Genomic DNA, 57671 nt, shown 5'->3' on the forward strand with positions numbered 1-57671 from the left:
TGAGCTTTTTGGCCATTTTGATCGGGAAAGGCATCAAAGATCGCATAAGTATTCGCATCAGTTTTTAATGCAACCCAAAAATAGGTTCGAGGTTCCGCAGCATCAATAACTTGTGATGCTTCATGTAAAAACAATTCAATTTCTTGCTCTTTTCCTGGTTTTACTTTGAAAACAATCAAGTTAGCGACTTTAGAGTTTAAAATTTTTTCTTTATTAAAATGATTTGTAGCAATGAGGTCAAAATGAGTAATGTTTTTTACTACTCCTTTCTCCCAATCACCTTTTACTAATTCGGGTGCTCTTTCTTTTAATGCACTCGCTACTTGGCCAGAAAAATGTTGTTCTCTTCCTGTTTCATTATAAAAGAGATCAAAAATAGCAAAATTTTCATGCTCCTTTAATCCAAACCAAAGAGGAGTTCCTGGTTCTGTTTGGTGTACTAATGTACTTCCTTTTTGTAAAAACGCCTCAAGTTGTGATGCTGTCTCTGGTTTGCTTTCTAAAGAGATATAAGTGGCTTTGGTTATGGTATCAGTTTTCATAGTTTTTTCGCTCGCATAATTGTTGGTAGAAGAAATAAGCCCGAAAGCTAAGGTACATGTTGAGAATAATAATTTAAGTTTCATTGATACTCCCGGTTGACTATCTATCAGTAGATAGATTCATTGAATAAAAAATTTTAACCCATTTTTTTAATAAATTGTTTGACTATCTCGATATAAGAAAAATCGTGATACAAGCGCGACATAAGTAAACCTCCCTCTATTTGAACAAGTAAATATTTTGGTAGATTATTTTTTGAATATAAAGCATCAAAAGAGTTATTTTCATAGCTTTCTTTATCAAGCAATTCGTAAATCCATTTTTCAAGAGTATTAAAGAAATGACAAACTCTATGTTTGAGTTTTTCAGGCAATGAAAGTACATCAGATGCTAGAATACCGCCCAAACACATTTTCATTTCATCGTGCAATGTCAATGATAAAATTACATCAACTAGATGTAATAGCTTTTCCTGTAAAGAAAGAGTTTTATTGAGTTTAAGTCCATTTAATGCAATTAATACACGATCCAGCTGCCAATCAATTACAGCAGCAGCAAGATCTTCTTTAGTAGGGTAATAATAATGAATACTGGATGTTTTAATTCCTACTATTAAGGCTACATCTTTATAGCTGAAAGCATTGTATCCCATTTTTTGGATTAAACTTTCTGCTGTATTTAATATTTTTTCTTGCATCATTGTTAGTTTCATACTATTTATTCTACCTACTAGTAGATAAAATATCAACCTTTTAATTATTTTTACGAGCAATATACTTTAAAATCCTATCTTACAATTTTACTATGCGAGTCAGTTTGGACTGGAGTACGGTGGTGACAAAACACGATTAAGTGCATTCAAATAATGTTTCGAGGTTGAATTTTTTATAAATGTGGCTTAAGAGCAATATACTTTTAGTACATTGCTCTTAGCCTTGCAACTCGTTCTGCTGTTAATGGATGAGTTGAGAATAAGTTGGTTAGTTTTTCTCCATTTAATGGATTCACGATAAACAGATGTGCTGTTGATGGGTGGGTTTCAGCCTCATTAAAGAACCGTTCATGGCTGGCCTGATCAAGTTTTAATAAAGCACTAGCAAGCCATCTTGGATTACCACAAATACGTGCTCCACCAGCATCTGCTTCGAATTCCCGAGAACGGGATATAGCCATTTGAATCAACCCTGCTGCCAAAGGAGCAACTATCATCATAATCACTCCAACGACAGGGTGTACGCCTTCTTCATTATTGGAGTGATTCCCAAACATTGAAAGCCACATGAACATATTCGCTATTCCACTAATTGCACCTGCTATAGTCGCACTTACAACATTAATTAAAGTGTCATGGTGGAGTACATGTGCTAACTCATGAGCTAAAACACCAGTGATTTCTTCTTTAGTTAATCGATCTAATAGGCCTGTGGTAACCGCGATACTGGCATTCTCAGGATTTCTTCCTGTAGCGAACGCATTTGGGGTCGTGTTATTAATTAAATAAACTTTAGGTATAGGGATCCCCGCTCTATGAGCAAGCTCTGACACAATATTAGAGACAAAATGATTGCGAGACAGAGGCTCAGCATTGTACATTCTCAAAACAATAGCATCCGAATACCAGTATGCTGAAAAATTCATAACCCCTGCAAATATTAATGCAATCAGCATCCCGGTGGTTCCTCCAAGCAATCCACCAATAACGATAAGCAATGCTGTTAGAGAAGCGAGTAAGATAAAAGTTTTCAAATTATTTATCATTTTTTATCCCCCATCGTTAATTCACTTATTTCTAATAATGGGGGTAAATATTAAAATTTCAACTCTGGTATTGGATGTATCAGAAGATGCTTATTGATGCACAAAAGCTTCTGAGTGAGATAAACCATGTTTTGGATACCGCGCACAAAGCGCGGTATGTAGGCGGTGAGAATTGAGAAAACAAAGCGATTATCGGTTCGCTAAAGACATACCTTCCAATACAGTTAATGCAGCGTAGAGTTGATAGTCACTGTGCATTAGGTCATCTAAGATTGCTTTAGTATTTTTTGTTTTTGTTTTTTCCACACTTTTGTTGATTAGATGCCCGTTCAGATCTGCTTCAGTAAATCCAATCCCATCAGCAGCTTTAGTTGTATTTTTAGGGATTTCTACTTCATTTACTACGATATCAGGCACAATTCCTGTTGCTTGGATGGATGTACCTGAAGGCGTATAATAAAGTGCTGTAGTTAACTTAATGCCTGTCTTATTATCTAAAGGTAATACAGTTTGTACTGAGCCCTTGCCAAAACTTGTTGTACCCAAAACTACTGCTCGTTTATTGTCTTTAAGTGCTCCAGCTACAATTTCAGCTGCGGAAGCAGAACCATTATTGATGAGTACCACCATTGGAGCATTATGTAAAACATCTCCTGCTTTTGCTAAAGCAGTGAAATCTGAGCCAGGTAATCGTCCTTTTGTTGAAACAATAGTTTCTGGTTTTCCTGACTTATCTTTACCTAAGAAAGCGTCAGAAACCTGAATGGCTGAGTCAAGTAATCCTCCAGGATTGTTCCTTAGATCCAGTATAAGGCCTTTTAATTTACCGCCAGATTTTTGTTTTAGTTGTGCAATCGCTTGCAACATATCTTTTCCGGTTAACGCTTGGAATTGAGTTAAACGGATGTAACCATATCCCGGTGTTAATAGTTTACTTTGTACGCTTTTAATTTGGATAACCTCACGTATTAAATCAAAAGTGAGCGCTTTATTTACTCCTTTACGCAATACAGTTAATTCAATGGTACTTCCCGCTTTACCCCGCATTAAGTTTACTGCATCTTTAAGAGAGAGTCCTTGAACTGACTCTTTACCTAATTTAATAATATAATCGCCAGATTTAATCCCTGCTTTAAAGGCAGGAGTATCAACGAGTGGAGTGACCACCTTAACAACGCCGTCTTCCATGGTTACTTCTAATCCTAGACCACCAAATTCACCGCTAGTAGAGGTTTGTAACTCTTTAAATTCTTCTTCATCCAGAAAGCTGGAGTGGGGATCAAGGCCACTAAGCATACCGCGAATGGCATTATCAAAGAGTTCTTTATCATCTACAGGTTTGACATAGTATTTTTTAATTTCACCGATTGCATTGGAAAATCTTTGTACATCTTCTAAGGGTACCGCTTTTGTGTCTGAATTAGAAGCATTGCTAGAGGTATCTGTAGTAAGCTCATCATCGGCAAACACTGGCAAAGACAACATAAGAGTCATTGCATACACTATCGCAAGTGTGCATGGATATAGTTTTCTTAACATAACGATCTCCTCAGATACAGGCTAGAATATAAGCCATTTTCTTTTGTTATAATTATTGAAATGCAATTTAGGTGCCAGGGATCAAAAAACCTAGGACAACCAGCTTAATGGTGGAATAGCCTTTCCCTTTAATCTTATTTCAAAGTATAGACCGTTTTGTTTAATTCCGCCGCTATGACCTACACTTGCAATTTGTTCATTTTGATTCACGTATTGTCCTTTTCTTTTAAATAAAGATTGATTATGGGCATATAAAGTCATAAAACCTTGACCATGATCAATAATAAGGAGCAGTCCATAGCCCTTGAGCCAATCACTAAATACGACCTTTCCAGGGTAAACGGCAGTAACTACAGCACCTTCCTCGGCAAAAAATGTCACCCCTTGATGCATTTTGTGAAATGATCGGTCCTGAGTCTGTACTGGAAGCGGCAATTTTTTGCGCATCTGACTAAAAGGCTTACTTGTCTGGATAATGCTTTGCTGAGCTAATGATTTTAATAAGCGCGTTAAATTTTCTTTATTTTTTTTGATTTCATGTAAGGTATTTTGTTTGTCTTGAATTTCATGATTAAGTGATTGAATTAAAGCGGTATGATAACCCTTATTTTGGTTCAGCTTTTCCTGGTGCTGAGTTAACTCAGTTTTAAGTTGTTTGTCCGCAATGAGTTCGGTCCGGAGTTTTTCTTTACTCTCACTCAGACTTTTACGAGTTTTATCGATTTGTTCGATAATTTGTTGTCGTGATTTAATAATATATTGATAATAAGTTAAAATTCGACTTACTTGATTTGGATCATCTTGATTGAGTAACAGTTTAATCGGTTGATATTCACCCATTTGATAACGAGCGCGAATATGATTTGCCAATAATTGTTGTTGTGTAATGAGTTGATTATTTAATTGATTCACTTGATCTTGTAAACTGGTAATTTTATGTTCTGTGCTATTTATATCATGTTGTATCGAGCGCAGTTTCTGTACGCACTCACCGATTTGTTTCTCTGTTTCTGATAACTCTTTATTTAAAACGCCGCGTTTATCGTGCGCGGAATTTAACGTTTGTTGTAAGCTACTAATTTGAGCATCTAATTGTTTGAGTTTCTTTTGTGTTTGCAGTACAGCAGAAGACGATTCGGCGTAAAGGCTGGAGCAAAACAGTATTCCCAAAATGAAGCCATTAAAATAGATAACTGCTTTTTGCCAGTGGCTAAGTTTTCGTTCTTGATTCAATGTCATCAAGAAGGGGCAAAGATTCTTTGCATCAAACTGATTTAAGCCGCGATAAATGGTGTGATTACTCTTATTCATGAATATTTTTTTCTAATAATGAATGGCCGGTCATTTCAGCTGGAGGAGTGATTCCGAGTAAGGTCAACATAGTTGGTGCAATATCAATTAAACTTCCTTTGCTGTGGGTAAAATGCCAATGTCTCCCAACGTACACCAAAGGTACAGGCTCATTTGTATGAGCAGTATGTGCTTGATGGGTGCTTTCGTCAAACATTTCTTCAGCATTGCCATGATCAGCAGTAATAAGTAATTGTCCTCCGTGTTTGGCTAATGCATGCCATACTTTACTCATACATCGATCCAGGCATTCTATGGCAGAAACGGTTGCTTCAAAATCACCACTATGGCCAACCATATCCGCATTGGCATAATTACAAATAATTACATCATATGATTGGTTCTTAATTGCCTCAACAAGATGTTCTGTTAATTGCGGGGCGCTCATTTCTGGTTGTAAATTATAGGTGGCAACTTGAGGAGAAGGAATTAGAACTCGCTCTTCATTGGGAAAAACATTCTCATTTCCACCATTAAAGAAAAAAGTGACATGAGCATATTTTTCGGTTTCTGCAATACGTAATTGACTTAAGCCATGAGTAGCAAGAACTTCTCCTAGAGTATTATTTAAAGGAGTCGGAGGAAAAGCGGGTAGAGTTGGCATGTTTTTATCATATTGAGTCATACTGACAAAATAGGATAGTTGAGGTAGAGTTTTTCTGTTGAATTTTTTAAATTTGGGATCAATAAAAGCAGTAGTGAGTTGTCGAGCTCTATCTGCACGAAAATTAAAAAATAAAATAGCATCACCATCTTTAATAGTATGTTGTTGTTTGCCAATTCGAGTCGGAGGTATAAATTCGTCGGACAGATTTTGCTGATAATACGACTCTATTGCGGTTTTTGCATCCATAAAATGATATTTGCTTTCGCCTTGAGTTAATAAAGTATAAACTTGTTCTATTCGTTCCCAGCGATTATCTCTGTCCATAGCGTAATAGCGCCCGCTAATCGAAGTTATGGTTGCTACTGGATGTATTTTAAGTTTTGTATTAAGACGCTCTAAGCTTTGCAATGCACTTTGCGGTGGCGTATCACGCCCATCTAGGAATAAATGCAAATAAATGGCAGTAAATTTTTGTTCGATGCATAAGTCGAGTAAAGCGAATAAATGTTGTTCATGGCTATGAACTCCTCCTGGAGAGAATAACCCCATGATATGCAGTGATTTTTGAGTTTTTTGTAATGCAGTAATGACCTCACAAAAAGCAGGGTTATTTGCAAATTCACCATTTTTTATACTTTTGTTAATGCGCGTGAAATCTTGTTCAATTACTCGGCCTGCGCCTATGTGCATATGTCCTACTTCTGAGTTTCCCATTTGCGCATCAGGTAATCCTACAGAATCGCCAGATGCTTGCAAAAGCATATGCGGGCAGTTTTCCCACCATTCATCCCATTGTGGTGTCTTAGCTTGGGCAATGGCATTATATCGGTTATTTTCGTTATATCCCCAGCCATCCAAAATCATGAGCAACAATGGTGCTTTTTTTGGCATGTAACACTCCGCAACATAGGATCAATTTTAGTGAGAATTATACATGACTTGAATTGTAATGCATGCTCTAGTTTCTAAGAAATCTTCATAAAGATTTAAAATTAAAAATAAGGGATTCAGAACTTTGACCTCATCGGTAGGTGAGTAGTGACATTTTTATATTAAAGCAGTTAGACTATGCACTATTTACCAGTTTGGGAAGAATAGTGTTGGAGCAAAAAATTCCTCAGCATATTGCTATTGTTATGGATGGAAATGGTCGTTGGGCTGAAAGTAGGGGGTTAGTTCGCATTGAAGGTCATAAAGCAGGTGTTGAATCTGTGAAGAAAATGATTCGTAGCTGTATGACTAAAGGTGTTCCCTATCTTAGTTTATTTGCTTTTAGTTCTGAAAACTGGTTACGTCCTGCTGATGAAGTGAGTTTCTTGATGGAGTTATTTCTAGAGTCTCTGCGCAAGGAGCTTGCGGAATTAAATCAGCATGGAATACGGATGCGATTTACTGGAAATCGTAGTTCTCTATCTCCAGTTTTACAAAAACAAATGCGTGAAGCTGAGGATTTAACAGCAAAAAATGAGCAACTCACGTTGAATGTGGTTGTTAACTATGGCGGTAAATGGGATGTGGTGAATGCAGCAAAAAAAATAGCACAAGCAGTTGTGGATGGTGAATTGAGGATCGATGAGATCAGTGAAACCAATTTTGCTCATTATTTAGATACTGAAGGGTTACCTGATCCTGATTTGTTTATTCGTACTAGCGGCGAGCTGCGGATTAGTAATTTTTTTCTTTGGCAGCTTGCCTATACCGAGCTTTATTTTAGTGAAGTTCATTGGCCGGATTTCGGAGAGGATGAGTTTGAATTGGCTTTAGCATCTTTTAATAAAAGAAAAAGAAGATTTGGGCAGATTTCTTAATTCAGTTTTAAAATTGGAATAGTTCGATATAAAAAATTACATTATTTTTATATCGAACTCACAAATTAATTTTTAAATCATAAGGGCAATATCATGTTCTTACAACGTCTTATAACTGCATTGATTTTAGCCCCTTTGGTTTTGTGGCTGATTTTTTATGGCAATCAATGGCTTTTAGTAGGAATTGTTTTAATCGTTTATATCATTGCGGTTAGAGAATCGTTCCAATTAATTCCTATAAAGAAATTCAGCATACAAGTTGGATTTCTTTTGTTGATGCTTTTGTGCTTGTGGATCTGTGGCTATTTATTTCCTTACTGGTTAACGCTAGGTTTAATTATCTGGGGATTGATTATTGTTGCGATTTTAACTTTTCCTAACTCACAGAACTATTGGGGCTATCCAGTTGTTGTGGCTGCAACTTGTTTGTTACTGTTGCCTTTATTTTTGCAAAGTCTCTTGCATTTATATAATTTACCTCAGGGTAAAGAACTATTGGTTTACTTGCTGTTTTTAATTTGGGCATCAGATTCAGGTGCTTATTTAAGTGGTAAAATTATAGGAAAACATAAACTAATTCCTCAGGTTAGCCCCGGAAAGACCTGGGAAGGAGTACTTGGAGGCGTTGTTTTATCCATGATCATTGCTTGGGGGGGAGGGTATTATTTTAAACCTATCGCTCAGGCCCATTGGTTTGTTTTGGCCTTATGTACTATAATAATTGCAATCTTCGGAGATTTATTTATCAGTATATTGAAGCGCAGGTGTCATTTAAAAGATACAGGCGCCATAATTCCTGGTCATGGGGGTATCTTAGATCGTTTGGATAGTTTGATTGCGGCTTTACCTTTATTTTATTTCGGATTAACTATGTAACCTCTCGAATTTACTTTTAAAGCTGTTTGGACTTAATAAATAATCGATAAACAGGACGTTTTTGACAGGTTCTGCCTTTCCAGGCAAGCATACCTACATGTGTTAAGTCGGAACAATTGGAGAGCAATTTAGGGTGTTACTACTATTTTTTTGGGATAACACTATGCTTTCAACTTTGCTGTATTTCTTTTTAGCTTTAATCCTATTAGTTACCATTCATGAGTACGGTCATTTTCAAGTGGCACGTTGGTGTGGCGTTAAAGTACTGCGTTTTTCTTTTGGTTTTGGTCCTGTTTTAGCGCGATGGCAAGGAAAAAAAGGCACCGAGTATGCATGGTCTTTATTCCCTCTGGGGGGCTATGTCAAAATGCTTGATGAGTCTGAAGGAGTAGTAGCAGAAAATGAACGACATTTAGCATTTAATAATCAACCCCTCTGGAAAAGAGCGGCAATCGTTTTTGCCGGTCCCTTGTTTAATTTTCTTTTTGCTTTTGTTGCGTTATGGTTGGTATTAATTATCGGGATGCCGTCTTTAGCTCCTATGATTGAATCGGTAAAACCTAATAGCATTGCTGCACATGCTGGTTTAGATGCGAAAGAAGAAATAATTGCGTTCAATGGTAATAAAATAAATAGCTGGCGTGATTTTCAATATGCTATTATGCCTCTTGTCGGCTCTGAGGAAACGATACAATTAACGGTAAAGTCATTGGTTGATGGACGTCAACGTCAAATATTTTTACCTTTAGCTCGTTGGCAATTAGATAGCAAAAAGCCGGATCCACTCCAAAGTTTGGGAATCGAACCTTTTATTCCTTCAATTCCCCCCATTGTTGGTGAAGTAGTGCCCAATTCTCCGGCAGCAAAAGCGGGATTACAAAATGGCGATAAAATTTTAAGTGTGGATGGGAAGCATTTTGATGACTGGTTGTACCTAGTTAATTATGTGCAGAAACGTCCAGATAAATCATTAGCTTTAACTATTAAAAGGAATAAGACGGTACAAAAGGTTATGGTACATACTGGAAGCCAAGAAAATAAAGGGAAAATTGAAGGCTTTTTAGGTGTACGCTCACAGAAAGTTAAGTGGCCTGCCCATTGGCTACGTATAGAGAGAGAGGATCCCCTTACGGCTATAGGTACGTCATTAAAACAAACGACTCAATTAACCAGTGCAACATTTACATTGATGGGTAGGTTAGTCATGGGGCGATTAGGATTAAATAGCATTAGTGGCCCAGTTGGCATCGCGCAAGGAGCGGGCGATTCTGGAAGAAATGGATTAGCTGCTTATTTATTTTTTCTTGCACTAGTGAGTATCAGCTTAGGTGCCTTAAATTTATTGCCAATTCCTATGCTGGATGGCGGTCATTTACTGTATTATTTGGTGGAAGCAATTCGACGGAAGCCTTTATCCAATGGCTTAAAATCAGCAGGAGCTTATTTTGGTTTATTACTATTAGTAGTTCTGATGTTTATAGCAATAACGAACGACTTATCCAGACTTACAAGTTAGTTATAGTACAATATGCTCTAACGGATTGGAGCAAAACCTTGACAGTGGTTTCTACTTCCTATAAAAAGTGTTTCAATTTTTAGTGTGCTGAGTTAGGTGTTAAAAGTACACGTAGTACTGGGCGTATAATAATAATGAAAAGAATCAGTAGTAAATTAATATTAGGTGTTTGTTGTTCCTCGCTTATTGCCTGGTCTTCACAAACAATAGCAGCGGATACTTTTGTTGTTAAAAGTATTAAAGTTACTGGGTTACAACGTGTATCTACTGGAACAGTACTTAATTACATTCCTGTTCAAGTAGGTGAAGAGGTTGGTTCTGAGTCTACTGCTGAGATCATTCGCGCTCTTTATGATACTGGCTTTTTCCAATCTGTTTCTTTGGAACGTCAAGGCAACACTTTAATTGTTAACGTAGTAGAAAGAGCAACTATTGGCTCGATTAGTGTTGTAGGAAATAAAGAAATTCCTAGTGACAAGATGAAAGATTTTCTCAAAGAAATGGGGCTGGTTAAAGGCCGTGTGTTTCAAACCTCTACTTTGGAGCGCTTAGAAAAAGAACTCAAGCAAGCATATAATGCCCGAGGAAAGTATAACGCACGTATAGAAACTCGAGTTACTCAGTTAACCGAGAACAGAGTGGGGATTACTGTTACTATTTCTGAAGGACGTGTATCGAGAATTAAACAAATCAAGATAATTGGTAACCACGACTTTACTACTAATGAATTATTGCCCGAATTTGCTTTATCCAAATCGGGTATTTTTACTTATTTTACTAAAAAAGATCAGTATTCGAAACAAGGTATGGATGCATCCTTAGAAGCATTACGTTCATTTTATCTGGATCGAGGGTATTTAAAATTTAAAATTATCTCGTCACAAGTTTTACTCTCACCCGATAGAAAAGACGTTTACATTAATGTTCATATTGAAGAAGGACCACAATATCACTTTTCAGGTTATAAAGTAGTAGGTAAACCTATATTACCTCCAGAGAAGATTGCATCATTAGTTCAAGTTAAAAAAGGAGCTGTCTTTTCACGTAAAAAAGTAACCGATACTATTTCTTCGATTGGATTAGCTTTAGGGGATATAGGTTATGGGTTCCCAGCAATAAATGCCGAGCCTCAGCTTGATGAGAACGATAAAACTGTATTTATAACCTTTATCGTGCAGCCTGGTCGGCATGTTTACGTCCGACGTATTAATTTTCATGGTAATACCAAAACTAGTGATTATGTATTACGTAGTGTTATTCGCCAAGATGAAGGAGGATTATTATCTTTACATAACATTAAAGAATCTGAACGGCAGTTGCGTTTACTAGGATATCTAAAGAATGTTGATGTAAAGACTACGCCGGTTCCTGATGCGAATAACCAGGTTGATCTTGATGTTCAAGTAGAGGAGGCTCCTTCTGCTGAGGCAAGCGCTTCTATTGGTTATGGTACTAATGGTTACCAACTGAATGCTTCAGTGAATCAACATAATTTTATGGGGACAGGACGAGCAATCGGAGCAGCATTTACGGCGAGTAAATGGGGGCAAGATTATACTTTAAATTATTATAATCCTTTTTATACAGATACAGGAATAGGGCGCGGAATAAATCTTTATTTTGCTCGAGTTGATCCTAGAAATCTGAATGTAAGTACCTATAGCTCCAATCGTTTTGGTGGTGATGTGAATTATAGTATGCCATTAGGCGAGATCAGTAGGTTACAGTTTGGATATGGTTATCAGGACATAGATATTAAAAGTGTAGGTTATGTTGTTCCTATCCAGAATTTTGTAAATTTATATGGGAAGCATTTCCACGAAATTCGTTTATCTACGGGATGGAGTCGTAACACTTATGATCAATTTCCTTATCCCACTCGCGGTCTTAATCAACAAGTTGCTGCTGTAGTTGCTTTACCTGCTGCTTCCGGGTCTTTGTCTTATTATAAAGGTTCCTATCAAGCCCGTATGTACCAACCTATAACTCATGGGTGGATTTTTTCTCTGCAAGGGTTTGCGGGTTATGGAAACGCGTTTAATAATAATGGATTACCATTTTTTGAGAATTATTATGCAGGGGGTACAGCGCAACCAGGTCAAGTACGTGGATATGACAGTTACTCTTTAGGACCTTTAGATAACTACCGCAATTCAGTGGGAGGTAACTTATTACTCAGTGGAACGGCTGGAATTATATTGCCTTACCCTTTAAGCAGAGATACTGTGCGTACAACAGCGTTTGTTGATGCAGGTAACGTATTTGCTGTGAATACTTTGTCTACTTTGACGGGTAAGTATGAAGGACCTTTAAGATACTCAGCGGGTGTTTCAATTGAATGGCGCTCTCCTTTTGGCCCATTATCATTTAGCTTGGCGAAGGCATTGAATCCTCAACAATTCGATCAACAGCAATTGTTCCAATTTGCATTATCCTCAGGATTTTAATTTTATATTTTCCCTTCATGTGGAGAGAGAAACTAGGGGCTGTAAACAGCCCCTAGAGGATAAAATTATTAGTGAAAACTCGTGTTGTACATAGCAACCTATGTTGATTTGTGCTAGCATCATGCTCTTTAATTTAGGAGATAGTTATGAAGCGGTTCGGTTTGGTTTTAATAACCCTTATTTTTAGCGTGTTTGGCGCTAATGCATTTGCGGATGCTGCAAAGATCGGTGTGGTCGATTTGCAAAAAATCATGCAAACTTCGAGTCAAATCAAAGAAATTCAACAAAAGTTGGAAAAGGAGTTTAAGCCGCGTCGTGATAAATTATTAGCGGTTGAGGCCAAGATAAAGGCTGATATGGAAAAATTCAAACGAGATAGTGCTGTTTTGAGTGCTACTCAAAAGAAAGAAATGGAACGAAAAATTGTTAGTGCACAACAACAATTTGAACGTGATGGCCAGCAATATCAGCAAGAATTAAGCACTGCAAATAATGAAGCTATGGAAGGTTTGTATGCTAAAGTACGTGCAGCAATTTCAAAAGTTGCTAAAGATGACAAATATGATCTTATTGTACAAAAAGATGCGGCTCCTTTTAGCTCAGATTCTCTTGATGTAACTGACAAAGTCGCTAAAGCAATCAATTAATTTGGCGATGCGACGTTGCTAACATTAGCGCAACTGGCTGAAAAATTAGGTGGCGTGTGGCATGGTAATGCAAATCACGCCATTTTTTCTTTTGCTTCTTTGGCTCGAGCTACTCCTAAAGATATAGCTTATTATGATAATCCTATATTGCAAAAAGCTTTAGAAGCCACTTCAGCCGGTGCGGTACTACTTAGAGCAGAGCATAAGGACCTCTGTCAAAGAAATTGTATTATTGTATCCAATCCGTTACAGATGATGATACAAGCCACTCAACTTCTATCAAAGCCAACAATCTCATGTTCTGGTGTTGATCCTACGGCTCGAATTCATCATTCTGCTCAAATAGGTGAAGGAGTATCTATTGGCGCATATAGTGTCATTCATGCTGAAGTTCAGTTGGCTGACAATGTCGTGATAGGTGCGAATACCGTTGTCGAATCGTCTGTTGTGATCGGAAAAAAGACTCAAATTGGTCATGATGTGGTAATACATTCGGGTTGTCAATTGGGAGCCCATGTAATCATTGACTCTGGATGTGTTGTCGGTGCCTCTCCATTTAATTATGTAAAGCAACAAGGTTATTGGCGACAGGGTCTTAGTGTAGGTGCGGTTATTATTGCAGATCAAGTACGGATTGGTGCCAATACCGTAATTGATAGGGGTTCTTTAAATGATACCTATTTAGGGGACGGGGTTTGTATCGATAATTTAGTTCAGATCGCGCATGATGTATTAATTGGTAAAAACACCTTTATTGCGGGATGTGCTGCTATAGGAGCTTATGTACAAATTGGAGAGGACTGTATTATTGGTGGCGCAAGCTCTATTGCTGCTTACGTACATTTAACAGATGATGTTGTGATTACCGGGATGTCTACTGTAAGTAAATCGCTTGCTAAGTCGGGAATTTACTCTTCAGGAACCTTAATTCATGAGCATCAACGTTGGCGTCGAAATGCGGCTCGGTTTCGACGACTAGACGATTATATAGAAAAACTTAGTGTTTTAGAAAAAAGAGTAAACCTAATAACTGCAGTTGAGTCTTCATCTGAAGATTAGCTGTTCTTAGTACTCTTTCAAAGCGAAACAGAATAGGATAAAGACGGACAAGTTTTTAACAATTAATAATTGATTTGCATCCATTAAAACTGGATAATGCATTTTTTCATTGTGGCCAGCTAAATAGACTGATTAAGCGAGAAACTACGTATGAATGAACCTATAGATATAAAACAAATTTTTAGTTTGTTGCCTCATCGTTACCCGATGATATTGGTAGATAGGGTATTAGATTTTAAGGCATTTGAGTATTTAACGGCTATAAAAAATGTGACCATTAATGAGAACTTTTTTGCCGGTCATTTTCCAGACAATCCAATTATGCCAGGGGTATTGATGCTTGAAGCTTTGGCTCAAGCAGGCGGACTTTTTGCAGGATTATCGCAGACACCTGAGGAAAACGAAGGGATTTTGCATTTTTTTGCAGGTATCGATAATGCAAAATTTAAACATGTAGTGGTTCCTGGTGATCAATTACGCTTGGAAATAAAATTATTAACGAGAAAAAGCGTTTTTTGGCGTGTGCATGCCGAAGCTTATGTGGGCGATAAACTGGCCTGTTCTGCAGATTTATTAAGTGCAGCGAAGGAATTTCAAAAGTGATAGATGAACGAGCTATAATTCACCCCACTGCAAAATTGGCAAATGGGGTATCAGTAGGTCCTGGTGCTATTATCGGCGCAGATGTGGAAATAGGCGAAAATACGCGAATTGGTCCTTATGCAGTTATTGAAGGTCCAACTATTATTGGTAAAAATAATAAAATTTTTCAATTTGCCTCTATAGGAGATGAGCCTCAAGATATGACGTATAAAGGTGAGTCTACCCGATTAGAAATTGGTGACGATAATATTATACGTGAATATTGTATGATTAGCCGGGGAACCGTTAAAGGGGGAGGCGTTACGCGCATAGGCAATAAGAACTTTTTTCTGGCTTATTCACACGTGGGGCATGATTGCCTCATTGGTAACCATATTCTTTTAGTGAGTTATGCTGCATTGTCAGGGCATGTAACAGTTGGGGATTATGCAAACATTGGAGGGTATGCGGCAGTACATCAATTTTGTCATGTAGGTGCCTATTCTTTTATTTCGAGAGCTTCTTATGTAAGTAAAGATGTCCTTCCTTATCTCATGATTTCTGGTGATACTACTTCTGCTTGTGGTATTAATACAGTGGGTCTACGTAGACGAGGATTTTCATCAGAAGCCATTGATAATTTGCGACGGGCTTATAAAATAATTTTTCGTAAAGGATTAACCGTGCAGCAAGCGGTTGCGGAATTAGAGTTGATGCAGCACGAATGCCCTGAAGTTGTTCTTATGATTGATGCATTGAATCAATCTACACGTGGTATTGTTAGATAATTAAGAGTGATATCGTATGCTAGACATTCAATTATTACGTGATGATCCGCAATTTGTTGCCTCACAGTTATTAAAACGAGGTTTTCAGTTTGATGTTTCATCTTTTATTGTTTTAGAAGAAAAACGTAAAACATTGCAAGTGATAACGCAGACATTACAAAATGAACGAAATACACGTTCTAAGGCCATTGGTGCAGCAAAGTCTCGAGGCGAAGATATAGAAGCCATGCGTGAAGATATGAACCGTCTTGCTAAAGAATTGGAGCAAAAAAAAGGCGAACTTGATAGCGTGTTACAGCAAATTGAAGCAATTGCTTTTCGTTTGCCTAATATCCCTCATCATTCTGTTCCAGTTGGTGAAGATGAGCAACATAATCAGGAAATCAGACGTTGGGGTACGATTCCAATTTTCGATTTTCCAGTAAAATCACATGATGAATTGGGTGATAGTTTGGGACAAATGGATTTTGCTTTGGCTGCTAAGCTTACGGGCAGTCGCTTTGTGGTGATGAAAAATCAATTAGCACGATTACATCGTGGTTTGATCCAATTTATGCTAGACATTCATACACAACAACATGGATATCAAGAAATTTATGTTCCATATATTGTTAATGCAGACAGTTTATTAGGTACTGGTCAATTACCGAAATTTGAAGAAGATCTATTTAAATTAACCGGGGAGCATGGATATTATTTGATTCCTACGGCAGAAATTCCAGTAACCAATACGGTTCGCGATACTCTTTTGGCTGAAGAAAACCTACCAATTCGTTATGCATGTCATTCACCTTGTTTTCGCAGTGAGGCAGGTTCTTATGGTAAAGATACCAAAGGCATGATCCGACAGCATCAGTTTGAAAAAGTTGAATTAGTATGGATTACTAAGCCCGAAGAGTCTTATGCTGCTTTGGAGCAATTAGTACAACATGCCGAAATGATACTGCAGCGCTTGGAGTTACCTTATCGTGTAGTTACCCTTTGTACCGGTGATATGGGACCTAGCGCAGCAAAAACATATGATATCGAAGTGTGGTTACCGAGCCAGAATACTTACCGAGAAATTTCATCCTGTTCTAATATGGAGGCTTTTCAAGCGCGTCGTATGAAGGCACGCTATAGAAATGAAAAAACACGTGATATCAATTTGGTTCATACTCTGAATGGATCAGGTCTTGCTGTAGGTAGAACCTTAGTTGCTTTAATGGAAAATTACCAAGATAAAGAGGGTAATATTCATATTCCCATGGCCTTAAGGCCTTATTTAGGTGGTATAGAGTGTATTCGGCATGTGAATCAATAAAAAATGCCTATTTTTAGCCTGCATCTACCATAAGCCAGGCTAAAGTAAAACATGGCCTTTCTGAAAAAAGTTCGAGGTTGGTCTGAATTGTATTTTTCCTTCATTTTTGCCTTGTTCTGTTGATGAAAAGAAAGTTGAACGCTTATTAAACAGAAAATTCTTGTGCGATGAGTTTAATTTTTTTTCTGAGTGCTTGCTGTTTTCAGGAACACCTATTTCATGATTAACATTGTTTGGATTTTCTATGAAAAATTTAAATGCAGTTAATGCATAGTCCATAACTTCTGTATCTTGCATCGATATATTTCTTACTAAGTTTTTTTTCGCCAAATGAATGAAGTAATGAAGACAATGATTAAGAGTACCAATTGGTACATGATGTTGTTTTTTTAAAAGCGATGTAAGCCTCTCATTTTGTTGATGAATTAAGTGCAGTAATCGTTTCTTTTTTATGTGTTTTATCTTCAGATGTTCTTTTTTTGTGCATTCAATTGCATCATGTAATCGTGTAGTAAAGGATGGAGTACTAAATAATTTTTCGACTATGTCAAATTGTCGGGTGGTTGTTAAGAAAAACAATAAATTGTGCTTGCATAAGAATTGAAACTCATTGTTTATTTGTTCATTTTGGTGCATTTCATCTGTTTTATTGAAACAGCCATTAATTTTTCTAATCCATGTTAAGTAAGAGACAAGCAGCGGGTATGTTGCTTCAGAGAGGTAGCAATTTTTTAAAAGAGGACTTTTTATATATTGATGAGTCCTTTGCGAATGCACATCCAGTGCTAATTGAATGGAGTCCATCACTCAATTCCTGTTCGTCCCAGTTTTAAAAGTATAGTAGTTTTTGTAAAAAGTGCATTTATTTTGAGCCAATTGATATTTTTGTGTAATTTCAATGAATTAAGTAAAGTTTTGACTGAATCCTTTTTTGCTTTTAAGATGTACTGTTTGCTTTTTTAAAAAAAATTACGCGTTGCTTCATTAGAGCTTATTCATGTGATTAATAATTATTCGGAACATTGATTTACTGTGGATTAAAAAGGAATTGCTTTTTTTATGACCCGTAATCAATAAATACTGAAAAATAAGGATTTTATTGTGAAAAAAGGATTAGATTGTTTCCTGGCATTATTTTGTATGATGATGGTTTTTGCTCAAGATGTTTTTTCTGCCTGTGCTGTTGTTCATTCTTCTGGAAAACCTGTAGAGCAAACCAATGATGCTTTAGGTCTTATACTTTTTTCAGAGGCTCAATGTCCTAAAGATGTTTTTGCATTAAGACAAATTTTAAAAAACTCAGGTCTAAAAATAGAAACGACAATGGTTGCAAATCGAGGATTCCATAATCCATCTCAAGGTAGTTTTAGTTTATTTGAGATGACTTTAGGGGAATTAAAAATAATGGATCATCATTTGTCCATTAATGCTGGTGATTTTTTCTTTGGTCATTTTACTACTGTAAATTCAGCTGGGGATTTAGTTGCTGATCAGAATCCAGAAAGGAATGTATTAATGATCGAGGCATTTGCTTGGGATCCTAAAAAAGAAGTATTTAATTTTTATGAATTGCGTGGTGATGGTGCACAAGGGCAATGGTTTTATCGTGGAGATTCAGTAGATATTTTTTCAGATAATGAGTTACTTCATCGCCAACCCGATCCCAAACATCCCCAATTTGGTACTCGATTGCGTTGTTCTGGATGTCATGGTGCTGGTGGTCCCATTATGAAAGAACTGGATAAACCGCATAATGATTGGTGGGAGCCGAAACGAAAATTGGATTTTGGTGGGCACAAGCCAGATACGGCATTGCAAGATATCTTAGAAACATTAGTTGGGCCGGAGCAATTATCAAAAAGCGTGTTACTTGGCATTAACAAGCTGAATCATAGCGAGAAATTCTCTCAAAAAAAGGCCTCTCTCTCCTTACAGGAACTGCTTCGTCCTTTATTTTGCCCAGTTGAACTCAATTTAATGTCGGATGTATATCCTAATGACGAGTTTCATTCAGAAGTGAGTATTCCTATTGAGTTTTTTATTGATTCACGATTTTTACCAGATCAAGAAAAACAAGCGATTATTATTTCTAGGAATTTTTATGAAGAAGTCTTAAAAGCATTAGGAAGTTATTTTCCTGAAACCTATTTGCAAGATGCAGATCATGCATGGCTCACACCCGTTAAGGCTCAATCAGACAAGTTAGCGGTGGATGATTTAATTAATAATGGAGTAATTGATACTAAATTCATGTTGGATGTTTTAGACGTAGATAGAGGCAATCCAGTGTTTTCATCGGCACGATGCAGTCTTTTACGTTTGCTTCCCTCAACCCTTACTTTGAATTGGCATGAATCATTTATAAAAAATTTGAGTGAATCAAATGAGTGGGCAGCGAAAAAATTGTTAAAAAATCGTACTTCCCTTGAACAAGATATTGATTTTTATCAACAAAAAGCAAGAAAATTTCTCCAAAATTGTCAAGAAAAACTAAAAAATAGCAAAAATGTGGAAATGATGTATCGCTTGTTAATTCAAAGACGAATAGAGATTAGTACATCAGAAATTTCATTGAATCCACTTGGACAAATTTTAGAACCTGGGTTTCGTATTATTTTTCCTGAACATGAAAGAATACCTGTATCAAGGACATTAAGGCTCACACCAGCATGTGATGTAATAGAACAATAGGACAAAATATTCTGAGTTGATAGGAAAACTAAAGTGCTCTAAAGAATAGCGTTATTTTATTTCGGAAGTGTGCAACATACAGCAATAAATTTATCATTAGATAAGATACTCAGCTAAGAGACATAATTATCTATGCCATGTACTACTATGTTTCACTACACGACAGTCACCATGGTAACACTGTTTTTCATAAGATGAATGATGGCATGTGTTGCCTGTGCAAGTGGTGTGCTTAACCTCTTTTGTCCATACGGCATAGCTGTTAGAAGTGAAAAAAACACCTACAATCAAGCCCATAATTATCTTTTTAAAGTGGGTAAATATCATTATAAAACTCCTTGGTCATATGCTTATCTTTATGTCTTTAATTTTTAAATCATCATTAAGTATAGATGAAAATAATAGATTTTTCTTTTAGGCAGGGTGATTGGGTGTGTTGACCATTGCTCCCCAGCGTTACGTTGGCTTAGGAGCAATTCTCCACACATAGTTTTTATTATTTTTTGAATTATGGTTTCACCATGGTGTCATTTTAAAAGGAGAAGGGTTAAATATTTCTTGTTCTTCCTCCTTTTCAAAGTTCTTTCCTGTAGTAGAAGGGGATGGCTTGGGTTCTATTGAAAAGGGATTTGGAGAAAAACGTTGATCTTTCGAGACTTCATTTTTTTCTTGTACTGCAGGCACTAAATTATTTGCTAGCCGTTGGATAAATAAATCGTATAGGGCTAATGTGGGCATAGTAATACGAAGAGAGCGTATATTTCCTTCCTCATCTTGGATAATTTGTATGCAATCATCGGTAAGATGATTTTCTTCTTTAAAATCATTGGATTCTTTGAAGATCACTTCCATAAATTTTTTCAATTCTTCTCGTTGTTCCCCAGTTAATAAATTAGGCTCACAAAGCAATTTAATAGTTAGGGTCATTGACTCTCGATCATTATCAATCAATAATTGCCCTTTAGCGATCAATTCCGCTATTATATCTGGGTCAAAACTTTTTGCATCGAGTGCTCCACTATCTCCTAAAGCAAACTCATCTATCAATGCATCTGTGGTCTCAAGCACTTTGCCTTCTTTAGTTAGAGAATTATCTTCTCCAGGGCTTGCTTTTTCCTCGGATGTTTTACTAGAACTTCCATCACCTCCGCCGCCGCCACCACCTCCTCCATGTCCGGAACAACGACGTGTAGGAGCTACTTCTTTAAAACAAACCCGACAGCGTATTTTTGCTGATTCCTCAGCAGCTTCTTTTTTTTCTGTTTCCTTTCTAAATTGTTGTAACATTAATGCTATGGAAGAAGTTTTGGGATCCTCTGTCGTCATGAGTTCAGAAACAGGCTGATGTCTTTCTTTGTGACTTTTCATGAAGAATTCTCCAGTTATTTATTTGCTATTCAATTTTCATGATTATCTTTTCAAGCTTAGGTAGCATGAAAGCTATGATCTTCAAGTTCATAATGATTTAATCAGAATAAAAATTAACCTATTTGTTATTATACCGAGTTAAAAAAAATCATTTGTATCTAAAATGTATAATAATGTTTAGTAACCAGACTGCATTATTTGAGTTAGTCATTTTTGACTTAAAACATCGAGTACATAGTCCCAAATTTCACCGGCTACATTAATTCGTTTTCCATCAAATGGATTGAGGTGCAAGTCAATATAAGGAAAGCTATTATTTTCAATAATGCTAAATTGTTGTTTATGCCATGGAAGTGAAATATCCTGACAAATAAAATCAAGGCCTGTAAGCGGTATATTGAGTATTTTATGTACTTTTTCTAATAACAGTTTGTTCTCGGGATGTATCAGGTCGGTAACATTACTGATTTTTGCACCACTGCTCATTGTAACTTTTTTTGAAATAAATATTTGTTGTCCTTTGTTTATTATCGTATTAAACGTAACTCCTTGGTCTGCCAAAATTTTCGTCAAATTTGGAGTAATTTTGTATGGATATTTACCATTACCTTTTTCCCACGTAACTTTATTCTTTTTATAAATTAACTCCTGAAGTGTAGTGATTCCATCACCAATAATGCTCTCAGGTTCCCGCATCATACAAGCGATTAATGAGTTATTAATAATTAATGACCGATAAACATCACCAGGAATGTGTTTTTCAACCAGCACGCGAAGATCAATTTGCTTTACTATTTTTATCGCCTCTTTTAATTCATTTGGTGTTTGGATATTACATGAAGTATGAATACTTAGGGATTCTGATAATGGTTTAACTACAAGAGGGAAGCCCAATGAAATGCCATAGTTATAAGCGTTCTTGCTGGAAATAAAAACTTTCCCTAAAGGACAGGGGATTTTGTTATTTAATAATTTTTTCTTGAAGATCCATTTATTATCATATTTGGTATCATCATCAAAGCATGTATTTTTTTGAGAAATAAGAGAGATCGGGGTCTGAATGAAATAATATTTTTTCGTATTGTATACCAACATAAAATATAATGTATGTAGGTTGGATTCTCTAAAATTATATAGCTCTAGACCCCTTCTTTGGGCTTCATCCCATAATGCAAGGAGGCTGTTATTTAATTGTTTCCTATCAATGATATTAGTCTTGGTAAATAGTTTAAATTTTTGAAAAATAGTAATGCTCCACTTATTTAATAGATTATTGAAAAGTAAAAACTCGTGCTCTGATAGGAGAAAAAGTTTAGATAAAATAGAGATAAATGGATTGAGTATAAAATAATCAAATAAATTAAAGATTTTTCTGCGAAAATGATAGCATTTTTCGGGATAGCAATGTTCGCAATGTTTCTCGTTAATTACGGTATAATCTATCTGAACAGATTCTAATGATTCGCAAATACCACCGGAATATTTTTTTTCTATATTTTCATCAAAATTTTTAACATAAGTGTACATCATTTCTCTCCGCATGCTCATCCATTAACAGGATACAAATTCTCCTACTTGTTATTATATCGAGTTCAAAAATCTCAATTGTATATAAAATGTACAATTGCGTATGTGTTTGCTTACATCCTGGAATTTATGTAAAACTTAACTGAAACAGCACTTCAGACTGAATTTGTTTCACTAATTTTTCTTATTTAAAGAGGCTTAGACGGTAAAAATGAAAAATAAATCAATATTGCTTGTAGAAGACAACCTCAAGTTAGCCACTTATCTCAAAGATAGCCTACAAGAATCAGGTTATGATGTATCTATTGAAAAACGTGGTGATAGGGCTGTCTACCGCATTATTCGTGAGCAACCTGACATAGTAATATTAGATATAATGCTTCCTGGCATGAATGGAGATCAAATATGTCACACTATTAGAGAGGACTATTTGGGAAAAATACTTATGCTAACAGCAGTTAACGATATTGAAAGTGAAGTATCTACTTTAAATTTAGGCGCAGATGACTACCTAACTAAACCTGTTGCAGACGAGGTGTTAAAAGCAAGGATAGAAGCATTGTTACGTAGACCTAATTTAGTTAATAATCAAAATCAATTTCAATTTGGCAATTTTTCTATCAACTTTGGTACTAAGAGTGTTCATCTCTTTGATAAAAAACTTTCAATCAGTACCAGTGACTTTGAAGTTCTTGCTTTGTTGGTTAAGAATCATGACAGGTTGCTTAGTAGAAATAGCATTATGTATGCTCTTTCTGGGTACGAATATGATGGGGTTGATAGAAGTATCGATTTAAAAATATCACGGTTAAGAAAAGCATTGAATGATGATAGTAAAAAGCCTTATCGAATAAAAACAATTCATAAAAAAGGATATGTATTTGTATCTGAGGCTTGGGAATAAACATGCTTCATCTTTACGCCAAAACAGTCACGCTGTCGGTAATAATCTCCCTATTAATCTTGGGTAGTTTTTACTTTATTTTCGTTCACTTTATTGATTTAAATCGGCTAACAATAAATCGTCTTTTTGTAAATGGTAATTTTGCTGTGATTCAACAGCTGCTTAAAAATAATCCTCCATCTTCATGGAATCAGGTGATTGATTCTATTCAGCCAACTGATAGGCCTAAAGCTAAAATACTAAAAATGGATGAGTTAAAAATTTCGAAGGAGCAAAAAAAGGATTTAAGACAGGGCAAGATAGTAATACTAACTGGTCCTGTGCACTATTTTTTAAATTATTTCTTACCCGATATATTTGCTTTACAAAAAATAGGAAACACAAAGTATGTATTGCAAATCCAAGATAAGGCAACAATGTATACTACCATCCAAGATAATACAATATGGACGATTCATCTTATTGAAACTAAGCTTAAGACCTCAGAAAAAAGCAATTGGCCAAAAATTATTAAGCATTTCCAATCAATATATAATGTCCCTTTACAAATTGTATCTCCAGATAGCAAACAATTACCTTTAGCTATTAGAAACAATCAGTATATCAAGGGATTGCAGTATGATCCCCCTAAGGCTGGTGGGTTCATTACAAAAGTTTATTTTAAGTTGGTAGATTTAAATAAGATACTTATTCTAGGACCTATAAATTACCCCAAATTTTTAATTAAAGTACCTAAAATGCAGTTTTACTACCTGATAAGCTTTACGATTTTAACGACTTTAACAGTGTTTTTGTTTACTTGGATATTTAGCCGAAATGTGAGAAAGATATTTGGTTTAACTAATGCCTACAGCAAGGGAGTATTTGATAAAAGAGTTAAATTTAGTAGGTTTTCTATTCTTTATGGTGTGCATAATAATATTGTGAGTATGGGAGGTAAAATAAAAAACTTAATTAAAACCCAACAAAATATGTCTCGTTTTGTGGCTCATGAAATTAGAACCCCATTATATACGATGCAATTGGCTTTAGATGCAATGGAAAAATCTTTTAAAAAAAAACAGGATCCTTCGAAGCATATGAATAGCCTAAGAGATGATATTAAAGATCTCAATAAATTAGTGAGTTATTTTTTAATTTATTCACAAAGCACAAGTAATGAAATGAAAGTAAAAAAGCGGTTTTTGGATATAAGGAAATGGCTTTTTGCATTAGTTAACGGTCATCAAAGTTATGATTTGAAGGTTAATTTAGAAGTATCTGATGATGAAAAAAGCATTGTGGAATTTGATCCAGATTTATTAAAATTTGCTGTTAATAACTTAATTAGTAATGCATTAAAATTTGCAAACAATAAGATACAAGTTTCTTTACATGTAAACGATAACCGAGCTGTTATCCACGTTGATGATGATGGGGCTGGGGTAGAAGATGAGAATAAACAAGCTATATTCCAAGCATTTGTAACGCTTGAACGAGATGAATCTTTTGGTAAACACATTGGATTGGGCTTGGCTATAACCAAATCAATAGTAGAGCTGCATGGAGGGCATATGATTTTAGAAGACTCTCCTATCTTAACAGGTTCAAGGTTTAGTATTTACTTGCCTATTAGTTGATGGACGTCTAATTTCAATATAAAAAAGACATTAGTCATTTTATGGCTTCTGGGTGGCGGCCTTTTGCGTCACCCAGACTACAATTTTTTAATCAATAAAGGTCAATAGCAGTTGTAGCCACATAGAGACTCTACAGGATAAGAATAAAATACCCCGGGCTGAACAACAGGCGTAATAACACTTGTTACGGTGACTGGTCGGTATGTAACTGTGGGCCTGTATCTAACTACGGGTTGATAGGTAACTACTGGTTTGTAGGCAACCGTGGATGTGTATGTAATTGCTGGTGTATATACTGGTGTGTATTTAACTGCATTGGTACAATAACATCCGGTCATTAGAATAATAGTCCCTAAAAGAATAATCCATTTCATTATGAAGCCCCCTTTCATGGATGCCTACAAAAATAGTAGATTATTTGATCAATTAATTCAAGAATAGAACATTATTGGGCAAGGAAAATGATTAGGTATGTGGTTTTTTACCCGGAGTCTTAATTGGAAATAGTTCTTTATACACAAGTACACCAAACAGAAGTAATGTCAATCTACTTTTTTTCCAGTTGGTTTAACACTGATTTTTGCTGGAGTAAGGTTGTTAGTGATACGGGAGACAGCTTTATCCACTCGTCGTTGAAGCATGATTTCAACCATTACTGTTTCATTCGGGTGGAGAATTTTGTTTATGTCAGCTAGCGAGGAATGAAAATCAAGTAATCTGTAATAGGCAAGGGCTTGGTTGCTTGGCTCAGGGTATGCCTTAATACGGAACCCCAGATTACCCTGCATTTTTGGCGTATTAATTCCGGTTTTCATGATATCGTAGTCAAGAAAATAAGTCAGTTTTCCTCGATTATTCAGGTTTCGCTGGCGATCTATGAAGAAACCTCTAGGAAGTGCTTGCTCACTATATTGGGGTCCAGCAGTTAGATAAAGATCATAATCGACAAGATGATTGCCTCGATCATCAATAAGCCGGAAAATAATCATAGAGTAGCGATTAGTGATATATTCGCGCTTATAGATAAGCGTTTTCACAAGTTCTGTATGCTCATTTTTCTGAGTTTCTTGAGTAATCTTATCCAGTTCTTTTGCTAATGTATTATAGGAGTCACGATTTTTTACTTGCAGGCATCGCAGAACCCATATTGCCGTAGGATGAGTGGCTGCATTGGCCATAGTAACACTTCGGATTATTCCGATATTTTTACCGGAATGCGAACGTCCAGGAAGAACTCCAAATGCCATTGGCTGTGTGCGTATCATATTGGCGATAACAAGACTTTCACCATTATTTCCCTCCTGATGTAATTTTAATAAGCTATAATTCATATTTGTAGCAGCTACACGTACCACTCCATCCGATCCGGCTTCTCCCGTGTAGGAGTTAACTGCATCATAAAGTTGGCGATCAATTTTCTGGCCTGTAAGTACAAAGGAATAGATGCCATTAGCAGTACAATCGTAATCAAGCCAACTTTCATTAAGTTGCCAGCTTAAGTCGCTTCCGAGCTCAAGCCAATCAAGTACGCACTCGCCCGGTTCCACACCTTCAAAAAAACTCTTTATACGTCCTAGTCGGGATTTACCAAGTTGAGCAAGGGCAGAACCGTGATTGGCGGGGGCTAACATGATAAGATGGCTTAATGGACATTTTGCAAGATTATTCTTAAAGTATAAATCCATCCATTTTCGCACAATAGGTCCACCGGTAGAGTGAGTAATACAAGCAAAGCGCTCCCCATGGCGTAGCTTATCAGCAATTTCATCACGTACCGCATGATCAAATGCACGTGCTATATCGTCAACTGTTACTGTATCATCAAAGCTGATGTAGCGCCCGAGATATATATTACCAACTTGAACATTCAGTTTTCCATCTTTGCTCTGACTTTCAAGCCATTGAGGAAGCTCACCATAAGTATTGGTATGTGTGACACTCCAACCATGGACGAAGATAACAATCATAATGCTCCTTACTTATTGGATCCGCAACAAGAGATTGTCGGGTAACTCAATGATATTAAATTATTTTACATCCAACCCTCAAGTTTTTTGTAATTCACTACATAGAAACTCATAGTAACAGTTTCCGTATGTAGCGAATTAAGGCAGCGTCATCCCGAATTAGGAAAGGATGTATGTGGTTTGAGTATGGAGCTTTAGAAGGGAGATTATCATGGCTCATACAATCGATTAGGGGATGATGGGGCTATTTCATTACGTGCTGAATTAGTTTTTTGCTTATTCATATTATGAATGAAACCTTGAGATAACATTGCTTCTTGCGACGCAGTATTAATATTCACTGTCTCAAATAGCTCATATAATTGATTAAGCTTGAGTTCATTATTACAAAGACGAAGAATAAGCTCTGGCGTTCCTATATTCTTCTCTTCCAAGTAATCCAAACACCGGAAAAATGATACCCCCAGCTTGGAACTGTTGGTTTTTAATGCATTATATACATCTTGAGTAAGGCTATTTAACCTTGTAATAATTAAAATTTCCTCTGATAATTTTTTTGACAATAAATCCGCAACGTCAAATTGAATTTTGGCTTTATTAAGCTCAATGAACGCTAAAAGTTCAGATTCAGAATGATAGCCTAAGCGAGTAGTCATTATCCATTTTGCTGATTCAGCATTTAATTGCTGGGCATGGTTTACTTTTTCTAAAGAGGATAAAAATTCATACGGTAGGCCACTGTACTTAAAGTATGTTAATGTTTCTTGATTAAGTGCATGGGCTTCCTGCAGCAGGATTAGTGCTTTTGCATATTCAACCGGATACAATGCATCACGGTAAGACAAAATATCAATATACTCCTTTTTATACAGTCCTGCTGTTTTTAATAAAGAAAGTGCTTCTATAGATTCCTGTAAGGCAGGGGCAGAAATTTTTAATAAGGTTACCACACTTGGATTTAAATCTTCAGCACGATACAGGTTAGTCAGATGAGATAACAAGTTTGTATCAAAATTTGGGAAGAATGGATCGCTATTGTGATTGCAGCTTTCATATAAGGACACCATTAGTTCAGTTATTTCATGACTATAAATACCTTGTTTCTTTAGATAGAGCAATGCATCGGTGATACTTTTAAAATGGTTACTTTCTCTTAAAAAAAGACCAATCGAATGCTGATCTATACCAAATTCATCGTGTAGTATTTCCAATGATTCTATGAAGGTAAATCCATCGAAAACCACTAGCGGACGAATATATTTATCAACTAACTCAGTACGTTCAGTATCAGCGCAATACTTTAAAAGCTCGAGTGCTACTCTGTATCTCTTATGATGTGGTTGATATACCTTTATAATTTCTAACCAATTATTTATGTTGTTCATTACTATTCCTGATTTTATAGCTCGAAAGCACAATTAAAGAGGGAAAAACCAAACGCAATCCTTTGCACAAATAGAATACAATTATAGGGCTATCAGAGTAAAAATCACCTGTCGATAACTATCAGTAATCTGATCACTTTATCTTCTATACTTCTTAAATAATTTTTTATCTATTACAAATTGTTCGTGTATTAATTCCAATTTTCTTGACTGTTTTAGGTGCAATTACATCAGAATTATTTTTGGATATGAAAAAAGAAATTATTAATTGGTTTTTATTTTTTTAGCATTTAGACAGTTTTTTGATGAGAATGTTCTATTATATATAGAACCTCACTCGTTCTTTTGGTGGAAGTATAAATATGAAAGACTTATTAACAGATTTGATAGTACAAAGGTTGAATGAATCTAAAGACGATTTGAAAAAACAATTTTTCTTTGAACATCCCATAAAAGTTGCTCATTTTTTCGCACTTGATAATCTTCTACCGACTGAAATTGCAGAAAAAATATATGAAAATTTTCCTAAGCCAAAACAAATGCGCTTATTAAATAATTATGGAGAATTAAAGTTAAAATATAGCTATGTAAAGCGGGAATCCAGTTTATTGCAAGATCTTCATTCTGCTATCCAAGATCCGAAGGTTATTTCTGTAGTTGAAGAAATAACAGAAATTAAAAATCAAGTTCCTGATAAAACACGTCTTGCTGGTGGAATTAGCACACTGCTTAAGGGTCATTATATAAATCCTCATCTAGACAGTTCGCATGATGTGGATGGAAAACTCTATCAGGCGGTAAATTTACTTTATTATGTTTCTCCGAATTGGAAACTTGAAAATGGTGGTAATTACGAAGTATGGGATGAAGAAATAAAGAATTGCATTATTGTTCCGAATTTTTTTAATCGCCTAGTTGTGATGGGAGCAAGTCGAACAGCTTGGCACGCAGTTAATCCAGTTTTATGTGATTCACCTAGATGTTGTGTATTTAATTACTTTTATACTGAAGACTCACCTGAGGGTAAAGAATATTTTCACAAGTCCACATCTTTATTGTTTAATTCATTAATTAAACCACGTCCTGAACAAAAAATTCGTCGTGCTATTATGAATGTATTACTAAAAAAGGTATGGTGAGGACATTATAACGATCGTGAGTATTTCGGTAAAAACCGTCCTGTTTTTTCTGCTAGATACTGTAAAATAGCACTAGATCAAGGTTGATTACTGTTTTTAGGATTATGATCAACTAGAGCAGGAATTCGATTATTTGGTGATATGAAAAAAATTTTGTCCTGATATAGAGCAAATAAATTCTGATACAGTGAGATTTTTTGTGCCTGATATAATTTATCATATTGAAGATCATTCTAGTGTTATGTTTTTAGCTAATAATCAATTTTCTAGGTAACGCTCAAGATTGAACGCTGGGCTTTTCAGCCCAGCCTACGCTTGCTTTTGCTCTTTACTAAAATGGGTTGTCATTGCCAGTTAAGTCGAGAGGAAAACCCTATAATTAGTTTCCTTGACAATAGTTTCCAATGAAACTATAATTGCGAAATGCGGAGCGAGGTTGGAATGAGAAACATTAAAAGAAAAGAAAAAGCAAGTAAATTGACCGATCATATTGGTTATTGGATGCGATTAATTTCAAATGATGTCTCGTATTCCTTTGCAAAAAAGTTAGAAATAACCGGTGTAACAGTGGCTGAATGGGTAGTCCTTAGAAAAATGTATGAAAGCAATGATATGATTTCCCCTAGTGCTGTAGCTGAAGTGACAGGACTTACTCGAGGTGCAATTTCAAAATTGATCACTAGGCTTCTTGGGAAGGGCCTTGTAAATCGTAAAGAAGCTTCTGATGACCGACGTTTTCAAGATTTAGAATTGACCCTTAAAGCTATAGCATTAGTTCCTAAGTTGGCTTCCCTAGCAGATCAAAATGATGAAGAGTTTTTCTCAATCCTTACACCCATGGAGCAAGGGCAGCTTAAAGTAATTTTAAAAAAACTTGCTAATTATCATCAAATTAAAACCGCACCAATTCAATAAGAAAAATAGTGGAGGTAACCTATGAGCGAAGCCATTGATAACTTTAAGAGTGCAATCCAATTTGCGATGTCAATTCGCCCAAAGGTTGGAGGGTTTCCTGTTTTAGCTGAAGTAATGCGCATGGCTGGAATCAAACAAAATCTTTGGTATCTGCCTTCTTGCCAAAGTATTTATATCACAAACAAAGGAAATATAGTTTCTCAAGGAACTCCTTTAGTTACTGGAGAATTAGATATTCCTGAATTTAATAAAGAAGCACTTATTAAAGCTATTCGGGTTGATCAAGCCGGTGAAAGCACTTTTTCTGAATTTCTCCAAGCTTCTTGGAAAGCCGGTGTCTTTCATTATATTGTTGATCTAGAAAGGCGTACCGTCACTTATTATAGTGTACTTGGTGAATTCTATGTTGAGGAGTATCCTGCTGTGGATGTAAAACGACTTTAAAGAGATACCAATAAGTGGTTCATTCAACAACCAACAATGGATTAGCAGCAAGCATTCTGAGTTCAATTGACACTTCGGTCAAATACAATAGTAATACGGTATTTGTTCAGAATTCATACTCAATATCTTGGGTCTGATTAATTTTCAAATTAGCTTCATATGTTGATGCTAGCATCTATTCTTATTAAGTAATTAATTATTCCTAAGTGAATAGATGGATAATTGATTTAATTCCAAAAAAACTTGCATATGAAATATAGTATAACTATAATTTCAAATGAAAGGGGATTCAAAATGAAAACTTCTAGTAGTACACATCATAAAGAAGAAATTGTTTTGTCGAAGGCTTTATGCAACTTGGCAAAATTTTATTCTTTAACCGGAAAAGACTTAGGTAAAATCATTGGTATAAGTGAGCCCAGCGCATCTCGTCTCGGTCAGGGGAAAAAATTAATTTCACCTCATACAAAAGAAGGTGAAATCGCTCTATTACTTTTAAGGATATATAGAAGCTTAAATGCTATGGTTGGAAATAATCATGAAAAAGCTAAATTATGGCTCAATAGTCAAAATAAATATTTTAAAAATAAACCTATCGAAGAAATTAAAACTATTCCTGGTTTAATTAGGGTACTTAACTATTTAGATGCAATGCGCGGTAAATTATGAGTATTTGGACCGAATGTGAAGGTTTAAAATTTTTCAAATATTTGGAGTTGGAGCCATGGAGAATAGTAGAGGATCAATATAGTTCGAGCTCCAGAGATTTAGTTGAGAGCAGTGAAGAACACGATCTTTTAGAAAAATTACTGGATAATTCAAAACCTCAAGTAGTCAATAATAAGCACTATTTAGTTTTTACTCCTTTCAGATATCCTCCGCTTGAGTATGGATCCCGATTTGGCAATACTTATGAGCCTTCGCTGTGGTATGGCTCTTTATCTCAACAGACAGCATTTGCAGAGGTAGCATTTTACCGTTTGAAATTTTTTGATGATACTTTAGCTAATTTAGAATACATTGAGATTCGAATGACCGCATTTAAGGCTTATATACAAACAAAAAATGGAATTGACTTAACACAGTCTCCATTTCAAAAACATCAAGATAAAATTTCAAGCAAAACAAATTATGAACACAGTCAACTTTTAGGTGCAGAGATGAGAGAGGCAAAAGTTGATGCTTTTATCTTTGCTTCAGCAAGAGATAAAAATGCTGGGGAAAATGTTGCAGCATTCACACCAGATGTATTTAAAATTAAAAATAAAGAATATATAACTAATATGCAAAATTGGCGGTGTATAGCAAACAAAAATATTATTGAATTTAGTCGCGATGAAATTTTACAAAGAAAAAAACTGGAATTTTCTAAAGCTGAATTTGAAGAGTTTTGTAATGTGAATTAAGGGTTCTAATCATAGAGGAGGTCAATATGTATTCTTTTTATTTAAATAATTGACTTTGAAAGCCCCCTTTTTGTCAGTTCTTCCGCAGGCTCACTTCGACACCTAATCGAGCTTCTCTATTTTCGGCAGAACCTTTTATGTTATCCAAAGCTTCTTTAAATTTAGATACTTTGCTGGAAAGTCCATTATCATTGTTATAAGCATAAGCCAGTCTACCTGCTGCTGCAGCTGTCCCTGCCACAGTAGCCACCGTTGCAGCTGTTGCCATTGCACTTAAACCCATAACTCCTGCTATAGTCAGAAGTAAACTGCCTCCTCCAGTTACAGGAATAAGTAAAATGCCGATACATGCTGCTGCCGCTAATGCAAAATAGCATAATGATTTTTTAATACTATCCCCATTGATGCACTTATTTATTGATATCTTTTTTGACAGATTTGTTAATTCTATTATATTGTCAGCACTTTTAGTTTCATCATTCCTGTCATCGAGAGTTTTGGAGGCGCATCGTAACACTTTTATTAGACTAGTTAGAGTAGCAGGATCGGTCTTAGATAGTGGTTTTTCAACACCTTTTTGCACCACTTTTAATACATTTTCTGAGGCCTTAGTTAATTTACTCTCCTTTATTTCATCTACACGGTTCCTAAACTCTTGAACCCATTTTTCATATTCATCAATAAGAAAGTCAACTTTTTTTTCAGCGATTTCAGTCTCTACTTGTCGCATTGTACTGTTTTTATTGAAAACCTCTACCGCCCTAGAAAGTGCAAAAGCTTCCGCCGAAGTCAACTTTTTCTCTGCATTTTCTTTGATAAGATAATAGACTTCTCGAGAAACGACGGCTTTTGATTTATCTTGGAGTTGATTCTCCAGCATGACTATCTTTTTCATCAAAGGATCATCTTGCTTAACCATCTCTCTAGAATTACCAATTTTTTGATAGAAAGTTTTAAAATTCTCGACTAGATCAATATAAAATTGATCCGCATTAAATATGGTTTGATCTTTAACCGCACTTGCTTTAAGTGCTTTAATTTTATCCATATATGTGGCCATATTATTAACATCTACTCGATTTATTTGTCCTTGTTCATCAATATGGTATAATTCATGCATATTATTTTCTTTGTCGATAATAATATAGTGATTTACATAGGCTGAGAGATCAGAGGGAAATTCATCCATCGAATGAACAAAATGCGACGTAACATGCAAGTCATGATTAACAAGATGAGTTATTGTATCCAAGAACCCCATTGCATCCATAATTCTTGCCACTTTGGTTGCTTCATCAAAACTTGTTGTGGTTAAAGAACCAACACGTAACTCTATAGTATTAAGTGGATACTGAGTTCTCAATTTATCATACCCAATTTCCTTTTGATGAGTATTCTTATAATCTGTTTTCAAGTCACCAAAGATGCGTACTAACTTATTACGTTTGAGTCGCTCCTTCCAGTCCGCTTTATAAATAGTATGGTCTAAATCTTCTTTAATTTGATTGAATAATAGCGCTGATATTTTGCCATAATCTACAGTCTCATTCTTGCCTTTATATTTGTTTAGTACTTTATCAATTGATTGATTTATCGATTCAATTTTTATCTCCTCTGATAATTCTTGATTAAAGAAATCTTTAAGAAATCTTGCCAATTCCTCTGAGCTATTTGGAAGATGATCTATTGAATCTAACTTCATTTTAATTTGGTTTATATTCTCCCATGCTTCCAGGTAATTGCTATAAAGAGCTTGGAATACAGGGTTTGTATCGTTGTCTAAACCTTCACCAAAGGCAAAAACTAAAGTTTGCAGCGGCTTTTTATTTGGTACAAATGCTCCATTTACCGCATCATAATCAAAGTAGTCTGTAGGTAAATTGTCATATAGCCCACCATCAACAAATTTTCTTTCTACACTATCTATTTCAATCGTCACAGGCTCTAATACTACTGGAATAGACGCAGATGCACGACACGCTAATGCAATTTCAACATCAGGGGTTGTTTCACTGCTAAAGATTTGCATTGCTCCATCAGGAAAGCTTACAGCATTTAAGCTAAGTTTTTTGAATGTTTCTGGGAAATGCTCATTGAGTATCTTCAAATGGGAAAACGTAATTTTGGGTTCAGTTTTTTTCAGTTCATCTATCAGGTCATTCAAATCATCAGGGCATGTCTTTTTCTGTTTTATCAATCTCTTTATTTCTATTACTAAATTTTCCCTAACTGTTTCGATAATATTACTACGAATAAAATCTAACAAAGGTTGGCCGTCTTTTGTTATTCCAAAAAGGCATCCAGTATCGTTTCCAGGTTTTTTATTGACCCTTTTACCCATTAACTGTTTTAGATTCGTGTTGAGCATTGTTTCACGGAATTTTTCCGGCGGCATTCCTAAAGCCCAAATGGTAGAAGTAATAGCTCCTGCTGATGCTCCAGAAAACATTTTCATATTCTTTAGTATATCAGTAGTAACTAGCGCCTTATAGACACCGGAGTTGACCACTCCTTTTGCACCACCGCCGCTTCCAGTTCCTCTTTCTGGGGGTAGTAAGCTTTTTATAAATCCTTGTAATCTTTCTACTTGTTTTATCTCTTGATTATTCTCATCAACAGTCTCTTCTTTATTCTGAGTCATATGATACTTCTCACTCGGAAATTATATTGGTCATTATGCGTATTTTTTACCAAAAGAACCAATGGAATAAATTTATAGATGATATAATGAAATTTAATATCTAGATATGTCGACGGATTTATTTAGCCTCATAAGCCGCGGTGTTTGTAAAATTAAAATCCCCGATTTTTTTCTTTGAAATGCTGCGTAGGCTATAAGTGCCTCAAAAACACATAAAATGAGATTAGTTAAAGATCCAATTATACTAAAGTAGTTATATAATCCAACGCATCTGGGTATAAAAAAGTGATATAACAATGCAATTCACGGACAGAGACTGGTTTCTAGAAGAGTTACCTGAACAAGTTGATTATAGTTGGTTGTTAAGATGGATAAAGTTTTGGGTAGAAACAGAAAATCTACCATTTAAGATGGGTGTTTTAGCGACAGTAGATGAAAATGGGTTTCCAAGAAGTCGTACAGTAGCCATTCGTGAACTAAACGAACATGGGTTGATTTTTTTTACCCAGAAGGGTAGCGCGAAAGTAGCACATATTTTAGTTAATCCCTATGTTTCTTTTACTTTTATGTTACCGAATACACAAAGACAAGTTACTGTTTTGGGTAGAGTAACGCCACTTGACGAACGTGAAAATTTAAAAAACTGGGAGACTTATGATCAAGAGCGAAGGTTACGTTTTTTAGTCTATGGCACAAAGTCGGGACAGGCGATAAAAAAACAACTGAAGTTAGATGACGAGTTAGTTGCTTTAAGGGATCAATATAAAAAAACACTCCCAGAAAGACCTCGAGAGTATGTTGGTTATACGATTGCTCCTGAAGAGATAAAGTTTTATCAATTAAATGAACATCGGTTGTCGGACTCAATAATTGCAAAATGTACTCATGCAACTTGGACTTTACAGCGATTTGTTCCTTAGCTAATACATGTGCATTTTTCCCTGAGTTAAACATATGTTGTAATTGACGATTACTTATACATGTTAATGTATTAGAGATAGTAGTATATTTTTCAATTCACTTTGTTTGATTATTCATTCTTATGCATTCTGGTGATATTTTTGAGCTCGTTCTGAATAGGTGTATATCACTGTGTGCACCCTGCAATTCAATTATAAATCTTTGCCCCGCTAATCGTAGTTATTAAGATAGCTAAAATTGAGTGTATATACTCTATAAACGAAAAAACATGATTAATACTATTAAACAGGAATCAACCTTAAGCGAGTAGTTATTGCTAATTGAGCGTAAAATTAATTTCGCAAAAAAAGCATGGAGCTCGACGACAAAAGGTATTTTTTTGTATTTCCATTATATTTTTTTACCTTGATTAAATAAGATATTTTTGGCTTCTTCTGTTAAATTTAAATCAACATTTATTTCTTTAGCTTTAACATATGCACGTTGAATGGCTGGGCGCTTTTGTATATTTAAAAACCATCTTTTTAAATCAGGAAAATCATCTAAATTTTGTTGTTGTTTTTCATAAGAAACTATCCATGGATAACAAGCCATATCTGCAATTGAGTATTCATTTGCTATAAACTCTCGATTAGATAAATGTTTATTAAGAACACCATACAACCTGGCAGTTTCTCTAATATAGCGATCGACGGCATAAGTTTGATCTTTAGCATGCTGGCTAAAATGATGATTTTGTCCTGCCATAGGCCCCAATCCTCCGACTTGCCAAAAGAGCCATTGCAAAACTTCATAACGGTCATGAACATTTTGAGGTAAAAACTGCCCTGTTTTTTCTGCTAAATACAGTAAAATGGCACCTGATTCAAAGATGGATATAGGATTACTCCTGTCTTGAGGATTATGATCAACTATGGCAGGAATTCGATTATTGGGAGATATCCGTAAGAACTCTTCGGAAAATTGTTCCCCCTCAAAAATATTTATTGGTATTAGCTTGTATGGGAGACCGGATTCCTCAAAAAATATTGTAATTTTATGTCCGTTTGGGGTGGGCCAGTAATACAGATCCATCATTATGTAAGTCCTTCAAATAGGTTATAAATTAATTAAATGATTATACTTAAGAAAATTAAGTATTACACATGCTATTTTTTTGGACGTTTCTTTTTCGGTTCAGGGAGTTCTAACGCAGTAAGTCTAACTAGGTGAGTTAGCCATTCACTATCTTCCAGTAAGTCACCAGATATGAGTAAGTAAGGTTTTGCACCTGGATATGGAATACCTTCGATGTAGGTGTTAATGAATGCCTTACCAGCGTTAGTTGGTTTGATAAATAGTTGATCATCACAAACTAAAGCTATTACTTTTTCATGATAGTAAATTGCATATTCTCCAAACATTTTTTTCGCACGGATCATGCTAGTATCTGCAATTTGATCAAGAATAAAATCAATAGTACTTTGTTTTGAAGACATGATTGTCGCACTTGGAGCTAGAATGCGCCGGTTTTGTCTTCGGAATAGACCCAGGTGTTTTGGTCGGAGTGACAGGAATTGAACCTGCGACCCCTGCCTCCCGAAGGCAGTGCTCTACCAGGCTGAGCTACACTCCGTGTTGGGAAGAAGAAATTCTTCGGCACTGGATAAAACTATATAATAATCAAAATTAATAACTTCTTAGTAATGCAAATTGTGCGAGCTCAATAAGCGCATTTTTATATTTTGAGTCAGGCAATAGTGTTAAGCAGGAAATTGCAGTATTGACTTCTTTGGCTGCAATTTCTTTAGTGTATTCTATTGCTTTAGTTTCTTCCAACGCTTCAAGAATTTCAGGCAAAAAGTCGAGCGTGCCGTGTTTTAGGCTTTCTTGTATTTGCTGCTTTTGTAATTCTGTTCCATGTTGTAATGCATAAATTAAAGGTAAAGTTGCTTTTCCATCAGCGAGATCATCGCCTATGTTTTTACCAATCGTTTTTGCATCAGAACAATAATCCAGTGCATCATCTATAAGCTGGAACGCGTTACCTAGGTGTAAACCATAATCATATAGAGCGTCTTGCATTTCTTTAGATGAGTTGCTAATTATTGGACCTATGCAAGCAGCAGCCGCAAATAATAATGCTGTTTTTGCGCGAATTACATCAAAATATTCTTCAAAGGTTAATGTAGGGTTATGGCGGTTCGTTAGTTGTTTGACTTCACCGCAACTGATTTCCAGTGCTGTTCTGGCGAAGAGCTTAAGTACCTCTGAATTATTGGTATCAACCATTAACTCAATGGATTGGGTAAAAAGATAATCACCAACTAAGATGCTTGCTTTGCTTCCCCATATATTGTTTGCTGTTTGACGTCCTCTTCTTAAAGTAGATTCATCAATGACATCGTCATGCAATAAAGTTGCTGTATGAAAAAACTCTACCATTGCGGCTAGGTTAATGTGTTCTTGACCTTGATAGCTACATGCGTTACTTGTTAAAAGAACTAGCAATGGACGTAGCCTTTTTCCTCCACTTTCAATCATATGGTGGGACATTCTATCAATTAAGCCGATTTGCGATTCAATTTTATTAATAATTAAATTATTAACGGCATTAAAATCGTCATTAACCAGCGTACGCATACTGTCAATCGCCATTGTTTGTCCTCTACGACTCAATCAATAAATGCTAAGGTTGGGCATAAGAATTGTCAAGTAAAACTGGTTTGGATTGGTTTATACATTAAAGCGAAAATGCATGACATCGCCATCGCAAACAACATAATCCTTACCTTCTAAACGTAATTTACCTGCTTCTTTAGCACCTTGTTCTCCGCCACACTGGATAAATGCATCATAGGCTATAACTTCGGCGCGGATGAAGCCTTTTTCAAAATCCGAATGGATAACTCCGGCAGCTTGAGGAGCGGTAGCTCCTTTACGGATAGTCCAAGCTCTTACCTCTTTTACTCCGGCAGTAAAATAGGTTTGCAATCCTAATAGTTCATAACCTGCGCGGATTACTCGATGTAAACCGGGTTCACTTAAACCTAAATCTTCCATAAACTCTTGACGGTCGGTTTCATCTAACTCTACGAGTTCTGCTTCAGTTGCTGCACATAGAGCAACAATACTTGCTTTTTCTTGTATTGCTAATTCACGAACTTGATCCAGTAATGGATTATTTTCATATCCATTATCATCAACGTTTGCAATATAAAGTACAGGCTTCGCAGTGAGTAGGAAAAGTCGACGTGAAATGGATTCTTCTTCAGCCGAGAGTTCAAGTGTGCGCACTGGATAACCTTCATCAAGATGCGCTTTGATTTTTTCTAATGTTTTCACTTCAAATAGGGCTTCTTTATTTCCACTACGGCTGTTTTTTCCAGCTTTTAATAAAGCTTTTTCAAGAGTTTCCATGTCTGCTAAAGCCAATTCTGTATTAATGACTTCAATATCACTTAATGGATGAACATGGCCTTCTACATGAACTACATCGGTATTCTCAAAGCAACGAACAACATGGGCAATTGCATCCGTTTCACGAATATTTGCCAAAAACTGATTGCCTAACCCTTCTCCTTTTGAGGCTCCTTTAACAATACCTGCAATGTCAACAAATTGCATGGTTGCTGGGAGTACTTGTTGGGGGTTTACTATTTTACTTAAAGCATCTAGGCGTGGATCAGGAACAGTCACAATTCCCACATTGGGCTCAATAGTACAAAAAGGGTAATTTGCTGCTTCAATGCCCGCTTTAGTGAGGGCGTTGAACAGAGTTGATTTACCAACATTGGGCAAGCCCACTATTCCACATTTAAATCCCATATGTAGTACCTCTAAAAATGTTATATTTAGGATGTGTGTAAAGAACTACACGACTCCTTAAGTATTTAATTGATTCATTGCTTTGGCTAAATCACCAGAGAATATGCATGGCATTGCAGCAATACCTCTATCAATTGCGTCATAAATTAATTGTCTTTCTTGTGCTGAAGGTTTACTGAGTACAAATTGGTGGACTAAGTCTTTATGTCCTGGATGGCCAATCCCAATACGCATACGGTGAAACTCAGCACTTCCTAATTGAGCAATTATATCTCTTAAGCCATTATGACCTCCATGGCCACCACCTGTTTTAAGTTTAATGCGTCCCGCAGGTAAGTCTAACTCATCATGTACGATTAATATCTCATTGGGTTGAATACGATAAAATTGACTTATAAGTCGAGTGGGTTGGCCACTATGATTCATAAAAGTAGTAGGTAATACCAATTTACATAGGTGTTGATTTAATTCTAAATCAACTAACTCAGCTTGCATTTTTTTTTCTAATTTAAAGAAAATACTATGGCGTTGTGCTAATGCTGAAATTAACCATCCTCCCGCATTATGACGAGTATGCTCATAAGCTGAGCCTGGATTACGTAAACCGATAATTAGTTTAATGGCCATGGATTATAAGCTCTTTGCTATGATCAATTTTTGGACTTATGTTGCTTGGGTGAAGTATAGAGAGCAAAGCTCAAATTTAAATAAGTTTCTAAGATTCACTAAATTCACCCGATTACAGGGTCTGGTTACAAGTCTACTCTCTCGGCCAAAATGCCTTGGTTTTCTGCGCTATGATGCTCACATACTTTATGTATGTTGCGCTTCGTTTTGCTCGAAAATCAAGGGCATTTGACTCAAGTTAGCGAATTGTAAACAGACCCTATTGTATTACGTAACAATAAGAATATAAATTTTTTATTCTTCACCTTTTTCAGAGTCAACAGTAGGTACAGCTGATGCTGGAACTTCTGTTGTTTCTTCTTCTGATGCTGCACTTACTTTAGGCATATGAATACTTACAACAGGTGCATCATGACTGCCATCAGTAACATCAACAGTAAGTTGTACTCCTTTAGGTAATTTTAAGTGAGATAAATGAACTATATCATCCACTTCAACTTCAGACATATCTACACTAATAAATTCAGGCAAATCTTTTGCTTGGCAGCGGACTTCTACTTGAGTCATGGTGTGGTTGATCATACCACCTGCTTTAATGCCTGGAGCTTTTTCTTCATTAATAAAATGAATAGGTACTAATTTAACCAGAACATCAGTTTTAGAAACACGCTGTAAATCCATATGCATGACAACAGGCTTATAAGGATGACGTTGTAATGCTTTTAAAATAACATGTTCTACTTTACCATCAACGGTAATATCGAAAACACTTGAGTAAATACTTTCAGTTTCCAACGCTTTGATTACTTTGTTGTGTTGAAAATGAATGGAAAGGGGGTGTTTCTCTCCACCGTAGATTACGGCAGGTACTTTATTTTCAAGACGACGTAGGCGGCGGCTCGCACCTTTCCCCATATCCGTTCTTGTTTGAGCTTCTAAAAGAATGTTTGACATTATATACTCCCAAAATTGATATGAATCCTTTGAAATTTAACCCGCGACCAGATTAAATACCGGATAAAAATCCGGAAAGGGTGGCGAAGTATACAATATTTTAAAATGAACTTGAAGTCATAGTCATAATTTCATAGAATATGCGACTTTATTGAATTTTTGATAGCCAATCAGGCGAGTTGGAGAAAAGTTATGTATGCAGTAATCAAAACTGGCGGTAAGCAATACACCGTGAAGGAAGGTGATGTATTAAAAATTGAATTACTGCCTGAAGATGTTGGCAATGAAATACAATTTAAAGAAGTATTAATGTTGGCTGATGGTGATAAAATCGTGTGTGGTTCTCCATTGGTTGATAAAGCTACAGTGAAAGCTGAAGTACTGGATCATGGTCGTCACAAAAAAGTTAAAATTATTAAGTTTCGTCGTCGTAAGCACCACAAGAAACAAATGGGGCACAGACAATATTATTCGCAAGTTAAAATTACTGCGATAAGTAAGTAAGAGAGGATAGCAATGGCTCATAAGAAAGCAGGTGGTAGTACCCGTAACGGCCGCGATTCGAATCCCAAGTATCTTGGTGTGAAGCGTTTTGGTGGTCAATTTGTTAATGCAGGTGAAATTATTGTAAGACAACGTGGCACACGTTTCCATCCAGGTCCTGGTGTTGGTTGTGGTCGTGATCATACTTTGTTTGCTTTGGTTGAAGGTTTAGTACAATTTGTTGTTAAAGGAAGCAAAAACCGTAAGTATGTAACTATTGTTGCAGAACAAAGAGAAGAAACTGCAAATTAATCTGAGTCATTCGTAGCGCTTTGCTGCAATATTCTCAGGTTTAAAAGCAAGAAATTTCCCCTTTTTGCTGTGTTAGGGTGTGCATTATTTCCTAATGCAGTATCGTTAGCCCCGGCAACGGGGTTTTTTATTTTGAGGTAGGTCCATGAAGTTCGTTGATGAAGCAGTAATAAAAGTGGAAGCAGGCCATGGAGGCAATGGTTGCTTAAGCTTCAGACGCGAAAAATTCATACCTCGTGGTGGTCCCGATGGTGGGGATGGTGGGGATGGTGGTAGTGTTTACTTTGAAGCCAGTACTGATTTAAATACACTCATTGATTTTCGATATACACGTCACTATAAAGCAGGTAATGGTCAGCAAGGAATGGGTGGAAATTGTACGGGGAAAAAAGGTGATGACCTAATTATAAAAGTTCCGGTTGGAACCCTGATTTATGATATGGATACTGATGAATTGTTGGGTGATATTAAAGAGCCCAATGTTCCAGTATTGATTGCTCAAGGTGGTTTTCATGGTTTAGGCAATACACGCTTTAAAAGTAGTGTTAATCGTTCACCACGACAAACAACCCAAGGTAGCTTAGGGGAATCAAGGAATTTACGACTGGAGTTGCGAGTTTTGGCGGATGTTGGATTATTAGGATTGCCTAACGCAGGAAAATCCACCTTAATTCGCGCCGTTTCAAGTTCAAAAGCTAAAGTTGCTGATTATCCTTTTACCACGTTGCATCCTAGCTTAGGTGTTGTCAGTGTTTCTTCTCATAAGAGCTTCGTTATGGCTGATATTCCTGGCCTAATTGAAGGTGCTTCCACTGGAGCAGGCCTTGGGCATCGTTTTTTAAAGCATCTTTCTCGTACTTGTGTGCTTTTACACGTGATTGATGTGGCGCCTTTAGATGGCAGTGATCCTGTAGCTTCAGCCCAAACAATCATTAATGAATTGGCACAATACAATCCAGAACTACTCAAAAAAAATCGATGGTTGGTGTTGAATAAAATGGATATGTTACCTGACGCAACAAGTCGAGAGGAAAAAATTCAGTCTATAGTTGCAGGACTTAATTGGAAAGATAAAGTATTCGCTATTTCAGCAATTAGCGGTGAAGGAACACAACAATTATGTTATTCACTCATGCAATTGATTGATGAGATGAAAGAATTGGAAGCATAGCCATTACAGTAGATCATTTTTTACATATTGAGTAAAGCATTACCGCAGTACCCCTTAATTATACCAAACTTCATCTACAATCAGTTGATGTAAAAAAATTTCCTCATATTATCGAAAACTTAGTGTTGATTTCAGCGTGCATGGCTTGGAGAAGGGTTTACAGTGTCATTTTTTGTGTCTATGATATTTGTAACACAAATCAAAAGAGGTTATCATGTCTCCAAGAGGCGGAAAAAGAGAAGGAGCTGGGCGTCCTAGAGGCGTGCCTACCAAAATCATTCGTGTACCGGTATCTCAGCTAGCCGATCTTGAGCGATTAAAGAATCAATCCGACTATCAATTGCCTCTATTCTCCAGTAAGGTGCAAGCGGGATTTCCATCACCTGCCGATGACTACATAGAAGGATATCTGGATTTAAATACTAAGTTTATTAAACATCCTTCCTCCACATTCGTTGTGCAAGCGATAGGAGACTCCATGGTGGATGTGGGCATTTTTTCGGGCGATTGGCTTTTAGTCGATAGAAGTATCGAGCCTTTGGATGGCCGTATTGTGATTGCGGCAATTAACGGTGAATTAACGGTAAAACGTCTATCTAAAAAGGAAGGCAAGGTACAGCTACTTCCTGCTAATCCTCAATTTAAACCCATTGACATTGTGGAAGATAGTGACATGGTGATTTGGGGAGTAGTCACTTTAGTTCTTCATGAGCTACCTTAACATGTTTGCTTTAGTGGATTGTAATAATTTTTATGCGAGCTGCGAGCGTTTGTTTCGCCCTGATTTAAAAAATGTTCCGATTGTGGTGTTATCCAATAATGATGGATGTTGTATAGCGCGCTCTAGTGAGGCTAAAGCATTAGGTATTGCGATGGGAGAGCCTTATTTTAAAATTAAAGGCTTGTGCGAGCAGCATGGAGTGAACGTTTTTTCTTCGAATTATACATTATACGGCAATATCAGCCAGCGAGTGATGTGTACCATTGAGGAAATCTGGCCACATATAGAAATTTACTCCATTGATGAGGCCTTTCTTGATTTAAGAAGCTTATCTTCTTCGCCCGATATTTTTTGTCAAGAATTGCAAAAGAAAATTCTAAAGCATACAGGAATACCGACCTCCATAGGTATTGGCGTCACTAAAACACTAGCTAAGATAGCGAATTATTTGTGTAAAAAAATTTATAACACTCCAGTATTTAATATCACTTCTCATCGTGAGCAGTTACTAAAGCAAATTGCTGTCGGAGATGTGTGGGGAGTAGGGCGACAATGGGAAAAGAAATTAATCTCTCATGGAATTGATACAGCTTATGATTTAGCAACTACAAATGCTCATCTCCTGAAGAATAATTTTAATGTGGTATTGATGCGAACTGCAATGGAGCTCCAAGGAATTGCCTGTGGGGGCTTAGAGGCGGTAGAGTCCCAACAAGGTATTATGTCATCGAAAAGCTTTGGGCAAATGCAAACGCAACTCTCTTCAATTGCAGAATCAGTTAGTAGTCATTGTGCACGCGCGGTGGAGAAGATGCGTCGCCAACAGTTAGTGGCGCAGCGAATAAGAGTTTTTGTACATACGAATCGATTTCGGGACGATTTGGCACAACACTTTCAATCCGTAGAGTTTTGCTTCATTAATCCAACGGATGATTTGCGTTTAATTACCAAAAGTGCAAAACGATGTCTGCATCGTATTTTTAAAACGGGATATTATTATAAAAAAGTGGGTGTGTGTCTTAATGATTTAACTCCTAAGCATCAACGGCAATTGGATATGTTTCATCAGCTGAGTGACGAGCAGCTACACGATACGGAACAATTGATGAATGTCTTCGACCAAATTAATCAAAAATATGGAAGAAGCACGATTCGTCTTGCAGCAGAAGGCTATTCCAAACCTTGGGCGATGCGCGCAGACCTTAAATCTCCGGCTTATACAACTCGGTGGAGTGATGTTCCACGAGTACGTTTGTATTAACTTCATCGTCATGCTTTAAGTGTGAATAAATTAAAAGATATGCTATGGAATTTATAAGTCCAATAAGAAAAATTATTCATATTGATATGGACTGTTTTTATGCCGCAATAGAAATGCGTGATTTTCCTGATTTGGCAAATAAACCTCTTGCAGTAGGAGGGGATGCAAATCGCCGCGGGGTCATTGCCACTTGTAATTATGCAGCTCGCCAATTTGGGGTACGCTCTGCGATGCCAACAGCACAGGCACTTAAATTATGTCGGCAACTCATTTTGCGGCCGGTACGCATGGATGTTTATCAAAAAGAAAGTCAATACATTCGCGCTTTATTTGCAGAATATACCGATCTTATTGAGCCCTTATCATTGGATGAGGCTTATCTTGATGTCACTCATTCGCTCCAATGTAAAGGGAGTGCGACTTGGATAGCGCAAGAGTTGCGTGAACGAATTTATCGAACACGAGGACTTACTGCAAGTGCCGGTATTGCTCCAAACAAAAGTTTGGCAAAAATCGCTAGTGACTGGCATAAACCTAATGGTCAAATGGTAATTAGACCAGAAGAAATTACTGCCTTTATGATTCATTTACCGGTGCGTAAGTTATTTGGCGTAGGCCCTAAAATGGAAGAAAAGTTAAACGCATTGAATATTAAAACATGTGGTGATTTGCAACATTATTCAGTAGACTATCTATGCGATGAATTTGGCGTTATCGGTCAGAGGCTATATGATTTAGCACGAGGAATAGACGAGCGTCCCGTCAATCCTGAGCGTATTCGAAAATCCATTAGTGTTGAAGAAACTTATTTGAAAGATTTACCTGATGTAGAAGCATGTTTTACTGCTTTGCCAAAATTAATCATCCGTCTTGAAGCACGACTTCATCGGGTTGGAGAAATTTCAGGAATACATAATCTTTTTGTGAAATTAAAATTTAATGATTTTCAGCAAACCACTGTTGAGCGCATACATGATCGAATCGACTTAAATATTTTATATCAACTCATACAAGAAGGTTATTCCAGAAAGTGTAAGCCGGTAAGATTATTAGGTATAGGAGTTAAATTAAAGCCAGAGCAAATGCATGAAAGCATCCAATTGCCTTTGTTTTTGCAACAGCTATAAATTGAAAAAATCAACTGATTTTTCTAGAGTTTGTTGACACACCTAGGATAATAAATCCATAAGAAATCTCTTTTCTATATGTGAAAAGCAATGAGAAGGCCTTAAGTAAGTAAATAGTGCAATTAAAGCAAACACTGTTTTTGTTTTAAAACTAGTTGGTAACGTATATAGACTCATCCGTTGCCTACTTCAAATGATATATTTTGGGTTCTTCTTCGATTGGTTCCTTTAGTATTTTTTGAGCTTGTTTATATTTTGCAGTTTTCAAATGATGATGTCAGAGAATGTAGTTTTAGCGTGAATACGGTTAGCAACCATAGCCAAATAGCATTTGAAGAACCAATTAAACACTAAGTCTAGACCTAATGATGAAATTTTAATTGATGGGGAATTAATTTACAGTTACAGTCCTACCAAAGATATTATTTTTGCCAATGCATACGATAGCTTGCAAGAGAATTTAAAAAAAGCATTTATTGCAGACATGGTGGAACCTCAAGAGGGGAATGGCTCATTAATTTCAAGATGGGAAGAAGTGATTTAAGATGCAATGATCAAATGCTCTATAATGAGAATGAGATGAGCTACAACTTGATTTTGTGCATCCAAGTTTTTAGAAAAAAAGAGAGAGGGTTATTTTAAACGACGATTAAATCGTGGATTACTTAATAACAAAAAAGATGATTTTTTTTATAATAAACACTACCCTTATTGGACATCGTTTTTAAGATTTATTGTGTAAGTGAAGGAGAAATTATGGAGTTTTCAAGCCGTTATGTAGCGCATATTCCCGACGCTCACGGGTTTGTCAATTATTCTGCGGAAGAAAGCAGAATTTGGAAAACTTTATTTGAACGGCAAGTAAAATTATTACCTGGAAGAGCTTGTGATGAATTTATAAGCGGATTAAAAACCTTAGGTATTACTTCTGCAGCCATACCGCAGATCCCAGATTTAAATCGACAACTTAAAGCAGCGACTGGTTGGCAAGTATCAGCTGTTGCTGCCTTAATTTCCGCCCGTGAGTTTTTTGAGTTGTTAGCCAAAAAATATTTTCCAGTAGCTACTTTTATACGTAGTGAAGAAGAATTGGATTATGTAAAAGAACCTGATATTTTTCATGAAGTTTTTGGCCATTGCCCTATGTTGACAGATAAAGTCTATGCTGAATTTGTTTATGATTATGCTCGTAAAGTATTAACTTTTCCTGAATCTGATTGGGCTTTATTACAACGTATGTTTTGGTTCACAGTTGAATTTGGTTTAATTAAAACTTCAAAAGGATTAAGAGTTTATGGTGGTGGAATACTTTCATCGATTAGTGAAATCGTTTACAGTGTAGAAAGTGATATTCCACTGAGAGTAATTTTTGAACCAATACCAGCATTTCGTATGCCTTACCGTATCGATATGCTACAACCGGTTTATTTTGTGATTAACGATTATCAAACTTTGTACGATTTTGTTTTGTCTAATATAAGTGAACTTTTAGCACGAACTCGAGAATTAGGTGAATTTCCGCCGTTTTTTACAGTGGATCCGGATAACCCTAATATTCATATTCGAGCGTGTTAGTCTACTTAGTACGATCGCGCAAAGTATGTATTGTAATAGGTACAGCCAGTCGTGTTAACATCGAGCAACCTAGTTTGTTCATTGGCTGTTAAGTCAAGGAGCATTATTTGATTAAAGTACTAATTGTTGATGACCATGCATTGGTTCGAATGGGTATTCGACGATTGCTCGAAGATATGTCGGATGTAAATGTAGTTGCTGATGCAGAAAGTGGTGAACAAGCGTTAGCATTAGTAAAGCAATATTCTCCTGACGTAGTTCTTTTGGATATGAAAATGCCTGGGATTGATGGCTGGGAAGTAACGCGCCGTCTTAAAAAATCAAATCCGCATGTTAAAGTCATCGCAGTAACTGCAATGTGTTCTGATGTGTTGCCCACACGTGTTTTGCAATTGGGAGCAATGGGGTATTTGACTAAAGAGTCTGGTGCCGAAGAGATGGCTGCTGCAATACGTAAAGTAGCAAAAGGGGAAAAATACCTTAGTGCCGAAATTGCTCAGAAAGTGGCAATCAATAGCTTGGAGGAAGCGCAGGGCTCTCCCTTTAATGTATTATCAGAACGAGAAATGCAAGTGATGTTGATGATTACGAGCGGTATGAATGTTCAGGAAATTAGCGATAGGCTTTTCTTGAGTACCAAAACAATTAATGGTTACCGTTATCGTACCTTTGAGAAATTAGGTATAAAAAATGATGTGGAGCTTACTTACTTAGCTTTGAAACATGGAATCATTGAAAATCCTACTGATTTGGCGTCAGAAGAATAGACTTCTTTCTATACTCTAAGTTTACTAAAGTAAATCTCTAATTTTTGATGTCAAAAAGATGGATTTTCTTTTTTTGTTGTCCAAGTCATAACCACGTACTCCACAAGAATTACTGCTATTATTATCATATGAATACTTCTACAGAATTGGCGTTATTTCTCTCTAAGCTTCCTAACGAACCCGGTATTTATCGTATGCTGGACAAAGAAGGTAATGTTCTTTATGTAGGCAAAGCAGCTAATTTGAAAAAACGAGTTACGAGTTATTTTAATAAGCAAAATACAGGGATTAAGACACGTTCTTTAGTGAGTCAAATTGTTTCTATTGAAATCTCAGTTACTCGTAGCGAAACAGAAGCATTACTTTTAGAAAGCAATCTCATTAAGACGTTAAAGCCCAAATACAATGTCTTATTACGTGATGATAAATCTTATCCTTATATTCATCTTTCTCATCATCCTGATTTTCCACGTATTGAGAGTTATCGTTCGAAGAAAAAGCCTCTTTCTGGTGATTTTTTTGGTCCTTATCCCAGTAGTGCAGCAGTAAAAGAAACTATAGTCACTATCCAAAAAGTATTTAAAATTCGTAATTGTCGTGATAGTTATTTTAATGCACGTTCACGGCCTTGTTTGCAATATCAAATCAAGCGTTGTGCGGCACCTTGTGTTAATTATATTTCTCCAGAGGACTATAAACGATCGGTACAAGACGCGATACGATTTTTACAAGGTAAGTGCCAATTAATTCTTGATGAGTTAGCAAAACGAATGGACAAAGCAGTTAGCGAGTTGAATTTTGAAGAGGCTGCTCTTTTGCGCGATCAGATTAAAAGCTTGCGATTAGTACAAGAACAACAAGGGATTTTACAATTACGAGGAGATGCAGATGCCATTGCTATTGAAGTGAGCCCGGGTTTTGCTTGTGTGCAGTGTGTGACCATTCGTGATGGCCAAATAGTGGCAAGTCATAGTTATTTTCCATCTGTGCCACAAAAAGGATTGGATGAGGAATTCAGTTTGGAAACTCTATGGCAACAAATTTTTGGTGCCTTTATTGGATTTTACTACTTAGATGCTCCTGAGAAAATTCCAGCGTTAATCATTACGAATCATGTTGTGGATGATCAAACGGCCCTTCAAGAAGCATTATCCCAGCAGCGCGGTAAATTCTGTAAGCTTCAAGTGAACCCACGTGGCGTTAAATCGCGTTGGATGGATTTTGCGTTGAATAATTTACGTGTTTCTGTTGCTGAATACGTCACTAAACATTCCACAATGAGATCTCGTTTTCAAGAGTTAGAAGAGTTTTTAGGACTGAAAAAGCCAATTGAACGTATGGAGTGTTTTGATATAAGTCATACACTTGGAGAGGCAACTGTTGCATCTTGTGTGGTATTTGAACAAGAAGGACCTTGTCCTAGTCAATACAGGCGCTTTAATATCGAAGGCATTATACCAGGTGATGATTATGCTGCTATGAGTCAGGCAATTACGCGTCGCTTTAAGCGTTTGCTAGAAACTCAATCTTTGCCTGATGTCCTCATTATTGATGGAGGCAAGGGGCAAGTAGCTGTTGCCCAAAAAATACTTTCATCTTTAAATATTTCATCTGTGATTTTGCTGGGTATTGCAAAAGGCCCTTCGCGGAAAGCAGGATTAGAAAAGATAATTTTAGTGCATGATGAACTTGAATTGACTTTGCCGAGTGATTCTAAAGCACTGCATTTGTTACAACATATTCGTGATGAAGCGCATCGTTTTGCAATTACTGCGCATCGCAAGAAAAGACAAAGAAAAAATCTTGATTCAACTCTTGAGGACATAGAAGGAGTAGGCGCAAAACGCAGGCAAGCTTTACTGCATCGTTTTGGTGGTATCCGTGAACTTGCTAAAGCTTCATTAGAAGAAATTGCTAAGGTCCAAGGTATTAATGAGCATTTAGCAAAGCGCATTTTTCAATTTTTTCATGGTGAAAATACATTGCTTTAAAACAATGGTGATAAACGTCGAATATGTTGGTTTTATTTTGATCTTTAAGGATGGTTTTCGGTCATTAGTATCGGTCTTAAGTAATGAATGATTAGAATATTATTTATAATCCTAGCAAAATTTCTATTATTCGTACTAAACTTAAGTTAGATATGCTCGAATAATAATTATTGATATTTAAGCACAAATCTTGCATGTAAAAAATAAAAAGTAAGGCGAGGGGGGCATATGTATAAAATACTTTCCATTGCATTGATGTTGCTCATGAGTGCTGTAGTAAATGCCGCTAGTTATGGCACAGGATTATGCGGTTACCCGCAATATGACTGCATTAAAGTAGAGTCGGGACAAAGTTGGGAAACTTTATTTCCAGATCCCACTCAGCGTGACATTGTACAGAGGGTTAATCGTACTTATAATCCTTTATGGACCGGTAAGGTTATTGCAGTTCCAAAAAATTTAGCTTATCTCACCGTTTTTGATGTCTCTCCTTTTCCACTCAAGATACCCAATGAACATCAAAAGCAAATTATTGTAGATCAAGACAAATTAGCTTATGCAGCTTATGACGCTGAAGGAAATTTGCTGAGGTGGGGGCCTATTTCATCTGGAAGAGATAGATGTCCTGATGCGAATCGTTCTTGTCGTACTTTAACGGGTATTTATCGCGTATTTAGTAAAGAAAATGAAAAGTGTACATCAGATGTGTTCCCAATCGGTAAAGGTGGAGCCAAGATGCCTTTTTGCATGTTCTTCCATAAAGGCTTTGCATTACATGGATCTGATGATATTCCAGGAGTCAGAGCAAGTCATGGTTGTGTGAGGATGTTTACTGATGATGCTAAATGGTTAAATGAACATTTTGTTGAATTATCCAGTGAGCGTAATAAGTTCATGGGCACAACAGTAATTGTTCGTCCAATAAATGACAGTGAGTGAGAAAAATGATGAATACAACTAAAAAATTCACTTCGATTTCATTGATTCTTTTCTTAGGGTTGTTATCTACTCATCTCAACGCGGCTACTAAATCCCAAAAAAATAAAGCTGAGGATGCACAAGCAAAAGCTGCAAAAGAGGAAACTCGATTTCCTATAGGTTGCAGACCTGTTGGATATAAAGAAAGTTTAAAAATATTGAGTCTTTATCCTGGCAAAGAGGGAGCTTTGCAATCTTTATATTTCTTTTTTAATAAATTGCCACAGACAGTGAGTTTATATCAAATGCGTGATGAAGATAGTGAGTATTCAACACGCGTGAACCATACTATTGGCGGTAACCAATGGGCAGTTTTAGCAACCGGAGAACCTTTAGTCAAATTTGTTTGTACTTTAGGAGATGGCAAAACTTCTTATGGAAAGATTTTAGATTGTGCTGACACAATTAAAGTATGCGAATACGTTAATGTTAAATTTGGTTTAAATAATAAAGGCAATTATTGGATAGTAGATGGCACTACAAGGAATGGGGCAGTTAATGAAGTAGTGCATTATGGCATAATACCTGGGGTATAAATCTGAAGCATAAAAAGACCAAAAGTCAGGTTAAATTGCTGTGTTAAGAGGGGGAATTTTCATGAAATCGCTAGTACCTTGGGTATGTTTGTTTGTTGCATCAGCGGGTTCACAAGCTTTTGCTGATGATTTCAGTGCTTATCGATTAGGCAACTATAATAAAGCAATTGAACCTTTAATGAGTCAATCAGGAAAAAATGCTATTGCTGATTATTACTTAGGCCGAATTTACCTTTATGGATATGGTCAACTAAAAAACAATCAACTGGCAATACGCTATTTTACCCAATCGGCTCAAAAAGGATATTTGCCTGCAATTCTACTCATGGCTAAATACTCTTTATTACATGAAAAAGATCCAGAACAAGCTTTAGTTTGGTTTAAAAAAGCGGCAGATGCTGGTGATGTAGATGCACAAATGTTTGCTGCGGCAGCTTATATGTATGGAGTCGGAGTCAAGAAAAATGTTGATACAGCAACCCGTTATTACATTAATGCAGCAAAAAATGGCAATTCAATTGCACAATTTACCTTAGCAAAGAACTTTATAGACAGTCGTAATGCATCAAATCGTAAATTAGGTCTTATTTGGTTGAATAAAGCAGTTGCTAATAATAATCCCCAGGCTCTTACTAAATTAGGTACTCTTTATATTGAAGGAAAATTGATTGACAAAGATGAAAATAAAGGGGTCGAATTATTAAATCGTGCTGTATCTCAAGGCTTCGCCCCTGCAATGGTTGCTTTGGGAGAATTGGCTTTAGAGCACAATCAAAAGGATCAAGCCCTGGAGTGGTTTAATAAAGCAAGTAACCAGCAAAATGATCAAGCATACTTAGACCTGGCTCATATTTATTTACAACCAAAAAGTCCAATTTATGATCCTAAAGCTGCTTTTATGTGGACCTTAAAAGCAGCTCAAGATGGATTACCTCAGGGTAAACGTGAGTTGGCCGAAATGTACCAAAAAGGAATAGGAGTAGAGACGGATCCTAATATCGCAAAACAATGGCTGGATCAAGCCAATCAAGATGAGAGTTCAAAAAATCAAGAAGCTGCTTTAGCACAAGCCGCATTGTGGTTGAGTAATGGTGTAACGGATAAATTGGAGCAAACTGATTTTCAAATGAAAGGGATATTCAGTGCTTGGCAAAATCCGTCAGTATTAGGTGATTTTGCTTATAATCAAGCACCCAAAGTAAAGAATGTGCTACGTCAATCTGTCTTTAGACCTCAATTTGAATTGATTCAGCCTAATGATGTACCTATAACCAGTTTTTATGATGTACTTCTTCGTAAAAATCCTGATTTCCAAGCCAATCAATGGACTTATCCCTTTTATCCTTTAAACAAACAGTTAGCTGCGGCAATAAAGGCAAATAGTTCTGTTTTTAACCAAATAAATTTACCTGTACCTTATATTGATGCAAATTATTACGATTATGATGATCACTCGCAAGCGAGCATCATGGATTTGTGGACGAAGGGTTGGCAAGAGCAATTGAACTATATGTCTATTTTTAACAGCCTCTATTCCAGAGCAATATTAGGTGATGCTCAATCACAGTTTGAAATAGGACAAATGTTCCAATACGGTATTGGCGTTGCTCAAAGTGATGCTTCTGCAATTATTTTTTATCAAAATGCAGCACAACAACAGCATTTAGGTGCTGAATACAATCTAGGCATATTATATTTGCAACATGCTAAAGATAAAAATGATTATCAGCTTGCTTTAAATGATTTAACGGATGCTGCGTTTAAGGGAAATAAACGATCGCAATATGTACTCTCTAGAATTCTTGCTCAAGGAGTAACTGGCCAGGATGGAACGGTATATATTCAGTCTAATCCAGAACAAGCAACGTCTATGTTGTATCTGGCAGCTGCTAATAATTACGGCCCTGCGGAATATGAATTAGCAGATAATTTGGCACGTCAAAATGATAGTGCTTTAAGCGTCAATGTCAGAAAGCATAAAATAGCAATGATTCGTCAGCTTTATCAAGGTGCCGCAGATCGCGGTGTCTCTCAGGCTTTATTACCACTTGCTTTTTATAATGCAATGGATGAAGACAAGCAAAGACAAGACCAGGCTTTTCTGATTGCCAAAGAACAAGCTGCGACAGGTAATAATGAAGCTGCACTATTGCTAGGATTACTTTATGATCGAGGAATAGGTGTGTCTGCAGATCCAGGACAAGCAATCACTTGGTATCAACAATCAGGTAAAAATGCTGTAAGTGATTTTATTTTAGGTACTTATGCTGCGGAAGGCAAAGGCATTGCTCAGGATACAGCAAAAGGAATGGAGCGGTTGCAACAAGCTGTAAATGATAAATTTTCTTATGCTGATTTTAATATGGCAGTGCTGCAAAAACAAACGGGACAAGATTTTTTACCTAATTTGATCCAGGCTTATCAGTTAGGAAACAGTCATGCAGGAATTGTTTTAGCCGATTATTATTTAATAGACAATTCTGATCCACAAAAAATGCAAGAAGCAAAACAAATTTATGCCGGTCTTGCTGAAAAAGGAGATCAATATGCTCAATTGAAATTAGCTTATATGTTGCAGAAAGGCTTGGGTTCTGAACCTGATGTACTTGAAGCCCAACGTTGGTATACTGCCTCAGCAGAACAAGGAAATCCTCTAGCTCAATACCTGTTAGCTCAATTGTATCAGCTGGGTATCAATGGTGATCCTGATTATAATTTGGCAAAGCAGTGGTATCAAAAAGCAGCTACGGTATTACCGGAAGCTTTAGTTGCATTAGGTTTTATACATGAAACTGTTGATGATAATTATCCTAATGCATTGAAAGAATATCAACAAGCTGCTGTAAAAGGAGATGCCTTAGGAACATATGATTTAGGTTTAATGTATTTATATGGAAAAGGTATTCCAGTGGATTACCAAAAAGCTAGAGATTTGTTTGCTGAAGCAGCAAATCAAGGTATCCATGAAGCAATGAATCAATTGGGAGCCATTTATTTTTATGGATTAGGGCAAGCTCGAGATACACAGCAATCTTTAGCATGGTATAAAAAAGCAGCAGAAATAGGAAATGCTAATGCACTTTATCAATTGGGATTATTATCTGAGACAGGTGTAATTACCAAGCTTGATTTTAATGATGCACTCAATTATTACCAGCAATCAGCGGAAAAAGGTAATGAAAAGGCAATGCTGGCTTTAGCAAGAATGTATCACTATGGTTTGGGTGTTGAGAAAGATCCTAAGATGGCAGCAGGCTTTTATGAAAAATTGGCCCTACGTCAAAATGCTTATGCTCAATATCAATTAGGTACTTATTATTTAGAGGGCACTGCAGGAGAGCGTTCAATTTCTAAAGGCAAAGAATTACTGCAGCAAGCAAGTGATAATGGTAATTTGCAAGCACGCCAAGTTTTACAGCGCTTAGAAGCGCAAACTCAAGCACGGGTAAGTTTTATTGAGCCTGTATTAATGAATAATGCACCTGTGGTTGCAGGCCAAACAGCTGATTTAATGTATCTAGAGGCGCTTAATGAGTGGAATCAAGGTGATGAAGTTTTATCACGAATGATTTTACAACGTTTAGTGACCCAATATCCTAACTTTATACCGGCAAAACGAGCATTTGATCAATTGAACCAAGCACGATTAGTGAGTACTTCTATAAATTGGAGTAAAGGATAAAACTCAGTATTTGTGTCATGCTGCCAAGCACAACCGTTGTTGGTAAATGATAATCACATTATAATGTGATTATCATTTTGTACCAATAAAGGTGTAATCATGTTGGCAATTCTAGAAGCAAATAAAGCAGGTCTTCTCCAGCCGAAACATTGGCTCAACAACATTATTGCTGGAGTGATTGTAGGCGTTGTAGCTTTACCTCTTGCTATGGCTTTCGCGATTGCATCAGGAGCTAAACCCGAACAAGGACTCTACACCGCCATTGTGGCAGGATTGTTTGTTTCGATATTTGGAGGAACTCGACTGCAAATTGCAGGTCCAACAGGTGCGTTTATTGTTATTTTATCGGGTATTACTGCAAAATACGGTATTGAAGGGTTACAAATCGCAAGTCTAATGGCGGGTATGATGCTGTTATTACTTGGCTTGGCAAAAATGGGAGCCGTTATTAAATTTATACCCGATCCAGTGATCGTTGGTTTTACCGCAGGGATTGGCGTTATTATCTGGGTGGGCCAATGGAACGATTTTTTTGGGTTACCTGCCGTTACCGGCGAGCATTTTTATATCAAATTGTATCATTTGATTCAAGTTTTTCCCGAGTTTCATGTAACAACTACTTTGCTTGCTGTGCTCGCAATTTTGTTGGTCATCTACAGTCCTAAGGTACCGGCACTAAAGCGTATTCCTGGGCCTTTGGTGGCTTTGATCGTTACGACTTTAGTTCAGGTAACATTTCAATTTGAAGGAATCAAAACAATTGGCTCTGCATTTGGCGGAATTCCCCAGGGGCTACCTGAGTTTACCATGCCCTCTGTCACATGGGAGAAAATTATTGAATTGATTGGTCCTGCGTTTACGATTGCCATGTTGGGAGCCATCGAATCGCTTTTGTCTGCTGTGGTTGCTGATGGCATGGCCGGTACCCGACATGATTCCAACCAGGAACTAGTCGGTCAAGGCTTGGCTAATATTGTTGCTCCTTTATTTGGAGGATTTGCCGCAACTGGCGCTATTGCACGAACAGCAACCAATATTCGCAATGGTGGCACAGGGCCGATTGCGGGTATTACTCACTCCATTACCTTAATCATTATCTTATTGGTATTGGCCCCTCTGGCTGTTCATATTCCATTGGCCACATTGGCTGCTATACTTTTTGTAGTTGCTTGGAATATGAGTGAAGCCAAGCATTTTATTAAAATGGTACGTCGAGCGCCTCTGGCAGATGTTGTCATTTTGTTGATTACATTTTTATTGACCGTTTTTGCCGATCTGGTGGTCGCGGTTAATATCGGTGTCATACTAGCAACTCTTCATTTCCTGCGCAGAATGGCAACCAGTGTCGAAGTTCGTCAAGCAACTGAGCGGGAATTGGAACAAGAATTTGCCCATAAAGGATTCATTAATCTACCACCGGATGTGTTAGTTTTTACCGTTGAAGGTCCCTTCTTTTTTGGGGCAGTAGAAAATTTTGAACGGGCATTAGCAGGGACACATACCGATCCCAAACATCTTATCATTCGGCTTAAATGGGTGCCTTTTATCGATATAACCGGCTTGCAGACTTTGGAAGAAGTTATTCATGATCTACAAAAACGTGGTGTTAACGTCATGTTATCTGGTGCTAACGACCGGGTTAGAGGAAAGTTGCGAAAGTCTGGGATTATTGATTTGATTGGAGAAAAAAATAATTTTTACACATTTGACGAAGCATTAGTTTTTTTAAAAGAAAGTATCCATGTATCCGGTGATGATTCGTCCTTTCAGAAAATTGCTGTGAGCGATCCAATTCAAAATACATTGAATACAAGTCAAGAATACTTGTCATTAAAGTAAGAGCAAAGAAAACCATCAGGTAATTAACTGTTATTAAGAGTAGGCACCTTTGTATTTTTTATGAAATAAATTCTTGCATCTTTGATAATA

Annotated in this window: 51 protein-coding genes and 1 tRNA gene (1 of these 52 only partly in view); 32 read left to right on the top strand and 20 right to left on the bottom strand. The window is 36.5% G+C overall.

From position 1 onward, the window contains the following. From Lgra_RS14035 to gpmI, 6 genes are all read right to left on the bottom strand, one after another. Positions 1 to 626 carry the 5' portion of a putative quinol monooxygenase gene (locus Lgra_RS14035; protein WP_238584456.1) on the bottom strand. 118 nt of this gene lie to the left of the window's left edge, so 626 of the gene's 744 nt are visible here — the first part of the coding sequence; its start codon is at positions 624 to 626; its stop codon lies off the left edge, out of view. Between the two features lie 53 nt (positions 627 to 679). Beyond that, positions 680 to 1255, bottom strand: a complete 576-nt coding sequence (locus Lgra_RS14040) for a TetR/AcrR family transcriptional regulator (RefSeq protein WP_058499896.1) — start codon at positions 1253 to 1255, stop codon at positions 680 to 682. A gap of 203 nt (positions 1256 to 1458) precedes the next feature. Continuing rightward, positions 1459 to 2301 (bottom strand): zinc metalloprotease HtpX, encoded by an 843-nt coding sequence (gene htpX / locus Lgra_RS14045; RefSeq protein WP_058499897.1) that lies wholly within the window; start codon positions 2299 to 2301, stop codon positions 1459 to 1461. Between the two features lie 189 nt (positions 2302 to 2490). Continuing rightward, the gene (locus Lgra_RS14050; RefSeq protein ID WP_058499898.1) at positions 2491 to 3840 is read right to left on the bottom strand and encodes a S41 family peptidase; all 1350 of its coding nucleotides are present in this window, start codon (positions 3838 to 3840) and stop codon (positions 2491 to 2493) included. A gap of 90 nt (positions 3841 to 3930) precedes the next feature. After that, a complete protein-coding gene (locus Lgra_RS14055; RefSeq protein WP_058499899.1) occupies positions 3931 to 5151 on the bottom strand; it encodes a murein hydrolase activator EnvC family protein in 1221 nt (406 codons plus the stop codon). Continuing rightward, positions 5144 to 6688 (bottom strand): 2,3-bisphosphoglycerate-independent phosphoglycerate mutase, encoded by a 1545-nt coding sequence (gpmI, locus tag Lgra_RS14060; RefSeq protein WP_058499900.1) that lies wholly within the window; start codon positions 6686 to 6688, stop codon positions 5144 to 5146. The genes Lgra_RS14055 and gpmI overlap by 8 nt, the downstream gene beginning before the upstream one ends. Before the next feature lie 209 nt (positions 6689 to 6897). Between gpmI and Lgra_RS14065 the strand changes: the two genes are divergently transcribed. The 9 genes from Lgra_RS14065 (at position 6898) to serS (ending at position 16823) form a co-directional block, all read left to right on the top strand. Then, positions 6898 to 7605, top strand: coding sequence for an isoprenyl transferase (locus Lgra_RS14065; RefSeq protein ID WP_058500333.1), 708 nt, complete (start codon positions 6898 to 6900; stop codon positions 7603 to 7605). Between the two features lie 93 nt (positions 7606 to 7698). Next, positions 7699 to 8481: a phosphatidate cytidylyltransferase gene (locus Lgra_RS14070; RefSeq protein WP_058499901.1), complete on the top strand. Its 783-nt coding sequence runs from the start codon at positions 7699 to 7701 to the stop codon at positions 8479 to 8481. Between the two features lie 163 nt (positions 8482 to 8644). Then, positions 8645 to 9997 carry an RIP metalloprotease RseP gene (rseP, locus tag Lgra_RS14075; protein WP_058499902.1) on the top strand — a complete coding sequence of 451 codons (1353 nt, stop codon included), beginning with the start codon at positions 8645 to 8647 and terminating at the stop codon, positions 9995 to 9997. Between the two features lie 134 nt (positions 9998 to 10131). After that, complete coding sequence (gene bamA / locus Lgra_RS14080; protein WP_058499903.1) at positions 10132 to 12444, top strand: outer membrane protein assembly factor BamA; 2313 nt, start codon at positions 10132 to 10134, stop codon at positions 12442 to 12444. A gap of 146 nt (positions 12445 to 12590) precedes the next feature. After that, positions 12591 to 13091: an OmpH/Skp family outer membrane protein gene (locus Lgra_RS14085; protein ID WP_058499904.1), complete on the top strand. Its 501-nt coding sequence runs from the start codon at positions 12591 to 12593 to the stop codon at positions 13089 to 13091. A gap of 15 nt (positions 13092 to 13106) precedes the next feature. Next, entirely contained in the window at positions 13107 to 14150 is a 1044-nt protein-coding gene (lpxD, locus tag Lgra_RS14090) for a UDP-3-O-(3-hydroxymyristoyl)glucosamine N-acyltransferase (protein WP_058499905.1), read from the top strand. A 150-nt stretch (positions 14151 to 14300) separates the two neighbouring features. Next, positions 14301 to 14753: a 3-hydroxyacyl-ACP dehydratase FabZ gene (fabZ, locus tag Lgra_RS14095; protein ID WP_058499906.1), complete on the top strand. Its 453-nt coding sequence runs from the start codon at positions 14301 to 14303 to the stop codon at positions 14751 to 14753. Then, positions 14750 to 15520 carry an acyl-ACP--UDP-N-acetylglucosamine O-acyltransferase gene (gene lpxA / locus Lgra_RS14100; RefSeq protein WP_058499907.1) on the top strand — a complete coding sequence of 257 codons (771 nt, stop codon included), beginning with the start codon at positions 14750 to 14752 and terminating at the stop codon, positions 15518 to 15520. Before fabZ ends, lpxA begins: the two co-directional genes overlap by 4 nt. Before the next feature lie 16 nt (positions 15521 to 15536). Continuing rightward, on the top strand, positions 15537 to 16823 hold the full coding sequence (serS, locus tag Lgra_RS14105; RefSeq protein ID WP_058499908.1) for a serine--tRNA ligase: 1287 nt from the start codon (positions 15537 to 15539) through the stop codon (positions 16821 to 16823). Between the two features lie 39 nt (positions 16824 to 16862). Here serS and Lgra_RS14110 read toward each other — a convergent pair whose 3' ends face one another. Beyond that, a complete protein-coding gene (locus Lgra_RS14110; protein WP_238584457.1) occupies positions 16863 to 17627 on the bottom strand; it encodes a hypothetical protein in 765 nt (254 codons plus the stop codon). Positions 17628 to 17924: 297 nt separating this feature from the next. Between Lgra_RS14110 and Lgra_RS14115 the strand changes: the two genes are divergently transcribed. Then, a complete protein-coding gene (locus Lgra_RS14115) occupies positions 17925 to 19514 on the top strand; it encodes a hypothetical protein (RefSeq protein ID WP_058499910.1) in 1590 nt (529 codons plus the stop codon). Positions 19515 to 20030: 516 nt separating this feature from the next. On the opposite strand, the gene Lgra_RS14120 is transcribed toward Lgra_RS14115, so the two are convergent. Further along, on the bottom strand, positions 20031 to 20882 hold the full coding sequence (locus tag Lgra_RS14120; RefSeq protein WP_058499911.1) for a hypothetical protein: 852 nt from the start codon (positions 20880 to 20882) through the stop codon (positions 20031 to 20033). A 207-nt stretch (positions 20883 to 21089) separates the two neighbouring features. Further along, the gene (locus Lgra_RS14125; protein ID WP_238584458.1) at positions 21090 to 22412 is read right to left on the bottom strand and encodes a hypothetical protein; all 1323 of its coding nucleotides are present in this window, start codon (positions 22410 to 22412) and stop codon (positions 21090 to 21092) included. 208 nt (positions 22413 to 22620) lie between these two features. Here Lgra_RS14125 and Lgra_RS14130 point away from each other — a divergent pair, with 208 nt between their 5' ends. Together Lgra_RS14130 and Lgra_RS14135 are read left to right on the top strand one after the other, a co-directional pair. Further along, entirely contained in the window at positions 22621 to 23313 is a 693-nt protein-coding gene (locus Lgra_RS14130; protein ID WP_058499913.1) for a response regulator, read from the top strand. Positions 23314 to 23459: 146 nt separating this feature from the next. After that, positions 23460 to 24932 (top strand): sensor histidine kinase, encoded by a 1473-nt coding sequence (locus tag Lgra_RS14135; RefSeq protein ID WP_162264328.1) that lies wholly within the window; start codon positions 23460 to 23462, stop codon positions 24930 to 24932. Between the two features lie 101 nt (positions 24933 to 25033). Here Lgra_RS14135 and Lgra_RS17585 read toward each other — a convergent pair whose 3' ends face one another. From Lgra_RS17585 to Lgra_RS18360, 3 genes are all read right to left on the bottom strand, one after another. Then, positions 25034 to 25306: a hypothetical protein gene (locus Lgra_RS17585; protein ID WP_083502912.1), complete on the bottom strand. Its 273-nt coding sequence runs from the start codon at positions 25304 to 25306 to the stop codon at positions 25034 to 25036. Positions 25307 to 25474: 168 nt separating this feature from the next. After that, entirely contained in the window at positions 25475 to 26899 is a 1425-nt protein-coding gene (gene plaB, locus Lgra_RS14140) for a phospholipase PlaB (RefSeq protein ID WP_058499915.1), read from the bottom strand. Between the two features lie 209 nt (positions 26900 to 27108). Further along, on the bottom strand, positions 27109 to 28284 hold the full coding sequence (locus Lgra_RS18360; protein WP_238584459.1) for a hypothetical protein: 1176 nt from the start codon (positions 28282 to 28284) through the stop codon (positions 27109 to 27111). Positions 28285 to 28646: 362 nt separating this feature from the next. Here Lgra_RS18360 and Lgra_RS14155 point away from each other — a divergent pair, with 362 nt between their 5' ends. From Lgra_RS14155 to Lgra_RS14175, 5 genes are all read left to right on the top strand, one after another. Beyond that, complete coding sequence (locus tag Lgra_RS14155) at positions 28647 to 29423, top strand: 2OG-Fe(II) oxygenase (RefSeq protein WP_058499916.1); 777 nt, start codon at positions 28647 to 28649, stop codon at positions 29421 to 29423. 441 nt (positions 29424 to 29864) lie between these two features. Next, a complete protein-coding gene (locus Lgra_RS14160; protein ID WP_058499917.1) occupies positions 29865 to 30338 on the top strand; it encodes a MarR family winged helix-turn-helix transcriptional regulator in 474 nt (157 codons plus the stop codon). 21 nt (positions 30339 to 30359) lie between these two features. Next, entirely contained in the window at positions 30360 to 30782 is a 423-nt protein-coding gene (locus Lgra_RS14165) for a DUF1398 domain-containing protein (RefSeq protein WP_058499918.1), read from the top strand. 294 nt (positions 30783 to 31076) lie between these two features. After that, the gene (locus tag Lgra_RS14170) at positions 31077 to 31451 is read left to right on the top strand and encodes an antitoxin Xre/MbcA/ParS toxin-binding domain-containing protein (protein WP_058499919.1); all 375 of its coding nucleotides are present in this window, start codon (positions 31077 to 31079) and stop codon (positions 31449 to 31451) included. Between the two features lie 41 nt (positions 31452 to 31492). Continuing rightward, positions 31493 to 32188 carry an RES family NAD+ phosphorylase gene (locus Lgra_RS14175; protein WP_238584460.1) on the top strand — a complete coding sequence of 232 codons (696 nt, stop codon included), beginning with the start codon at positions 31493 to 31495 and terminating at the stop codon, positions 32186 to 32188. Positions 32189 to 32261: 73 nt separating this feature from the next. Here the strand turns inward: Lgra_RS14175 and Lgra_RS14180 are convergent, their stop codons facing one another. Next, positions 32262 to 34829 carry a patatin-like phospholipase family protein gene (locus Lgra_RS14180; protein WP_058499921.1) on the bottom strand — a complete coding sequence of 856 codons (2568 nt, stop codon included), beginning with the start codon at positions 34827 to 34829 and terminating at the stop codon, positions 32262 to 32264. Positions 34830 to 35125: 296 nt separating this feature from the next. Here Lgra_RS14180 and Lgra_RS14185 point away from each other — a divergent pair, with 296 nt between their 5' ends. After that, positions 35126 to 35749, top strand: a complete 624-nt coding sequence (locus tag Lgra_RS14185; RefSeq protein ID WP_058499922.1) for a pyridoxamine 5'-phosphate oxidase family protein — start codon at positions 35126 to 35128, stop codon at positions 35747 to 35749. Between the two features lie 391 nt (positions 35750 to 36140). Here Lgra_RS14185 and Lgra_RS14190 read toward each other — a convergent pair whose 3' ends face one another. From Lgra_RS14190 to Lgra_RS14220, 7 genes are all read right to left on the bottom strand, one after another. Continuing rightward, complete coding sequence (locus Lgra_RS14190; protein ID WP_058499923.1) at positions 36141 to 36827, bottom strand: glutathione S-transferase N-terminal domain-containing protein; 687 nt, start codon at positions 36825 to 36827, stop codon at positions 36141 to 36143. 71 nt (positions 36828 to 36898) lie between these two features. Then, entirely contained in the window at positions 36899 to 37228 is a 330-nt protein-coding gene (locus Lgra_RS14195) for a TfoX/Sxy family protein (RefSeq protein ID WP_058500334.1), read from the bottom strand. Between the two features lie 60 nt (positions 37229 to 37288). Then, a tRNA-Pro gene (locus Lgra_RS14200) sits at positions 37289 to 37365 on the bottom strand. Between the two features lie 53 nt (positions 37366 to 37418). Continuing rightward, complete coding sequence (locus Lgra_RS14205) at positions 37419 to 38387, bottom strand: polyprenyl synthetase family protein (protein WP_058499924.1); 969 nt, start codon at positions 38385 to 38387, stop codon at positions 37419 to 37421. Positions 38388 to 38465: 78 nt separating this feature from the next. Further along, positions 38466 to 39557, bottom strand: a complete 1092-nt coding sequence (gene ychF, locus Lgra_RS14210; RefSeq protein WP_058499925.1) for a redox-regulated ATPase YchF — start codon at positions 39555 to 39557, stop codon at positions 38466 to 38468. Positions 39558 to 39614: 57 nt separating this feature from the next. Then, positions 39615 to 40184, bottom strand: coding sequence for an aminoacyl-tRNA hydrolase (gene pth, locus Lgra_RS14215; RefSeq protein WP_058499926.1), 570 nt, complete (start codon positions 40182 to 40184; stop codon positions 39615 to 39617). Between the two features lie 294 nt (positions 40185 to 40478). After that, complete coding sequence (locus Lgra_RS14220; RefSeq protein WP_058499927.1) at positions 40479 to 41138, bottom strand: 50S ribosomal protein L25/general stress protein Ctc; 660 nt, start codon at positions 41136 to 41138, stop codon at positions 40479 to 40481. A gap of 192 nt (positions 41139 to 41330) precedes the next feature. Between Lgra_RS14220 and rplU the strand changes: the two genes are divergently transcribed. The 14 genes from rplU to Lgra_RS14290 all read left to right on the top strand — a co-directional run bounded on the left by rplU (position 41331) and on the right by Lgra_RS14290 (position 57581). After that, positions 41331 to 41642, top strand: a complete 312-nt coding sequence (gene rplU / locus Lgra_RS14225; RefSeq protein ID WP_003635427.1) for a 50S ribosomal protein L21 — start codon at positions 41331 to 41333, stop codon at positions 41640 to 41642. A 12-nt stretch (positions 41643 to 41654) separates the two neighbouring features. Further along, positions 41655 to 41933 carry a 50S ribosomal protein L27 gene (gene rpmA, locus Lgra_RS14230; protein ID WP_058499928.1) on the top strand — a complete coding sequence of 93 codons (279 nt, stop codon included), beginning with the start codon at positions 41655 to 41657 and terminating at the stop codon, positions 41931 to 41933. Between the two features lie 145 nt (positions 41934 to 42078). Further along, positions 42079 to 43104, top strand: a complete 1026-nt coding sequence (gene cgtA / locus Lgra_RS14235; RefSeq protein WP_058499929.1) for an Obg family GTPase CgtA — start codon at positions 42079 to 42081, stop codon at positions 43102 to 43104. A 214-nt stretch (positions 43105 to 43318) separates the two neighbouring features. Next, the gene (locus Lgra_RS14240) at positions 43319 to 43825 is read left to right on the top strand and encodes a LexA family protein (RefSeq protein WP_058499930.1); all 507 of its coding nucleotides are present in this window, start codon (positions 43319 to 43321) and stop codon (positions 43823 to 43825) included. Beyond that, positions 43812 to 45086 (top strand): Y-family DNA polymerase, encoded by a 1275-nt coding sequence (locus Lgra_RS14245; protein WP_058499931.1) that lies wholly within the window; start codon positions 43812 to 43814, stop codon positions 45084 to 45086. Before Lgra_RS14240 ends, Lgra_RS14245 begins: the two co-directional genes overlap by 14 nt. A gap of 53 nt (positions 45087 to 45139) precedes the next feature. Further along, complete coding sequence (gene dinB, locus Lgra_RS14250; RefSeq protein WP_115385477.1) at positions 45140 to 46213, top strand: DNA polymerase IV; 1074 nt, start codon at positions 45140 to 45142, stop codon at positions 46211 to 46213. Positions 46214 to 46544: 331 nt separating this feature from the next. Then, complete coding sequence (locus Lgra_RS14255) at positions 46545 to 46757, top strand: hypothetical protein (protein WP_058499933.1); 213 nt, start codon at positions 46545 to 46547, stop codon at positions 46755 to 46757. Between the two features lie 212 nt (positions 46758 to 46969). Beyond that, entirely contained in the window at positions 46970 to 47788 is an 819-nt protein-coding gene (gene phhA / locus Lgra_RS14260; protein WP_058499934.1) for a phenylalanine 4-monooxygenase, read from the top strand. 107 nt (positions 47789 to 47895) lie between these two features. Next, entirely contained in the window at positions 47896 to 48555 is a 660-nt protein-coding gene (letA, locus tag Lgra_RS14265; protein WP_058499935.1) for a two-component system response regulator LetA, read from the top strand. Between the two features lie 128 nt (positions 48556 to 48683). Next, a complete protein-coding gene (gene uvrC, locus Lgra_RS14270; protein WP_058499936.1) occupies positions 48684 to 50546 on the top strand; it encodes an excinuclease ABC subunit UvrC in 1863 nt (620 codons plus the stop codon). A 228-nt stretch (positions 50547 to 50774) separates the two neighbouring features. Then, positions 50775 to 51485: a L,D-transpeptidase gene (locus tag Lgra_RS14275; RefSeq protein ID WP_058499937.1), complete on the top strand. Its 711-nt coding sequence runs from the start codon at positions 50775 to 50777 to the stop codon at positions 51483 to 51485. Between the two features lie 8 nt (positions 51486 to 51493). Continuing rightward, positions 51494 to 52060, top strand: a complete 567-nt coding sequence (locus Lgra_RS14280) for a hypothetical protein (RefSeq protein ID WP_058499938.1) — start codon at positions 51494 to 51496, stop codon at positions 52058 to 52060. A gap of 61 nt (positions 52061 to 52121) precedes the next feature. Beyond that, a complete protein-coding gene (locus Lgra_RS14285; RefSeq protein ID WP_058499939.1) occupies positions 52122 to 55742 on the top strand; it encodes a tetratricopeptide repeat protein in 3621 nt (1206 codons plus the stop codon). Positions 55743 to 55841: 99 nt separating this feature from the next. Beyond that, positions 55842 to 57581, top strand: a complete 1740-nt coding sequence (locus Lgra_RS14290; RefSeq protein WP_058499940.1) for a SulP family inorganic anion transporter — start codon at positions 55842 to 55844, stop codon at positions 57579 to 57581. The last annotated feature ends 90 nt before the right edge of the window (positions 57582 to 57671 follow it).

Origin of the sequence: Legionella gratiana, from assembly GCF_001467695.1 — a bacterium.
GTDB lineage: Bacteria > Pseudomonadota > Gammaproteobacteria > Legionellales > Legionellaceae > Legionella > Legionella gratiana.

Coding starts and splice junctions, on each gene's coding strand:
- Lgra_RS14125 (WP_238584458.1), bottom strand. CDS start 22,412: ATGATGTACACTTATGTTAAAAATTTTGATGAAAATATAGAAAAAAAA.
- Lgra_RS14185 (WP_058499922.1), top strand. CDS start 35,126: ATGCAATTCACGGACAGAGACTGGTTTCTAGAAGAGTTACCTGAACAA.
- rpmA (WP_058499928.1), top strand. CDS start 41,655: ATGGCTCATAAGAAAGCAGGTGGTAGTACCCGTAACGGCCGCGATTCG.
- Lgra_RS14110 (WP_238584457.1), bottom strand. CDS start 17,627: ATGGACTCCATTCAATTAGCACTGGATGTGCATTCGCAAAGGACTCAT.
- cgtA (WP_058499929.1), top strand. CDS start 42,079: ATGAAGTTCGTTGATGAAGCAGTAATAAAAGTGGAAGCAGGCCATGGA.
- rplU (WP_003635427.1), top strand. CDS start 41,331: ATGTATGCAGTAATCAAAACTGGCGGTAAGCAATACACCGTGAAGGAA.
- plaB (WP_058499915.1), bottom strand. CDS start 26,899: ATGATTGTTATCTTCGTCCATGGTTGGAGTGTCACACATACCAATACT.
- uvrC (WP_058499936.1), top strand. CDS start 48,684: ATGAATACTTCTACAGAATTGGCGTTATTTCTCTCTAAGCTTCCTAAC.
- Lgra_RS14205 (WP_058499924.1), bottom strand. CDS start 38,387: ATGGCGATTGACAGTATGCGTACGCTGGTTAATGACGATTTTAATGCC.
- Lgra_RS14190 (WP_058499923.1), bottom strand. CDS start 36,827: ATGATGGATCTGTATTACTGGCCCACCCCAAACGGACATAAAATTACA.
- Lgra_RS14120 (WP_058499911.1), bottom strand. CDS start 20,882: ATGAAAAGTCACAAAGAAAGACATCAGCCTGTTTCTGAACTCATGACG.
- Lgra_RS17585 (WP_083502912.1), bottom strand. CDS start 25,306: ATGAAATGGATTATTCTTTTAGGGACTATTATTCTAATGACCGGATGT.
- Lgra_RS14245 (WP_058499931.1), top strand. CDS start 43,812: ATGAGCTACCTTAACATGTTTGCTTTAGTGGATTGTAATAATTTTTAT.
- bamA (WP_058499903.1), top strand. CDS start 10,132: ATGAAAAGAATCAGTAGTAAATTAATATTAGGTGTTTGTTGTTCCTCG.
- phhA (WP_058499934.1), top strand. CDS start 46,970: ATGGAGTTTTCAAGCCGTTATGTAGCGCATATTCCCGACGCTCACGGG.
- Lgra_RS14280 (WP_058499938.1), top strand. CDS start 51,494: ATGAATACAACTAAAAAATTCACTTCGATTTCATTGATTCTTTTCTTA.
- htpX (WP_058499897.1), bottom strand. CDS start 2,301: ATGATAAATAATTTGAAAACTTTTATCTTACTCGCTTCTCTAACAGCA.
- Lgra_RS14050 (WP_058499898.1), bottom strand. CDS start 3,840: ATGTTAAGAAAACTATATCCATGCACACTTGCGATAGTGTATGCAATG.
- Lgra_RS14195 (WP_058500334.1), bottom strand. CDS start 37,228: ATGTCTTCAAAACAAAGTACTATTGATTTTATTCTTGATCAAATTGCA.
- Lgra_RS14285 (WP_058499939.1), top strand. CDS start 52,122: ATGAAATCGCTAGTACCTTGGGTATGTTTGTTTGTTGCATCAGCGGGT.
- serS (WP_058499908.1), top strand. CDS start 15,537: ATGCTAGACATTCAATTATTACGTGATGATCCGCAATTTGTTGCCTCA.
- Lgra_RS14290 (WP_058499940.1), top strand. CDS start 55,842: ATGTTGGCAATTCTAGAAGCAAATAAAGCAGGTCTTCTCCAGCCGAAA.
- pth (WP_058499926.1), bottom strand. CDS start 40,184: ATGGCCATTAAACTAATTATCGGTTTACGTAATCCAGGCTCAGCTTAT.
- Lgra_RS14170 (WP_058499919.1), top strand. CDS start 31,077: ATGAAAACTTCTAGTAGTACACATCATAAAGAAGAAATTGTTTTGTCG.
- Lgra_RS14220 (WP_058499927.1), bottom strand. CDS start 41,138: ATGTCAAACATTCTTTTAGAAGCTCAAACAAGAACGGATATGGGGAAA.
- Lgra_RS14070 (WP_058499901.1), top strand. CDS start 7,699: ATGTTCTTACAACGTCTTATAACTGCATTGATTTTAGCCCCTTTGGTT.
- Lgra_RS18360 (WP_238584459.1), bottom strand. CDS start 28,284: ATGAACAACATAAATAATTGGTTAGAAATTATAAAGGTATATCAACCA.
- Lgra_RS14085 (WP_058499904.1), top strand. CDS start 12,591: ATGAAGCGGTTCGGTTTGGTTTTAATAACCCTTATTTTTAGCGTGTTT.
- Lgra_RS14240 (WP_058499930.1), top strand. CDS start 43,319: ATGTCTCCAAGAGGCGGAAAAAGAGAAGGAGCTGGGCGTCCTAGAGGC.
- Lgra_RS14275 (WP_058499937.1), top strand. CDS start 50,775: ATGTATAAAATACTTTCCATTGCATTGATGTTGCTCATGAGTGCTGTA.
- rseP (WP_058499902.1), top strand. CDS start 8,645: ATGCTTTCAACTTTGCTGTATTTCTTTTTAGCTTTAATCCTATTAGTT.
- Lgra_RS14130 (WP_058499913.1), top strand. CDS start 22,621: ATGAAAAATAAATCAATATTGCTTGTAGAAGACAACCTCAAGTTAGCC.
- ychF (WP_058499925.1), bottom strand. CDS start 39,557: ATGGGATTTAAATGTGGAATAGTGGGCTTGCCCAATGTTGGTAAATCA.
- gpmI (WP_058499900.1), bottom strand. CDS start 6,688: ATGCCAAAAAAAGCACCATTGTTGCTCATGATTTTGGATGGCTGGGGA.
- Lgra_RS14155 (WP_058499916.1), top strand. CDS start 28,647: ATGAAAGACTTATTAACAGATTTGATAGTACAAAGGTTGAATGAATCT.
- Lgra_RS14055 (WP_058499899.1), bottom strand. CDS start 5,151: ATGAATAAGAGTAATCACACCATTTATCGCGGCTTAAATCAGTTTGAT.
- Lgra_RS14160 (WP_058499917.1), top strand. CDS start 29,865: ATGAGAAACATTAAAAGAAAAGAAAAAGCAAGTAAATTGACCGATCAT.
- fabZ (WP_058499906.1), top strand. CDS start 14,301: ATGAATGAACCTATAGATATAAAACAAATTTTTAGTTTGTTGCCTCAT.
- Lgra_RS14165 (WP_058499918.1), top strand. CDS start 30,360: ATGAGCGAAGCCATTGATAACTTTAAGAGTGCAATCCAATTTGCGATG.
- Lgra_RS14180 (WP_058499921.1), bottom strand. CDS start 34,829: ATGACTCAGAATAAAGAAGAGACTGTTGATGAGAATAATCAAGAGATA.
- Lgra_RS14040 (WP_058499896.1), bottom strand. CDS start 1,255: ATGAAACTAACAATGATGCAAGAAAAAATATTAAATACAGCAGAAAGT.